Annotated in this window: 65 protein-coding genes and 5 pseudogenes (2 of these 70 only partly in view); 26 read left to right on the top strand and 44 right to left on the bottom strand. The window is 33.5% G+C overall.

The window, feature by feature from the left end; translation table 11 throughout:
• On the top strand, nt 1–657 hold the 3' portion of the coding sequence (locus AC3EMB_RS05340; protein ID WP_000429043.1) for a CheR family methyltransferase. 201 nt of this gene lie to the left of the window's left edge; 657 of the gene's 858 nt are visible here — the last part of the coding sequence; its start codon lies off the left edge, out of view; the stop codon is at nt 655–657.
• Between the two features lie 39 nt (nt 658–696).
• Here AC3EMB_RS05340 and AC3EMB_RS05335 read toward each other — a convergent pair whose 3' ends face one another.
• From AC3EMB_RS05335 to rsbV, 5 genes are all read right to left on the bottom strand, one after another.
• Nucleotides 697–1839, bottom strand: a complete 1143-nt coding sequence (locus AC3EMB_RS05335; protein ID WP_488517551.1) for a SpoIIE family protein phosphatase — start codon at nt 1837–1839, stop codon at nt 697–699.
• 172 nt (nt 1840–2011) lie between these two features.
• A complete protein-coding gene (locus AC3EMB_RS05330) occupies nt 2012–2452 on the bottom strand; it encodes a ferritin-like domain-containing protein (RefSeq protein ID WP_000017755.1) in 441 nt (146 codons plus the stop codon).
• Nucleotides 2453–2521: 69 nt separating this feature from the next.
• On the bottom strand, nt 2522–3298 hold the full coding sequence (sigB, locus tag AC3EMB_RS05325; RefSeq protein ID WP_015055091.1) for an RNA polymerase sigma factor SigB: 777 nt from the start codon (nt 3296–3298) through the stop codon (nt 2522–2524).
• Nucleotides 3261–3743, bottom strand: coding sequence for an anti-sigma B factor RsbW (gene rsbW, locus AC3EMB_RS05320; protein WP_003269702.1), 483 nt, complete (start codon nt 3741–3743; stop codon nt 3261–3263). Before rsbW ends, sigB begins: the two co-directional genes overlap by 38 nt.
• A gap of 6 nt (nt 3744–3749) precedes the next feature.
• On the bottom strand, nt 3750–4088 hold the full coding sequence (gene rsbV / locus AC3EMB_RS05315) for an anti sigma b factor antagonist RsbV (RefSeq protein WP_002106052.1): 339 nt from the start codon (nt 4086–4088) through the stop codon (nt 3750–3752).
• Nucleotides 4089–4284: 196 nt separating this feature from the next.
• Here rsbV and AC3EMB_RS05310 point away from each other — a divergent pair, with 196 nt between their 5' ends.
• On the top strand, nt 4285–4485 hold the full coding sequence (locus AC3EMB_RS05310; RefSeq protein WP_029442044.1) for a hypothetical protein: 201 nt from the start codon (nt 4285–4287) through the stop codon (nt 4483–4485).
• Between the two features lie 180 nt (nt 4486–4665).
• Here AC3EMB_RS05310 and AC3EMB_RS05305 read toward each other — a convergent pair whose 3' ends face one another.
• The 3 genes from AC3EMB_RS05305 to AC3EMB_RS05295 form a co-directional block, all read right to left on the bottom strand.
• Nucleotides 4666–4917 (bottom strand): GlsB/YeaQ/YmgE family stress response membrane protein, encoded by a 252-nt coding sequence (locus tag AC3EMB_RS05305; RefSeq protein WP_000522903.1) that lies wholly within the window; start codon nt 4915–4917, stop codon nt 4666–4668.
• Between the two features lie 75 nt (nt 4918–4992).
• Complete coding sequence (locus AC3EMB_RS05300) at nt 4993–5193, bottom strand: CsbD family protein (protein ID WP_053565102.1); 201 nt, start codon at nt 5191–5193, stop codon at nt 4993–4995.
• Between the two features lie 50 nt (nt 5194–5243).
• Complete coding sequence (locus tag AC3EMB_RS05295; protein ID WP_053565103.1) at nt 5244–5633, bottom strand: YflT domain-containing protein; 390 nt, start codon at nt 5631–5633, stop codon at nt 5244–5246.
• A 213-nt stretch (nt 5634–5846) separates the two neighbouring features.
• Here AC3EMB_RS05295 and AC3EMB_RS05290 point away from each other — a divergent pair, with 213 nt between their 5' ends.
• Nucleotides 5847–6302: a hypothetical protein gene (locus AC3EMB_RS05290; protein ID WP_053565104.1), complete on the top strand. Its 456-nt coding sequence runs from the start codon at nt 5847–5849 to the stop codon at nt 6300–6302.
• An 82-nt stretch (nt 6303–6384) separates the two neighbouring features.
• On the opposite strand, the gene AC3EMB_RS05285 is transcribed toward AC3EMB_RS05290, so the two are convergent.
• On the bottom strand, nt 6385–6798 hold the full coding sequence (locus AC3EMB_RS05285; RefSeq protein ID WP_075719446.1) for a hypothetical protein: 414 nt from the start codon (nt 6796–6798) through the stop codon (nt 6385–6387).
• Nucleotides 6799–7151: 353 nt separating this feature from the next.
• Between AC3EMB_RS05285 and AC3EMB_RS05280 the strand changes: the two genes are divergently transcribed.
• Both AC3EMB_RS05280 and AC3EMB_RS05275 read left to right on the top strand, forming a co-directional pair.
• Nucleotides 7152–7259: a YjcZ family sporulation protein gene (locus AC3EMB_RS05280; RefSeq protein WP_000505670.1), complete on the top strand. Its 108-nt coding sequence runs from the start codon at nt 7152–7154 to the stop codon at nt 7257–7259.
• A gap of 301 nt (nt 7260–7560) precedes the next feature.
• On the top strand, nt 7561–7800 hold the full coding sequence (locus AC3EMB_RS05275; protein WP_000700210.1) for a DUF2798 domain-containing protein: 240 nt from the start codon (nt 7561–7563) through the stop codon (nt 7798–7800).
• A gap of 331 nt (nt 7801–8131) precedes the next feature.
• On the opposite strand, the gene AC3EMB_RS05270 is transcribed toward AC3EMB_RS05275, so the two are convergent.
• From AC3EMB_RS05270 to AC3EMB_RS05245, 6 genes are all read right to left on the bottom strand, one after another.
• Nucleotides 8132–9040, bottom strand: coding sequence for an alpha/beta fold hydrolase (locus tag AC3EMB_RS05270; RefSeq protein WP_488517550.1), 909 nt, complete (start codon nt 9038–9040; stop codon nt 8132–8134).
• Nucleotides 9041–9547: 507 nt separating this feature from the next.
• On the bottom strand, nt 9548–10165 hold the full coding sequence (locus AC3EMB_RS05265) for a DUF6241 domain-containing protein (RefSeq protein ID WP_488517549.1): 618 nt from the start codon (nt 10163–10165) through the stop codon (nt 9548–9550).
• Between the two features lie 151 nt (nt 10166–10316).
• On the bottom strand, nt 10317–12050 hold the full coding sequence (locus AC3EMB_RS05260; protein WP_488517548.1) for an S-layer homology domain-containing protein: 1734 nt from the start codon (nt 12048–12050) through the stop codon (nt 10317–10319).
• A 303-nt stretch (nt 12051–12353) separates the two neighbouring features.
• Nucleotides 12354–12491, bottom strand: coding sequence for a Phr family secreted Rap phosphatase inhibitor (locus tag AC3EMB_RS05255; protein ID WP_071731857.1), 138 nt, complete (start codon nt 12489–12491; stop codon nt 12354–12356).
• Nucleotides 12488–13591 carry a response regulator aspartate phosphatase gene (locus AC3EMB_RS05250; protein WP_488517547.1) on the bottom strand — a complete coding sequence of 368 codons (1104 nt, stop codon included), beginning with the start codon at nt 13589–13591 and terminating at the stop codon, nt 12488–12490. Before AC3EMB_RS05250 ends, AC3EMB_RS05255 begins: the two co-directional genes overlap by 4 nt.
• A 1165-nt stretch (nt 13592–14756) precedes the next feature.
• The gene (locus tag AC3EMB_RS05245; protein WP_000488870.1) at nt 14757–15038 is read right to left on the bottom strand and encodes an LCI fold-containing protein; all 282 of its coding nucleotides are present in this window, start codon (nt 15036–15038) and stop codon (nt 14757–14759) included.
• Between the two features lie 365 nt (nt 15039–15403).
• Here AC3EMB_RS05245 and AC3EMB_RS05240 point away from each other — a divergent pair, with 365 nt between their 5' ends.
• On the top strand, nt 15404–16297 hold the full coding sequence (locus tag AC3EMB_RS05240) for a helix-turn-helix domain-containing protein (protein WP_000395459.1): 894 nt from the start codon (nt 15404–15406) through the stop codon (nt 16295–16297).
• A 430-nt stretch (nt 16298–16727) separates the two neighbouring features.
• On the opposite strand, the gene AC3EMB_RS05235 is transcribed toward AC3EMB_RS05240, so the two are convergent.
• On the bottom strand, nt 16728–16874 hold the full coding sequence (locus AC3EMB_RS05235) for a dihydroxyacetone kinase, ATP-dependent (RefSeq protein WP_088024815.1): 147 nt from the start codon (nt 16872–16874) through the stop codon (nt 16728–16730).
• A gap of 43 nt (nt 16875–16917) precedes the next feature.
• Nucleotides 16918–17307, bottom strand: coding sequence for a hypothetical protein (locus AC3EMB_RS05230; RefSeq protein WP_000940664.1), 390 nt, complete (start codon nt 17305–17307; stop codon nt 16918–16920).
• A gap of 292 nt (nt 17308–17599) precedes the next feature.
• Here AC3EMB_RS05230 and AC3EMB_RS05225 point away from each other — a divergent pair, with 292 nt between their 5' ends.
• Entirely contained in the window at nt 17600–18151 is a 552-nt protein-coding gene (locus AC3EMB_RS05225) for a DUF4352 domain-containing protein (protein ID WP_001228903.1), read from the top strand.
• 192 nt (nt 18152–18343) lie between these two features.
• On the opposite strand, the gene AC3EMB_RS05220 is transcribed toward AC3EMB_RS05225, so the two are convergent.
• Both AC3EMB_RS05220 and dhaK read right to left on the bottom strand, forming a co-directional pair.
• Nucleotides 18344–18694, bottom strand: coding sequence for an SH3 domain-containing protein (locus tag AC3EMB_RS05220; RefSeq protein WP_000946191.1), 351 nt, complete (start codon nt 18692–18694; stop codon nt 18344–18346).
• A 229-nt stretch (nt 18695–18923) separates the two neighbouring features.
• Nucleotides 18924–20675, bottom strand: coding sequence for a dihydroxyacetone kinase subunit DhaK (gene dhaK / locus AC3EMB_RS05215; RefSeq protein ID WP_000720701.1), 1752 nt, complete (start codon nt 20673–20675; stop codon nt 18924–18926).
• Between the two features lie 178 nt (nt 20676–20853).
• Between dhaK and dhaS the strand changes: the two genes are divergently transcribed.
• From dhaS to AC3EMB_RS05185, 6 genes are all read left to right on the top strand, one after another.
• Nucleotides 20854–21420 (top strand): dihydroxyacetone kinase transcriptional activator DhaS, encoded by a 567-nt coding sequence (gene dhaS, locus AC3EMB_RS05210; protein ID WP_000204210.1) that lies wholly within the window; start codon nt 20854–20856, stop codon nt 21418–21420.
• 19 nt (nt 21421–21439) lie between these two features.
• Complete coding sequence (gene dhaQ / locus AC3EMB_RS05205) at nt 21440–22438, top strand: DhaKLM operon coactivator DhaQ (RefSeq protein WP_488517546.1); 999 nt, start codon at nt 21440–21442, stop codon at nt 22436–22438.
• A 582-nt stretch (nt 22439–23020) separates the two neighbouring features.
• Nucleotides 23021–23323 carry a S8 family serine peptidase gene (locus AC3EMB_RS05200; RefSeq protein WP_488517545.1) on the top strand — a complete coding sequence of 101 codons (303 nt, stop codon included), beginning with the start codon at nt 23021–23023 and terminating at the stop codon, nt 23321–23323.
• Nucleotide 23324: 1 nt separating this feature from the next.
• The gene (locus tag AC3EMB_RS05195) at nt 23325–23912 is read left to right on the top strand and encodes a S8 family serine peptidase (RefSeq protein WP_488517544.1); all 588 of its coding nucleotides are present in this window, start codon (nt 23325–23327) and stop codon (nt 23910–23912) included.
• 18 nt (nt 23913–23930) lie between these two features.
• Nucleotides 23931–24740, top strand: coding sequence for an SAR2788 family putative toxin (locus tag AC3EMB_RS05190; RefSeq protein ID WP_488517543.1), 810 nt, complete (start codon nt 23931–23933; stop codon nt 24738–24740).
• Nucleotides 24740–25180, top strand: coding sequence for a hypothetical protein (locus tag AC3EMB_RS05185; protein ID WP_416474691.1), 441 nt, complete (start codon nt 24740–24742; stop codon nt 25178–25180). Before AC3EMB_RS05190 ends, AC3EMB_RS05185 begins: the two co-directional genes overlap by 1 nt.
• A gap of 161 nt (nt 25181–25341) precedes the next feature.
• Here AC3EMB_RS05185 and AC3EMB_RS05180 read toward each other — a convergent pair whose 3' ends face one another.
• Both AC3EMB_RS05180 and AC3EMB_RS05175 read right to left on the bottom strand, forming a co-directional pair.
• Nucleotides 25342–25977 (bottom strand): hypothetical protein, encoded by a 636-nt coding sequence (locus AC3EMB_RS05180; protein WP_488517542.1) that lies wholly within the window; start codon nt 25975–25977, stop codon nt 25342–25344.
• Between the two features lie 127 nt (nt 25978–26104).
• Entirely contained in the window at nt 26105–26740 is a 636-nt protein-coding gene (locus AC3EMB_RS05175) for a VanZ family protein (RefSeq protein WP_488517541.1), read from the bottom strand.
• Nucleotides 26741–26984: 244 nt separating this feature from the next.
• On the opposite strand from AC3EMB_RS05175, the pseudogene AC3EMB_RS05170 reads away from it, so the two are divergent.
• The 4 genes and pseudogenes from AC3EMB_RS05170 to AC3EMB_RS05155 all read left to right on the top strand — a co-directional run.
• Nucleotides 26985–27086: pseudogene (locus tag AC3EMB_RS05170) on the top strand (TetR family transcriptional regulator); the annotation flags it as partial.
• 194 nt (nt 27087–27280) lie between these two features.
• Nucleotides 27281–27592, top strand: a complete 312-nt coding sequence (locus tag AC3EMB_RS05165; RefSeq protein ID WP_000433732.1) for an ArsR/SmtB family transcription factor — start codon at nt 27281–27283, stop codon at nt 27590–27592.
• Nucleotides 27593–27873: 281 nt separating this feature from the next.
• Nucleotides 27874–29049 carry an MFS transporter gene (locus AC3EMB_RS05160; RefSeq protein WP_098975901.1) on the top strand — a complete coding sequence of 392 codons (1176 nt, stop codon included), beginning with the start codon at nt 27874–27876 and terminating at the stop codon, nt 29047–29049.
• A 689-nt stretch (nt 29050–29738) separates the two neighbouring features.
• Nucleotides 29739–29849, top strand: a complete 111-nt coding sequence (locus AC3EMB_RS05155) for a YjcZ family sporulation protein (protein WP_000505669.1) — start codon at nt 29739–29741, stop codon at nt 29847–29849.
• A gap of 59 nt (nt 29850–29908) precedes the next feature.
• Here AC3EMB_RS05155 and AC3EMB_RS05150 read toward each other — a convergent pair whose 3' ends face one another.
• From AC3EMB_RS05150 to AC3EMB_RS05135, 4 genes and pseudogenes are all read right to left on the bottom strand, one after another.
• Entirely contained in the window at nt 29909–30280 is a 372-nt protein-coding gene (locus AC3EMB_RS05150) for an ATP synthase subunit I (RefSeq protein ID WP_423118022.1), read from the bottom strand.
• A gap of 39 nt (nt 30281–30319) precedes the next feature.
• Nucleotides 30320–30904 (bottom strand): CDP-diacylglycerol--serine O-phosphatidyltransferase, encoded by a 585-nt coding sequence (pssA, locus tag AC3EMB_RS05145; RefSeq protein ID WP_043938275.1) that lies wholly within the window; start codon nt 30902–30904, stop codon nt 30320–30322.
• The gene (locus AC3EMB_RS05140) at nt 30897–31355 is read right to left on the bottom strand and encodes a MarR family winged helix-turn-helix transcriptional regulator (protein ID WP_265938309.1); all 459 of its coding nucleotides are present in this window, start codon (nt 31353–31355) and stop codon (nt 30897–30899) included. Before AC3EMB_RS05140 ends, pssA begins: the two co-directional genes overlap by 8 nt.
• 73 nt (nt 31356–31428) lie before the next feature.
• A pseudogene (locus tag AC3EMB_RS05135) lies at nt 31429–31653 on the bottom strand (hypothetical protein); the annotation flags it as partial.
• A 277-nt stretch (nt 31654–31930) separates the two neighbouring features.
• Between AC3EMB_RS05135 and AC3EMB_RS05130 the strand changes: the two are divergent.
• On the top strand, nt 31931–32197 hold the full coding sequence (locus AC3EMB_RS05130; protein WP_000400965.1) for a YmzC family protein: 267 nt from the start codon (nt 31931–31933) through the stop codon (nt 32195–32197).
• Nucleotides 32198–32375: 178 nt separating this feature from the next.
• On the opposite strand, the gene AC3EMB_RS05125 is transcribed toward AC3EMB_RS05130, so the two are convergent.
• Both AC3EMB_RS05125 and AC3EMB_RS05120 read right to left on the bottom strand, forming a co-directional pair.
• Nucleotides 32376–32930, bottom strand: coding sequence for an HPP family protein (locus AC3EMB_RS05125; RefSeq protein ID WP_000368840.1), 555 nt, complete (start codon nt 32928–32930; stop codon nt 32376–32378).
• Nucleotides 32931–33046: 116 nt separating this feature from the next.
• The gene (locus tag AC3EMB_RS05120) at nt 33047–33631 is read right to left on the bottom strand and encodes a CGNR zinc finger domain-containing protein (protein ID WP_095691312.1); all 585 of its coding nucleotides are present in this window, start codon (nt 33629–33631) and stop codon (nt 33047–33049) included.
• Nucleotides 33632–34050: 419 nt separating this feature from the next.
• Between AC3EMB_RS05120 and AC3EMB_RS05115 the strand changes: the two genes are divergently transcribed.
• Nucleotides 34051–34590, top strand: a complete 540-nt coding sequence (locus AC3EMB_RS05115; RefSeq protein ID WP_488517540.1) for a DUF4352 domain-containing protein — start codon at nt 34051–34053, stop codon at nt 34588–34590.
• 103 nt (nt 34591–34693) lie between these two features.
• On the opposite strand, the gene AC3EMB_RS05110 is transcribed toward AC3EMB_RS05115, so the two are convergent.
• Complete coding sequence (locus tag AC3EMB_RS05110; RefSeq protein WP_000013694.1) at nt 34694–34951, bottom strand: hypothetical protein; 258 nt, start codon at nt 34949–34951, stop codon at nt 34694–34696.
• A 197-nt stretch (nt 34952–35148) separates the two neighbouring features.
• Between AC3EMB_RS05110 and AC3EMB_RS05105 the strand changes: the two genes are divergently transcribed.
• Entirely contained in the window at nt 35149–35274 is a 126-nt protein-coding gene (locus AC3EMB_RS05105; RefSeq protein ID WP_000540377.1) for a YjcZ family sporulation protein, read from the top strand.
• Between the two features lie 800 nt (nt 35275–36074).
• The gene (locus tag AC3EMB_RS05100; protein WP_488517539.1) at nt 36075–37457 is read left to right on the top strand and encodes an alpha/beta hydrolase; all 1383 of its coding nucleotides are present in this window, start codon (nt 36075–36077) and stop codon (nt 37455–37457) included.
• Nucleotides 37458–37552: 95 nt separating this feature from the next.
• Here AC3EMB_RS05100 and AC3EMB_RS05095 read toward each other — a convergent pair whose 3' ends face one another.
• From AC3EMB_RS05095 to AC3EMB_RS05065, 7 genes and pseudogenes are all read right to left on the bottom strand, one after another.
• Nucleotides 37553–37939, bottom strand: a complete 387-nt coding sequence (locus AC3EMB_RS05095; RefSeq protein WP_053565118.1) for a hypothetical protein — start codon at nt 37937–37939, stop codon at nt 37553–37555.
• Between the two features lie 28 nt (nt 37940–37967).
• Nucleotides 37968–38087 (bottom strand): annotated as a pseudogene (locus tag AC3EMB_RS05090) (GNAT family N-acetyltransferase); the annotation flags it as partial.
• A gap of 188 nt (nt 38088–38275) precedes the next feature.
• Nucleotides 38276–38938, bottom strand: a complete 663-nt coding sequence (locus AC3EMB_RS05085) for a class D sortase (RefSeq protein WP_488517538.1) — start codon at nt 38936–38938, stop codon at nt 38276–38278.
• A gap of 56 nt (nt 38939–38994) precedes the next feature.
• Complete coding sequence (locus tag AC3EMB_RS05080; protein WP_488517537.1) at nt 38995–39597, bottom strand: excalibur calcium-binding domain-containing protein; 603 nt, start codon at nt 39595–39597, stop codon at nt 38995–38997.
• Nucleotides 39598–40205: 608 nt separating this feature from the next.
• A pseudogene (locus AC3EMB_RS05075) lies at nt 40206–40643 on the bottom strand (GNAT family N-acetyltransferase); the annotation flags it as partial.
• Nucleotides 40644–41004: 361 nt separating this feature from the next.
• A complete protein-coding gene (locus tag AC3EMB_RS05070; protein WP_001025898.1) occupies nt 41005–41328 on the bottom strand; it encodes a hypothetical protein in 324 nt (107 codons plus the stop codon).
• A 49-nt stretch (nt 41329–41377) separates the two neighbouring features.
• Nucleotides 41378–42241, bottom strand: a complete 864-nt coding sequence (locus tag AC3EMB_RS05065; RefSeq protein WP_232733568.1) for a hypothetical protein — start codon at nt 42239–42241, stop codon at nt 41378–41380.
• Between AC3EMB_RS05065 and AC3EMB_RS05060 the strand changes: the two genes are divergently transcribed.
• Complete coding sequence (locus AC3EMB_RS05060; protein ID WP_080348377.1) at nt 42242–42397, top strand: IS3 family transposase; 156 nt, start codon at nt 42242–42244, stop codon at nt 42395–42397. It begins immediately after the preceding gene.
• A gap of 237 nt (nt 42398–42634) precedes the next feature.
• Here the strand turns inward: AC3EMB_RS05060 and AC3EMB_RS05055 are convergent, their stop codons facing one another.
• The 4 genes from AC3EMB_RS05055 to AC3EMB_RS05040 form a co-directional block, all read right to left on the bottom strand.
• Nucleotides 42635–43048, bottom strand: a complete 414-nt coding sequence (locus tag AC3EMB_RS05055) for a CDI toxin immunity protein (RefSeq protein ID WP_000212599.1) — start codon at nt 43046–43048, stop codon at nt 42635–42637.
• A 13-nt stretch (nt 43049–43061) separates the two neighbouring features.
• A complete protein-coding gene (locus AC3EMB_RS05050; RefSeq protein ID WP_098566633.1) occupies nt 43062–45830 on the bottom strand; it encodes an S-layer homology domain-containing protein in 2769 nt (922 codons plus the stop codon).
• Nucleotides 45831–46652: 822 nt separating this feature from the next.
• Nucleotides 46653–47198, bottom strand: coding sequence for a GNAT family N-acetyltransferase (locus tag AC3EMB_RS05045; protein WP_044783246.1), 546 nt, complete (start codon nt 47196–47198; stop codon nt 46653–46655).
• A 132-nt stretch (nt 47199–47330) separates the two neighbouring features.
• Nucleotides 47331–47438 (bottom strand): YjcZ family sporulation protein, encoded by a 108-nt coding sequence (locus AC3EMB_RS05040; protein WP_000540375.1) that lies wholly within the window; start codon nt 47436–47438, stop codon nt 47331–47333.
• Between the two features lie 214 nt (nt 47439–47652).
• Between AC3EMB_RS05040 and AC3EMB_RS05035 the strand changes: the two genes are divergently transcribed.
• Nucleotides 47653–47787, top strand: a complete 135-nt coding sequence (locus tag AC3EMB_RS05035) for a hypothetical protein (RefSeq protein WP_001177693.1) — start codon at nt 47653–47655, stop codon at nt 47785–47787.
• Nucleotides 47788–47879: 92 nt separating this feature from the next.
• On the opposite strand, the gene AC3EMB_RS05030 is transcribed toward AC3EMB_RS05035, so the two are convergent.
• Together AC3EMB_RS05030 and AC3EMB_RS05025 are read right to left on the bottom strand one after the other, a co-directional pair.
• On the bottom strand, nt 47880–48440 hold the full coding sequence (locus AC3EMB_RS05030) for a PRK06770 family protein (RefSeq protein ID WP_078400407.1): 561 nt from the start codon (nt 48438–48440) through the stop codon (nt 47880–47882).
• 351 nt (nt 48441–48791) lie between these two features.
• On the bottom strand, nt 48792–50267 hold the full coding sequence (locus tag AC3EMB_RS05025; protein WP_488517536.1) for an MDR family MFS transporter: 1476 nt from the start codon (nt 50265–50267) through the stop codon (nt 48792–48794).
• 142 nt (nt 50268–50409) lie between these two features.
• On the opposite strand from AC3EMB_RS05025, the gene AC3EMB_RS05020 reads away from it, so the two are divergent.
• Nucleotides 50410–50985: a TetR/AcrR family transcriptional regulator gene (locus AC3EMB_RS05020; RefSeq protein WP_088024836.1), complete on the top strand. Its 576-nt coding sequence runs from the start codon at nt 50410–50412 to the stop codon at nt 50983–50985.
• A gap of 624 nt (nt 50986–51609) precedes the next feature.
• A complete protein-coding gene (locus tag AC3EMB_RS05015; RefSeq protein ID WP_440038827.1) occupies nt 51610–52497 on the top strand; it encodes a DMT family transporter in 888 nt (295 codons plus the stop codon).
• A gap of 199 nt (nt 52498–52696) precedes the next feature.
• Here AC3EMB_RS05015 and AC3EMB_RS05010 read toward each other — a convergent pair whose 3' ends face one another.
• Nucleotides 52697–53464, bottom strand: a complete 768-nt coding sequence (locus AC3EMB_RS05010; protein WP_000348456.1) for a TSUP family transporter — start codon at nt 53462–53464, stop codon at nt 52697–52699.
• A gap of 250 nt (nt 53465–53714) precedes the next feature.
• On the opposite strand from AC3EMB_RS05010, the gene AC3EMB_RS05005 reads away from it, so the two are divergent.
• On the top strand, nt 53715–54500 hold the full coding sequence (locus AC3EMB_RS05005; RefSeq protein WP_000384613.1) for a TrmB family transcriptional regulator: 786 nt from the start codon (nt 53715–53717) through the stop codon (nt 54498–54500).
• Nucleotides 54501–54698: 198 nt separating this feature from the next.
• Here AC3EMB_RS05005 and dnaB read toward each other — a convergent pair.
• Together dnaB and AC3EMB_RS04995 are read right to left on the bottom strand one after the other, a co-directional pair.
• Nucleotides 54699–55956, bottom strand: a pseudogene (gene dnaB / locus AC3EMB_RS05000) (replicative DNA helicase).
• On the bottom strand, nt 55953–56115 hold the 3' portion of the coding sequence (locus tag AC3EMB_RS04995) for a DnaD domain-containing protein (protein ID WP_488517535.1). 701 nt of this gene lie beyond the right edge of the window; only the last 163 of its 864 coding nucleotides appear in the window; the start codon falls outside the window, past its right edge — the gene reads right to left on this strand; it ends in the stop codon at nt 55953–55955. The pseudogene dnaB and the gene AC3EMB_RS04995 overlap by 4 nt, the downstream one beginning before the upstream one ends.

The following is a 56115-nucleotide window of genomic DNA, read 5'->3' as shown; positions in this document are numbered from 1 at the left end:
GTAATTCACGAGGAAGGGGTTTTAGAACAGTTATTAAATGATTTCTCGATTAATGTAACTGAGATGTTCCGTAACCCTGCCTTTTTTAAAGCGCTAAGAGAGCATGTTATTCCTGAATTGAAAAAGCAACCTGAAATTAGAATTTGGCATGCTGGATGCGCAACTGGTGAAGAAGTATTATCGATGTCCATCTTACTTCACGAAGAAGGATTAAGTGAAAAGTCGGTTATTTACGCAACAGATATGAATACAAATGTGTTAGAAAAAGCAAAACAAGCTATCCTCCCGTTAAATAAAATGCAAACTTATACGAAAAACTATTTACAAGCTGGCGGTACACAAGCATTTTCTAACTATTATTCAACAGATAATCGTTTTGCTTATTTTAATCCTTCACTGTTACAAAACATTATTTTTGCACAGCATAATTTAGTAACCGATCAATCTTTTAACGAGTTTCATATTATACTTTGTCGTAACGTTTTAATTTACTTTACAAGTAAACTTCAAAATCAAGTGCAGCAACTATTTTATGAAAGCTTAAGTCACAATGGATTTCTATGTTTAGGAAATAAAGAAACTCTTCGTTTTTCAAATATAATGCCGCATTATACCCAATTTAATCCTAGTGAACAAATTTATCAAAAAATACAATAAAAAGCGTATGAAATCCTCTGTTTGGATTTCATACGCTTTTTATTTCGCATTCGTTTGTATCATAATTAGACACATATCATCTGATTGCGCTTTCTTTTGTTCTTCCTTGTAAAACCCTTCTATCTCGCCTTCTAAATCTCCCCATTTTCTTTCTGTAAAAGTACGTAATTTCTCTTCAGACTCAAATTCATCATTTGCAATTGCTTCAAGAACACCATCTGTAAACAATAATATTTGAGCGTTCTTCTCAAAAGGTATAACTGTCTTTTTAACTTTTATTTCATCAAAAAATCCTACGGCACAACTCCCGCGATTTAGTTCAACCATATTTGTTTCATCAACTAAAACGTATCCAGAAGGATGCCCTGCGTTTACATATTCAACTGTTCTATCTTCTGTATTAACAACTAAGTATATCGCCGTAAAATAATAAGGAATATTATCATTTTCATTATGTAAAAGGGTCATATATTTATTTAATTCTTTAATAACGAGTTCTGGATCAATTAAACATTTAATTGTTTCACGTAATACAGACGAAATAAACATACAAACTAATGAAGCAGATACACCATGTCCCATCACATCTAATAATATAATACCGTAGCGATTTTCATCGATTTTATACCAATAATACATATCTCCAGCTAGTTTAAATGAAGGTAAGTAACTTGCTTCAATTTTTATATGATCTTCTCTTAATGGGCTACTTAATAAGTTTCTTTGTACTTGCGTAGCTAAATCTAGTTCATTCCGAAGATTTTCTTCTTGTTCTTTATGCCAATTTAATTCTGATTTCAAGCGTAACGCTACACGCATACGTGCTAATAGTTCAACTTTATTTATAGGTTTCGTAATATAATCCATTGCCCCCATATCAAGAGCTTCGGCCAATTTATTTGCATCCTCTAAAGCTGTAACAAAAATAATAGGGATATCTTTAAACTTCTCCTCTTTTTGTAATCGCCTACAAACTTCAAGTCCATCAATTTCAGGCATCATAATATCTAATAGTATTAAATCAATTTCATTATGCCTGGAAGAATCTTTTCCAAACTGTATGTATTCGAAGAGCTCTTGTGCAGAATTGAGCGATACAAGATCATGATATCCGGCTTGTTTTAAAATCTTTTCAATTACAAATATGTTAACCGGATTATCATCAACAATTAAAATGGACACAAGTTATTTCCCCTTTTCTTATTTAAAATGTAAATCTATTATCATTTTCTATTTTTCTAGTATTACATACTCAGTTACAAAATGAAAATTTCTTACTCAAACATATTTATACAACAAAAGAACAAACCCCTAGAAATAGGAATTTGTTCTTTCACTCTATAAATTTCTACTTTTAATTTAACACCATTGCTTTATCATTTAAAAGACGATCTAATTCTTCCATATGATTAGTTTCATCTGCAATCATATCTTCTAGTTTTACAACTAACTCTGTCATATTTAATTTCGCTGCCTGTTCTTTTCTCGTTTCATAACGCTTAATTGTTTCATATTCTGATTGTCTAGCGGATTCTAACATTTCTCTAACATCTTCTACTTGTTTCACTGGTAAAGGGATCGTAGTAGGTGTACCACCTAGCGTCTTAATTTTCTCCGCTAAATATAGGGCATGTCCTTGTTCATCACTAATTTCAGATTCAAAGAAAGGTTTTAACACTTGTCTATATATACCAGAAACTGTAGCTGCATTATGGTTATACATAATAATTGCTGAGTATTCTCCTGCTAAATCTTCATTCAATCCTTCGATTAGTTCTTTCACATCGTGTGACATTTTCATATCTCCTCCTATACTTAATAAGTACCCCTTTTCTCATGTTTTAAACATAATTATTTTAAATTTTTATGTATCTAAAAATGCGGCTTGCTTCAATTTACTTATCGCTTGTCTTTTAATACGAGAAACGTGCATTTGTGAAATACCTAACCGTTCCCCTGTATCTTTTTGATTTAAATTTTCTCCAAATATATAATGAATAACACTCTTTTCCGTATCATTTAATACGTTAAAAATATCCTTTAAAACGAGACGCCTTTCTGTCTCTTCATATCCTTGCTCTACTTCACCTACAGATTCAATTCTCGCTACCGAACTTCCATCAGATGAATTTTCAACTACATCATCTAAGGAAGATACTCGATAATTATTTTTCGCATCCATAATCTCTAGAACTTCCTCTTCCGATAGTCCTAAATGATTTGCAATTTCTATTATCTTCGGTGAACGTTGCAGGTGATCTGTTAACTCCTCTATCGCAAGTTTAATTTTCCCGCCCAAATCTTTAATTCGTCTTGGAACGTGAATGCCCCAAGTTTTATCGCGTAAATACTTCTTTATTTCCCCTACTATCGTAGGTATTGCAAAAGGCTCAAAAGCATTCCCTATCGAATAATCATACCTTCTTATTGCACCTAAGAGCCCTAACATCCCTACTTGTATAATATCCTCATGCATCGGCCCGCCTTTTGAATAGCGATATGCAATGGAATATACGAGATTTTTATAATGATCAACTAACCTTTCCTGCGCTTCATTACATTGGTTTTGTTGGAATTCTGCAATTAGCTTAATAACGTCTTCTTTAGTAAGAGTTGTAGGTTGAGATTGGATTTCCATCATTCTCCACCTGCTCTCTTTGTATATATTTTGTCATTAAAACTGTCATGCCCTCATCATGCATAATTTGTATATCATCCATTAATGTATTGATTAAATATAAACCTAAACCATTTTCCGGCAAATGTTCTACTGGTTTACTAATATCATACGGACCAACTTTTCTTTTTAAGTTATTAAAATCAAAGCTAACCCCATTATCCGCAACCATAATTTCTAATCGATCTTCATATAGCCCAAAGACAATTGTAATTTCTCCAACGTCTTCTTTGTATGCATGTTGTACAATGTTTGTACACGCCTCACTAATAGCAATTTTCATATCTTCTATATCGTCATAAGCAAAGCCCATTCGATTCGCAACACCAGCCATTGTTAAACGAATAATAGCCACATATTCTGCCTTTGCAGGAATTTTCATTTCTATCTTTTCAAATCTCTCCATCATCCCTAGTCACCTTCTTTCTACTTTTTCAAAATCGGAATTCAAATTTAATATTTCTGTTAACCCTGTAATATCGAATAATCTTTTTAATCTTTTAGATACACCGATAAACTCTAGTTTTCCATCATTTTTCTTAACTGCTTTTAATAGCGCTATAAAAACACCTAAACCAGTACTATCCATATAATCTACGTTATGAAAATCTACTACGATATGAACCTCTTTTTCGCTTGTAATAGGCATTACCTTATTTTTTAAATCTGATGCCGTATACGCATCAATCTCACCATTAAGTTGTACCGTATAACCTACATCATTTTGCAAAATATTTATTTCCAAATTCATCATTTCCGCCCCCTTATCTCAAACTTTTACTATTTAATTACCCATAAAAATTAGGTTTAAACATATTTTTTTATTTTCATTATAAATAAATTTTCTACACCTTTCTCGGCTTAACACTTAAAAAATACTACCGAATGTTTAAACCTTATAAATTTGTGTATGTATAATGTATAAACATTATTTTTAGGGGGATCTATCTATGGAAGAGCACAACTTTAAAAAGGGAGATTTTGTTCAATTTTCTTATCGACACGATCATGCTACAACGTTAGTTGGTTCCATTATTAACATACTAACAAATACAATTGTAGTTGATATAGGTAATAGCGAGGACTTATCTCATATAGAACCGAGGCAGGTCGTAAGAATAAATAATTGTGAAAAAGTAACGATGGTTTAATACATAATAAAAAGTGTAATTTCAATGAGTGGGGGCCTTCATCCCCCGCTTATTCCTATGCAGATTACATTAAAAAAGCATCCAAATTAGTTTAATTGGATGCTTTTTTATGTATATTTATCAGTTCATTCACTTTATAGTTATATATAATAAACTTAAGATTACTATTCATTATCATACTTACGCTTTCCGTAGCATTCTAGAGAAGAATGTAACGATTAAAATAAAGACGATTGCACCTAATAACGCTGGAAGAACAAAAATGCCTCCCCATTCAGGACCCCAATGACCAAATAATGCACTACCTACCCAAGATCCAATCAAACCAGCAATCACATTACCAACTATACCTAAAGGAAAGTCTTTTCCCGTAATCATTCCAGCTAACGCACCAATAAGTCCACCTACAATACACGTAATAATAAGTCCCACAATTAAACCTCCTATATTCGTTTTATATTGGATTTATCAAGCTTTGGTATGTAACCAAAGCTTGATAAACATGTATTATTCTTTATTATCCAATCCATCACTTATCTTTTGTTTCACTTTTCCGACTTTTTCTTTTATAGTTCCCTTCGTCTTCTCCCACTTCCCTTCATTTTTCAACTCTCTATCTTCTGTAACTTCACCAATTCCTTCTTTTAATTGCCCTTTTTTCTTTTCAACTTTACCAGTAATTTGTTCTTTCAGCCCGCTCTCACTCATATTTCCCATCTCCTTTTCGTAATAGATTTATAGATGTAAAGGGTACAAAATTAAATAGAATACATGCATCTTCTTTCTTGTAACCATTCACCGACTCTTTCTAAATCCTTAACGAATAACAAGATTTTTCCTTCATCCAGCTTTTCTTCATAAAAGTTCGCTTCTTCCTCATTAAGCCCTAACTCTTGCATTTTATTTCTTAACTGATCTCCTGTTTTTTGAAAGACGTTAATAATGCTTGTCCCAAGTCCTTCCTCTTTTATTCCAATCGTGTTCACGTCTGCATTATCTGCGATTCTATCTGTCCTCTCTTTCTCATGTGTTAACACGTAAATATCTTTTTGTTCTATTCCTTTCTTCACTAGATCATTCGCCGCATTCATGACCTCTTTCTCCGTAATAAATTCATATACAAAAGGTTTACTATACTTCGTTTCCATCTTTAACTTCCTCCTTTAAAATGAATTATTTGTTATATTATATGTAGTACACCTATTTTCGAAATGTTAAACATAAAATATGAAAAAAATTATGTGAATTTTAATTTTAATAGAAAATGAACAACATCATTTACCACTTTAAAACATCTTCCCCTTACAATAACTACCTAAATTAACAGAAAATTGTTATAATTAAATTCAAGGAGGGATACTATGAAAAAAATCATATCTATATGCGCTCTAACCGCTCTATCTTTCACTTTAATAGGTTGTACAAGCACCTCGGCTACAGATAAAGCTTCACAAGTTAAGCAAGAACACACACAACATACCTTTCAATTAAACTCCGCAAATATTTCAGACATTGAAATACTAAAAACAACAAATCATACTACTTCCAAATCTCAAACAGATAACGAAGAAATGATAAAATCTATCGTTTCAGCAGTTCAAAATGGAACACCTAAAACAATCACTTTAGATCAAAAAAAGAGAGAATCTGCACATTCTACTATTACCGTTACATATAAAGATGACTCAAAAGAAGAATTTCTTGTATGGGTTGATAATAAGGAACAAATTACAATCGCTAAAAATGAGAAGAAAGATAAGGTAGAAGGTGTGATAGTGAATATTAAAGATGCTAAAATGATGAAGGATTTCTTTTAAAATTCTAGTTAACGTAAAAAAAGAGTAGGATTACATCCTACTCTTTTTTTACTCATGCCCAATAAATAGACTTTTATAAAAGCTATTTAAGGTCTAATTTTGCTAAATCATGTTGTAAAACATTATTTCCTTCTTGTGGGTTAAATACGATTGCACTAAGACCAAAAACATTCGTAACAACATCTCTATCTTTCGGACGAATGATTCTTACTTCATAAGCAAAAAGTGCTGGAGGAAGAGCTGCTGAACGAAAAGTAACATATCGATTAGGTGGCAATGTTTGCGTTGAAGGGTCTATTAATGGTAACAATACCGGAGAACCAGATGACCAATCAAACATTTCAACAGTTACTCTACGAGTATCGTCAGGATCAACATTCATAGCATCCACAGTAAGAAATAACGTAGCGGAATGTCTACGTAATATACCCGTTGATAAAGTTTCATTATGATGTTCACAGTATTTTTTTGGAGGGTGACCATAGCCATAACTCATACCAATTCCCCCCTTTCATTTACAATTAAGGACAAGTATTCCTTATAATATATAATGCTAGTATTCTTTTATTGAAAGGTATAAAAGCGGATTTCCATCTATATTTTTAGATATTTTGTTTTTTATTTATTCGCTTTTAAAGAATGATATAGACTCTCCTATTTTGCCTTTGAATTCCTTCTAAGAATTTCTGCCCTCATCAATCGAGGCCTTACTCCCCGGCAAATAGCGGGATAAATCTATTTTGAAAAGGACCTGCTCCATTCATTCGTAAAAGCATACAGTAAATGGAATCCGTTAAAACACATGAGTGACCCCTTGGTTTTCCCTTCCTATTAAAAGGAGGAACTGTTATGGGCTTTGGTGGTAGTTGTGGTGGCTGTGGCTTCGCCGGAGGATTTGCTTTATTAGTTGTATTGTTCATTTTATTAATCATCGTTGGAGCTGCTTGCTTCTGCTAAAAAACTATCGGAAAAGACACTTTTATATAAGTGTCTTTTCTTCATAAAAAATACGCAATGTGCAGTTTAAGTGTAAGATGTAGTATTACATTCCCCCCTCCAAAATGAACTTCGATACTATAAATTTCGTTTAGGTGCAATCTTAAAATTTTAGTTTAATAGCAATATGGTGAAACCCTATTCCAGATAATATTGATATTGCAGTAAAGTAAAACAAACTGGACAACCTAGATTTCAAACTGTAAGATTAGATGTTGGTGAAATTGGGCAGCAAAGCATATATAGAAAATAGGTGTTAATTTTGAAAATCAATAAAAAATTCGAACCAATAATTTTTAATATCTTTATGATTTTAGGTATATCTAGTATTATCTCTTTCGTCATGGTTTCAATGAATGTTGGATATACAGCTTTATTTCTCAAATCATGGATGAAAACATGGGGAATTGCTTTCGTACTTGCATTTTTAGCTTCTAAATTATTACCCTTTGTTGTTAAAAAGATAATGAAAATCTTCACTTTTGTTGAGAATGATGCTTAAGAATAAAGTGATGTACTACTCCGGTTCATTCCAATTAAAAGAGTTTATTATCACAAAAACTTAACCTAGTAAAATGTTTCAAATCGAAGGAAGACATCTTACAGGTTGTCTTTTCTTTATAAGTAAAAAAAGCCCACCTATTTCCGTAGGCGGGCTTTATCTTTATTACACAATACGAAATTATACTCTCTTTTTCACTGAAATTTTATGTAATTATACATATTCATGAAAGTAGAAGAATTAAACTATGCCAAAATAAAAAATGGGCTCCCCCCCCTAAATAGCTATATAGAGATGAAGTTGTTATGACAACATATTTTCCACTTTCAACTTAGTTATCCTTAGAATGCTTTTCTACAAAATCAAGGATCCTAGCATTAACCTCGTTAGAGAACTCACCATTGATTGCGTGAGATGCATTTTTCCAATTAACTATATCAATATCTTTAACGTATTTTTTTCCAGTTTCAACTGCTTTTACCGAATTGTGCATTGTACTTTTTTCAGCCATAAGTGCAAGCACTGGAATATCAATACTTTTTAAGTCTTCTTTACTAAATAAATCAGGCGCTGGTGTTTTCAGTTTATAGTTACGCATACCCGACTCGATTAACTTAGCGATAGGCTCATCGTCACTTGCTTCTGCTCCTCCAGAAACATAGCTTAACATCTTTTCTCTTAAAAACTTAGGTACAATAGGAACGGAAGCTGGAATAGATGCCAGAATCATTTTTATGGATATTTGCGCAAATACAAAGACTGGATCTAATAAACTAGCCGTAGCAATATGCTCAGGATTATATCTAGCCAAGTTCATTGTTGTCCAGCCTCCAATGGAGACACCCACGATATGCACTTTTTCTAAACCTAATCCTTCAATTACTTCATTTAGCCATTCTGCTTGTTGCTTTTGGTTTTCAATCACCTTCGTTTGCACACTCATCCCAGGTTCACCGAGTAAGTCTATCGTATAAACAGGCCTTTTCTCCCTTAGCCCTTCTAAATTTGGGCCCCACATTGGAGTAGATGCACCGCGTCCAGGGAGTAAGAGTATTGGTTCCTTATGTTTGTTTTCTTCTTTAGTAAAGTAATAAGCACGAATTGTGCCATATTTAGTTTTTATATCTTTCATTTCGTTAGGTTTTGGAAGGAGTGCCATTGATTCATCGTAGGCAATTTGAAAATCTTCCTTTCCTTTTTCAGATATAAAGTGACCAATCTTATTATCGTCTCTCTTCATTTGAATTCCTCCTTCCTACAAATATATGGATGAACTTTATCTATATATTCATCGTAATCATCCATTGAAAATTTATCTTCTTTAAGGCAAGACTCTTATTTAAAAAAAAGAATAGACACCCTAAGGTGCCTTCCTCCGACTTGAACCATCTTAATTTTAATAATATGTATTGGACTCCAGTCCAACTATTATTTTACCACGTTAAGTTGTTTTGTTTATTAAGAAATACAATGTTTTATTTACGCTAATCTTCTGCATTAGTTCATTTTGTAGTCCGTGCAGCGGTTAACAAGAAGATAATAGCATTGATGACACCTAAAAGTCCCTGCTTAATCCACATAGATAATGCAGCATTTGTGCCAATGGCTAGAAAGATAAGCATTACTGTGTATCTATTGAATCTCAGTATAGACAACCTCCCAATGGGACTATATTTAAGGGAATTTCATCATTTTTTTGTTCCGTAAAACATTGTACTTCCTAGTGAAGAGAAATTCAGTTTTACTTCTATAACTCGCCCTGTTTCCACTCTTTATTATGGATGTCCAATCCTTCTTGACCAAAGAAATGGAGAATAAATTCTTTTTCATCACTATCAGGTTTTTTAGCTAGTTTAGATCCCTCCATACTTTGCTTTTTTCCTGAACGTAAATAATGAATTTCTTCAAAGTCTTTAACTACAGATACGAACTCTCCATCATACCATTTGTTCAGAATAGATTCATATTTTGGTCTTTCATCATTATTAATAACATTTAAGTTGTTTTTTAAGTATTGAATGTTTTCTTTCGTCATTTGAAATCGCCCTACATCACGGGTACCGGAAACATGAAGATTATTCCCATTGAATGTGAGTTTTTGTAAAGACATATGTATCATCCTATCATTTATAGTTTGCTCGTTTTGGATTTCACCAATCGACTGTGCCGCTTTAGAGAGTTCATCTTCACTTACTACATAACTATCTTTTTGCTGCTTTTGAATGGTTTGAACTTTCGGTTTTTCCTGAACCTTTTCTTCTTGTTTAGGTTTTGATTCAGTTGTAGTCTTCTCATTTGAGCTACAAGCAGCCATTCCCATAAGCAATGTACCGCATGTTAATGCCATTAGTAACTTTCGGTTCATTTTTTTCCGCCTATCTGTATTAGTTATTTTAAACAGTTTTTTTAATGTAAGATTTCTCATCTTATAGTAGCAAAGAATTTATCTGTATATTGTCATGTTTTGTCGAAGAATAATAAAAAACAACCTAGATCCTATAGGATCTAGGTTGTTTTTAATACGTAAACGTAATCGTCACTAAAGAATACCCTTCTTTCGCATTGTAAGGCTCCGCTTTATAAGAAACTCGATTTGCCCCTTGCGGATAATCGATTTCGCCAATTGCCTTTTTCACATCTTGCAGTGCACCATTCATTGATTGCTTGTACAGCACTTCAATTTTCTCTGGTTTCGCACTATAGCGCTGCTGCATTTTATTTTTTAATTCGGTATAGTTGTTTGCGATATATTCAGTTCCTAAATAGTTTAACTTTGTATCTTTTAATATTTGCTGATATGCAGGCGTTTTCGTACTACCTGCCGCAATTTTGTTTGTCAGTGTACTATAATAATTTGTTGTAGCTTGCGGATAGTCTCCGCGGTTCCACTCATGATTTCTTGCGATTTGTTCATCTGATAAATTGAAATACGAATACGTTACGCGGCCCTGTTCATCTGGAACCGGATCATCGAATGTTGTATCAAGGTGATACCATTTATTTTCGATTTTCACTAAATTCCAAGCATGAGGTTGTCCGTCCCCAGTTCCTGTCACGAAATGATTTTCAATTCCTGCTTCTTTTAATAATTGATACGTTAATAGTGCGTAACCTTGGCAAACCGCAGAACGATTTACTAGTGCTTCATATGCTGTGTAAGCTTTATAAGACGTATCATAAGAAACATGTTTTACTACGTAATCATGAATCGCCTTCACTTTTTCGTGATCATCCATTCCAACTTGAGTAATAGAAGAAACGATTGCTTTCGCTTGTTTCATGACATATTCCGTCTGTTCTTTCGTTTCACGATATGTAATCTTAAGCGTAAATGTATAATTTCCAGGTGATCCAGAAAGTCCATATGAAACATTCGATTTATTATTATTTGTATACTCATTTTTACTTGCAACTTCTTTATATGCGTTAAAAAGTGTATTCATCACTTCGTTTGTATTATTGTTTTTCGTTTTATATGGAAGTGTAATATTTGTCTCGTATGTATTAATACGCTTTTTTACTTCTTCTTTAAAAGCTGTTAATAATGCCGCATCTCCTGTGTCTTTCACATCAGCATTTTTATACTTCAAAGTTTTATATAAAAACTGTGCATACTGTTCACGTGTAACTGTGCCATACGGTTCAAAATTCCCGTTCCCTGTGCCATCTGCGATTCCATTTGACTGCACTGCACTAATTGCGTTTTCTGCCCAAAATGGATTTGGAACATCCTTAAAGGTATGTTTTTGTTTTGCCGCAAGATGGAAAGCATTTGTAAGAATTTGTGCCATTTCCGCACGACTCACAGAAGCTTTCGGTCTAAATTGGCCATTTTCATCACCTTTAAAAACTCCTAAATTCGTTAAAGTTAATACCTCTTCTGGAAACATTGTAGAACTTTGATTAATATCACCGTAAGGATTTTTAAACGTAGACCCATCCTTTAATACGTAACGAGTTCCATCATTACTAAACGAACCGCCTTGTTTATTCGGTACTAACACTCGATAAATTAAAGCCGCAACTTGCTCCCTTGTCGCAACATCTCCAAAACCAAATATCCCATTCCCATAACCGGAAATAATATTTTTACTCGCTAAATCTTTAATCGCAGGATATGACCAATGTGATGTCGGCACATCAGAAAAAACACCCACTTCAGCAGCTTTTACATCGCTACCATTTGTATATAACAACGCACCACCAATAAGTGATAATGATGTAATTGATTTTAATAGTTTTGTATACATAATGTCTTCTCCCAATACGTTCTCTATTTTTGTTGGTTTATGTCGAAAAATCTAAAAATATGACAAAATATATTATACAATTAAAAGTTTTTAAGGGATATATTGAATTTTAAAATATGCAAAAATTCATATTGTTATAAGGATTCATAGTGATATTATGTTATTTTACTTGCGAATATATAAATAAAAAAACGCTCATCTGAGCGTTTCATCTATATACTTATTAGTTACTTTTTCTTCACTTAGAACTCTTCTTCGGTAATCATCCTTCGATCTAACAACTCTTTATACTTCAATATTTCTTCAGCCCCACGGCTCTCCATGCGTATATTGTATAACACTTGTTGTATTGACCTTTGATTGGTCCGTTGAAACATTTACTCCATTTAATAGTATGACCGTAATTATTAATCCAATTGAACTGCTGATGATCCTTTTCATTTTAAAGCCCCTTTCTGAAAACCTTTTTCTTTATATCCTAAATAGAAGTATTCACTAGATTTTATTGAATTTCCTTCTTCATGATATTTAACCGCTAATTTTTCAGCATATTCCTGGACATATTGCCATAAACCTACTTCATTAAAGAAAGAAATTCCTTTAGAAATGGCTAACTCTAATTCTTCAGCAGAAACATTCTCATTCATTTCTTTTAGAATTGTAAAATGATGTTCATATTCTTTTTGTTCCAGTTCATTACAAATTATTAATCCTTTTTCAATTAAGGACGCTGCAAGCTTTGTCTTTCCTAACTTTAAATTCTCTCTAGCCTCCAAAAAAATCGCTCTAAAGTGATTCGGAATTTTTTGTGATACTTCTGATAAGTAACGAAGTGCTAAATCAGATAGGTTTTGCTCTGCATACATAACCCCTAAACTATGTCGAACTCGTAACATTAGCTCCTCTTCATTCTGCTTTTTCAAAATATCCAGAGACGACATGAAATAAACTTCTGCTTGTTCAAATTCATTTAGCTTTACACATGCTAAACCCAGAACATTGTCACATGCTGCCACCTTCCTGCTATACCCGTACAGCCCTTCAAATGTATTCCTTGCTCTAGTTGCATATTGAATTACTAAAATAGGCTGGCAAACGTGATAATAATAGCTTGATAGCTTAAAGTTAAATTCTGCTTTTTCGATTGGATCTTGAATATTTCCCAACAAAGATTCTGCTATTCCATAATGCTTTTCAGCCACTTTAAAATCACCGTTTACTGTAGCATGAGAAGCCTTAAAGAAATGGTAATAATATAATAAAGATTCATCTGATGGAGCTTCATCTAACTTCATTTTTCTTAGATCATTCTTAGATATGTCAGATTGATGGGGATAAAACTCTGCACTTAACATTTTAAATCTAAAATCTACAAGTGAATAAAACTCTGTATTCTTTCGATCTTCTTCCATACTATTAACTTTTGTATCAATACTTTGTTTTAATTCCTTTGCCTTAGAGAAATTCTGTGAACGAATTTCTCTATACCACTCATGTAAAAGTAAATTGATTTCTTCCTTTTTTATTACATGTACACTCATATAGCCCCTTCTCCTTTGTCTATAGATTACTAACATAATAACAAAAATCTTCCAGTAAAACTTTTAATTTTCTGAATATTGTTGTTTCAAAAAAATTTCTCAATACAATCCCACCATTTTATCCCTTTAAACTATAACTTGTTCTGTTCCTTATTCGTTTCTATATAAAAATAACACATCATTATTAATAGTGATGACACATGAAAGTCTATCCTTTCATAAGAAAGCCTCTTTTCTTTTGTACATTATATCCATTAGGACTCATTTATTTTTTACGAAACCCACCCTTTTGCTTCCGCCGGCGACGAGGAGTGGGGTTTTTGTTATCTTTTTCTAAAATTTGTTTCCTAAAAACATACGCAGAAATTTTACGTACAATGGTTTTCACAAATACTTTTAGAAGTTCAAACAAAACTCCATTAGAGATAGTTTTATTAAATTTTTCACCACTAGCCGCAAAAATATCTTATAATCCCTATATAACAAATTAATGTATTAGGAGTAGATAAAATGCCAGTTACACTCGAACTTATTCTTTTCATTCTTATAGCAATTAGTACTGTTGGCTATTTAATAAAAGAATTTCAAAAAACTAGGAAACGAACACTTGGAATTTCACTAGAATTTTTAGTTCTTTTCTGGTCAATATGGAGAATATCAACTATTATAATCTAATTTATAAAACATAAATTCCTTCGAATGAAGTGAAACTCTAATCAGCGGGCGTTTTATGGGATAAATTTACCAGTATTTTTACCACAACATTCATGTTAAAATCCCTTGTGAGTACGACATAACTCGACCTTATGAAGCTCCGTAGCTTTTATCGCGGAGCTTTTTTTATTAAAATTAACGCTTTTGTTCACTTTTTTGATACATTTACGAAACATTCATATGTTACGTTATATAAGTCCTTTTTTAAATCTTATTCATTCTAGCAAAAAGTCCTAGTCCCCCTAGGGCTTTTTTGCATTCAAACAATGAGTTGTATTTTTTCTCAATAATCGAAACTACTTAACGTCGTAAAATAATAATTAGACTGGAATTTAATACCATATTACAATGGATCAAATCGCAAAAAGCACCTTAGGGTGTCTTTTTTATAGAGAATCAGTTTAAAAACTAAAAATAAAAGAACCTCAATAAATGAGGTTCAAAAAATCTACTATTTTAAATTACCTTCGTAAAAAGCAACTCCATTTTGAACATGTTTTAAGTACCACGTAATCGTCCCGCCACAAACATTTTCATTAAAACTATTAGCATATACTCCATTTGAGTAATAAAGAGTTCTTTTGAATTTACCATTAGAATACTCATAAGGAATTGAGCATGTTGCTTGCTTCGGAGAGCTCACAGCTTTTTGCGTATCAGCTGAAGCTGCACCAATTCCCCCTGTTAATGCAATACCTGTTGCTACTGCTCCTACTACTAATTTCCTGAACATAATAAATCCCCCTTTAATAGTTTTTATAGCTTACAACTTAAATGTATCACTTTTGTAATTTATGTAAATATCTTGAATATGTAGAAATATTTATTTAATTATTGGTAATATTAGGATTTTATTTTATCAAATGAATAATAGAGGGATTAGAAAAGCATGTAAAAATACAGATAAGTTTATATTAAATGAATGTGGTTCAAGTCGGCGAAAGGAACTTTTGGTGTCTTTTTTGTACATAAAAAAATCTCACCATCTTATAGAAACGATAAGCCCTTTAAAACAATAATTGCAACTATATTAATTTTACATTACATTAAGGTTAGAGAATATCATACTAATAAAGTGTTAAATAGTAGGTGGGGAAAATGGAATTTAACGATTTGGGTATTACCATTAAAGAACTTAGAATTAAAAAAAATATATCACAATCCGACTTATGTCACGGAATATGTTCACAAAGTCAAATTAGTAAGATCGAAAAAGGTGTGATTTATCCATCTAGCATATTGTTATATCAATTATCAGAAAGACTTGGTATTAATCCAAATAATATATTTGCACTAACTCAAAACAAAAAATTAAAATATATAGAAAATGTAAAATTTGTAATAAAAGATTGCTTAAAACAAAAACAATATAAAGAACTTTATGAAATAGTAAAAAAAGAGAAAAACTTAAATAATTTTCAAACAAAAGAAGAGAAACAGTTTCTAATATGGCATGAAGCAATTGCTATATTTATGGTGGATAAATCATTAAAAACTGCTTTAGATTTTTTAAATAATGCATTAAAACTGACTTTAACTAATTCTGATTTTTTATCAGAAAGAGAAATAGATATTATGCAAACAATGGCTATATTTTATGCGGAAAATAAAGAATATGAAAAAAGTATTAATATATTAAAAAGATGTTTAAGTAATTTTAATAAGTTAGATTTTCCTAGAGATAAAGAAATTAAGTTGAAAATCATGTTAAATTTAGCAAAATCTTTGGACTTCACATATCAACATGAAGAGGCAATAAAATACATTGATAAGGGCATCAAATTAGCAATTAATCTAAATACGTTATACCTATTAGGTGAACTATTCTATTTAAAAGGTCAGCTTTTATTAAAAATTAAACAACATAATGTAGAAGATGTTATTTATAACTGGAAAAAAGCATTATTTATATTTGAACTAACAGAAAAAGAATATTATACAAAAATGCTACCAGATGAACTTATTGAATTACAAAATAAAAAACACTCATAATTTCGTAAAAACTACTTACAAATCCCACAGAAAAAATCCCTATAGCTTTTAAACTTAGAACGATAATATTAAAATAATTTAAGTCGGCAGAAGGAACCTTTTGGTGTCTTTTCTTTATTTTTACAAGGACCTGCTCAATTAATTCTTAAAAACATACTGAGAAGCATTGTTTTATTTATCCCATTTTCATTCATGCTATATATAAAATTCGTTAATAAATCCACCTCAAACATACCTATATGCATAGGAGTATGTTTGAGGTGGAACTCCTTCAAATACTAGTTCCTTTTATAAGCCGTTTTTTTGATGTAGATGACATTATTTTCAATACAATAGAATGAATTATTGGAACATATTTAGCAATATATATCAAAAAACATATTAAAAAAACCCTTCACCTTAAGGTAGAAGGGATCTTCTAATTTCTATTTCAAACTACCCGAAATCTCCGTAAAGGTACCCCAAGCGCATGTGCACCTGCATCTGAATATCCTAAACTTCTTTCACCAACTACCGCTCCTCTGCCGAACGATCTTTCACCAATAGATTGTATGCCGTGAAATGCTACTTGTAACATTTCAATTCAGATATACGACAGTAAAGAATACATTATCACAGTGTCAGCAAGCAAAAGTGTATTCTGCATTTCTGAAAACAGTAGATGGCAGATTATGACCTACTGAATCTGCTAAGAAAGAATATACAAGAACATCCTTAACATCCTCTCTATTTCCACTAATGATGACATCAAGGAAATCTTCTACTTGGAATTCTGGAGTAAACAACACAATCTTAGTTGTTCTGTTTGGTTCTAAAGAAACAAAAGTACGAGAGATTTCAACTAATTCATTTTGAGTTGGGAAAAAGGTGTTTCGACTTCTCTTAACAGTTACCGTTACATTACTAGTATGACAGCGTGAATCATTGTTTAACATAATGTTGAGAGCAGTTGGAATAATCCCATTTTCAGAAACTGGAACTCGAAACACTCCAGTAGATTTATGAGCCATATAATCACATCCTTCCAAAATAAAATATATTTACAATATATTAAATGCAAAAAACGTTCATTTTAATATGGACAAATTACATGATTAATATATCTATAATAACCCTCGGTATTACTAAGCCAATGTTTTAAAAGATTAACAAATATCGCGAGAACCAATCGAATGTATATTAAAAGTAAAAAGAATAAGTTGTCTAAAAGACCCCCTATTTTGAGCCAATAATGAGACATTATGTTAATCTTATATGTATAGCTGCACAAAATTGAGAAACTTAAGGAGACAGATAAATTTTATGAGAAAATTATCTATATTACTTACTTTCATTCTAGTATTAGTCAGTGTTACGGCTGCTTGCACACAAGATAAAACAGATAGTGCCGTTGAAAATGGTCCAATAGAAGAACCAACCGCAAAAAATGAAAATGAAGAATTAATAAATTTTGAAGAAAAAGAAGAGATGAGCCGCTTGGAACAAGGTATTTTATTAGTTGGCGAGAGTGTTAAGGGAGGCTATTACTTGGCCGCTGTTCAAAGTGCATATTTAAATGCTAGCAACGATTCCGTCATTGTTAATGTCTCTGTAAAAAATGTACGAGGTCAAACGATTGGGCTATCAGAATTAAAATATAACTTAAAAGATGAAAAAGACGGAAAGATCTATAAAGGAAAGGTGCTTGATCAAAACCCTTCTGATATACAAGTTAAACCAAATGAAACGGTAGAATTGAAAATAGCTTTTGAAGTACCACATACCGTAGATGAATATATGTTTTATATTGAAAGCTCTTTAGACCCTCTACAAACATACTGGAAAATTGATAAGCTGCAATCACAAACAAACTAAGTCTAAAATAAGCAAAAAGCAATGAAAAATTTGATATAGATACAAATGAATACTATATAAACGTAAGACCATCGATTTAATGAATCGTTGGTCTTTTTCAAAAAATGCCCCATTAAAAACTAAGAGATAAAAAAGAACTAATCTCTAGAAGAGATTAGCTCAATATATCCAAAGCTATTATGGTACATAGTTTTATGAGCAAACGTTATATAATGTTGTATGGGATACATAACCTGTCATCCCTTTATATGTAACTTTTAACCACTGTTTAGAATTACTGTAATGACCTTGAACATATTCACCAGTTACCCATGTTCCAGTAATTTTCGTACCATCATTAAATGTATGTAAGACAGGTGAATCGACAGTATAACCACTGCGCATCTTTGCACCATATACACCTACCGTACCTCCCTTTGCACAAGCTGCTACTACATTTTCATTTTCAGTAGCATTCGTAGCCGCGAAAGCAGAGCCGTTAAATGTAAATAAAGTAAATATAAAAGCTGTTAGTACTGTACAAATAGATAAACGACGTAACAAAATAAATTCCCCCTTTTTTTATAATTTACTTCTTCACAAATGATTATCTTAAATATTCTAACTATTTTCAATATATTAATGTTGAGAAATATTAGTTGTATTTTTGAAATAAGATTTTATCAAAAACAGTAACAAACTCATATTTTACTGAGAAAGAACCGAAAGAAGTCTTCTACATATCAACTATATAAAAATCCCTCCACCTTAAGGCAGAGGGACTTGCTAATTCCTATTTCAAACTACCCGCAATCTCCGTAAAGATAACTCCAAGCGCATGTGCACCTGCATCAGGATATCCTAAACTTCTTTCGCCAACTGTACCAGCGCGGCCCATGCGAGCTACGATTTCTTTCGTGTACTCTGCGCCTTTAACGGCTGCTTCTGCACCTTTTTCAAAGGCAGTTTTTACGTCTACTTCGTTTGAGGCGCTATCTAACCAAGAATCTACACATGGAGCAAGTGCGTCAACTAATGTTTTGTCACCAACTACCGCTCCTCTGCCGAACGATCTTTCACCGATAGATTGTATGCCTTGCAGTGCTGCTTGTAACATTTCAGCGAATTCTTTCACTGTTAGCTCACGTTTTTCGCCTGCTGCTTTACTAGCTGCGCGGAATGCTCCGCCCCAAATTGGACCAGATGCGCCGCCGCAATGTTCCATAATAATCATGGAGCAACCGTCAAGGAATGATCCGATCGTTACGTTTTCTTGTTCTACAATAGAATGCCACTCACGTTTTAATTGCTTAAATCCTTTTGCAACACTCATTCCGAAGTCACCGTCACCTGCATGTGTATCTAACTCACAGAACGGTACTTCATTTTTAATAATAATGTCGCTCATTTTATCAACGAGATAAATCATGTTGTTTAATGTAATGACATTATTTTTAATCACAGCGTGCTCTTCCGCTGTTTCTAGTTCAAAGGAAACTTCCTTCTCTTCTGTTTCTTCAAGTACATTCACGTACTCTACACTTTCAACTGGTCCATCTACTTTAAACGCTGGTGTATTACATTCTTTTGATAGTAATGTTTTTAGCTCGTCATCTAACTTCATTACCGTTAAAGACATACCAGCCATATCAATACTTGTCATATAGTTACCGACGAATACTCTATTAATTTTAATGTTTCTTGCAGCTAGTTCTCTCGTAACGGCGTTGTTAAATAAGTAAAGTTCTTGCAGTGGTGTTCCGCCAAAACCGTTAACTAGAAGTGCGATTTCCTCGCCATCTTTTACTCCTAAATCTTTCATTAAATCATTTGTCATACGGTTAGCTAATTCATCAGCCGACAGCATTTTTTCACGCTTAATTCCTGGTTCGCCGTGAATACCTACGCCGTATTCCATTTCATCTTCCGCAAGTGTGAAAGTGGGTGATCCGCTCGCTGGAACTGTACAAGACGTTAACGCTAAACCGATTGTGCGCACGTTAGCCGCTGCTTTTTCTGCTACAGCTTTCACCGCTCCTAAATCCATACCTGCTTCCGCTGCTGCGCCGGCAATTTTATGAACTAAAATAACTCCCGCAACGCCGCGGCGTCCTACTGTATATAGGCTATCTTCTACCGCAATATCATCGTCCACTTTTACGTAGTCGACTTCAATTCCATCTTCCGTCGCTAAATGCGCACCGTTTTTGAAATTCATAATATCGCCGCTATAATTTTTAATAATTAATAACGTACCTTTTTTACTAGCTGTTTCTTTAATTGCTTGATATACCTGAATTTGTGAAGGTGACGCAAACACATCTCCGCACACTGCCGCATCTAACATTCCTTTTCCGACTAATCCTGCATGTGCCGGCTCATGACCACTACCGCCGCCGCTAATTAACGTTACTTTATTTTCGTTCATTTCTTTCTTCTTAATTACTTTATGTTTTTTCAAAAGCTCAAGCTCTGGGTGAGCCATAACCATTCCGTTGCACATTTCCATTACTAATGTTTCTGGTTTGTTTATAATCTTTTTCATTGTAGTTCTCCCTCAATTCCTTTAATATATTGTGATATATTTGAAATCTTCTTCTTACTAACCATGTTAAAATGAAAGCGTTTTATAGTAAACGGACAAAATGGACAATCTGTCTAAAGACACCGCTCTCATTTATAGATAGGATTTTTATATTAATAACATTCTAGGGATGATTTAGATGACCTCTTCTATAATTTCTAAAAAGATAATCGCGAACTCATTGAAGTATTTAATGGAAACAGAGTCGTTTCATAAAATATCAGTGAGCGATATTATGTTACACTGTCAAATGCGTAGGCAAACTTTTTATTATCATTTTAAAGATAAATTTGAACTATTAAGCTGGATTTATAAAGAAGAAACGAAGGAAAACATTATCGATTTTCTTGACTATGAAACGTGGGAAAACATTTTCGATTTATTATTTGATTACTTTTATGAAAATCAAAAATTTTACCGAAATGCTTTTAAAGTTATTGAGCAAAACTCGTTTAATCACTATTTATTTGAGCATACGAAAAACTTATATATGAAGATTATTGATGAACTATCTGTGAGCTGTGGATTCAGCCTTTCTGATGAGACAAAAAATACGATTGCCTCCTTTTATAGTCACGGCTTCGTTGGAACGATAAAAGATTGGATTGAAAGTAAGTGCGAAGTAGATCCTTCCATTATGTCTTCTCTTATGAAAAATATGATAAACAATCAATTACTACTATTACTTGAGCAATCAGCAAAGTAATTAAAGGGTGGCAAAAGCAATGAAAAAGATTATGAATGATGTACAAAATATCGTTCAAGATATGCTGCATGGCTTTTATTTTGAACATAACGACAAAGTAAATTACGATGAAACAAATAACATCATTTATGTAAAAGATATCGAAAAAATGAAGCAAGGCGTCGCTATTGTAAGCGGCGGTGGTAGCGGACATGAACCTGCTGATATTGGTTATGTAGGAAAAGGAATGCTTACGGCGGCAGTAAACGGAAGCATCTTCACTCCTCCAACAGTGGAACAAATTGTAGCAGTAACTCGCCTCATACCAAAAGATAAAAGTATACTATTCATCATCAAAAACTTTAAAGATGACGTAGAAAACTTTCTAGCAGCAAAGCAAATTGCTCAAGAAGAAGGAAGAAAAATTGACCATATCATCGTAAATGACGACGTTTCAATTGAAGATGATGCTTCGTTTAATAAAAGAAGACGCGGCGTAGCTGGCACTGTTTTCGTTCAAAAAATATTAGGTGCGGCCGCTGAGAGTGGACATTCTTTAGAAGAACTAACAACAATCGGGCAAGCTGTCATCAAAAACTTACACACATTAGGAGTTGCTCTTTCACCTGCAAACGATCCAGTGAAAGGAAAAGCTTCCTTCACACTAAACGAAGATGAAGTGTTTTATGGCGTCGGTATTCACGGAGAAAAAGGTTACCGTAAAGAAGCACTATCCTCTTCTGAAATATTAGCGATTGAACTGATGAACAAACTAAAAAGCATTTATCGCTGGAGAAAAGGTGACAACTTCGCTATTCTCATTAATGGATTAGGTGCGACACCATTAATGGAACAATACATTTTCGCAAATGACATTCGTCGTTTGTGTGAGCTGGAAGGATTGCAAGTGACATTCGTAAAGGTTGGTACGCTGTTGACTTCTTTAGATATGAAGGGTGTTTCGCTCAGTTTGCTTAAGGTAGAGGATTTGGATTGGGTGAAGTGGTTGAAGGAAAATACGGAAACTGCTAGTTGGTAGCCGGTAATAAAAATAGCCGCAATCTATTTACAACCGGATTGTGGCTATCTTAGGTGAAAACAAACGATTTTTTAAGGAGATACAATTGGTAATACTAATATAATCTTAAAAAGCAGCGTAATAGTAGGCTGTAAAAGATCTGCAATAATATTTAATGTTGTAAAAAAGAAGGTATTTTTAAATAATCCATGTTTATTCAATTTTTTATCAAATAAGTTTAGAAACACAATCTTAAAAAGTAAATTAACAGACTTTAAGTTTACTAAAATTATATGTAGCAGAAGTTACATTATAAAAAGGGTCTATAAAACTGAGAAATAATAAAAAATGTATTTAAGCGTGACCGTTAATGTCTCTTTTTTTTCCACAATACTACTTACCTCATCAAACATACCAAATTATATAAAAAATCTACGAATTATATACACAATATTTACAATTCACCTCATTAAATTAAACCAACTATATGTATATTTTAACAAAAAAATACACAAAATTACATAATTGTTTTATATAGGGTTATATATAAAAATTAAAACATTCTAAATTCCGAATATTAACGGAGGTGAAAATATTAAAAAATTGACTAAATACTTTCTTTTTAGTATTTTTTTCATTTCGCTTATTGGCTGCTCAAATCAAAAAGAAAAAGAGACTACTACAACTGCAAATTGGGGGTATAAGGTTATACACTCAAATCCCCTTTTTACAAAATCTACATCTAAGCAAGAAATTAAAATTGCTATCGTAGATAGTGGAATTAAAGAGGAACATATCGCTTTACAAAATAAAATAGTAGATTCCTATAACGCTATCGCTCCTGATCAAAAAGCAACAGATAATTTAGGTCACGGTACAGCTTATTGCAGGCATAATAGGTGCTAATATGCCCGATGAAAACATGATAGGTTTGGCACCAAATGCAAAATTATATAATGTTAAGGTTTTAAATAGTCAAGGAAAAGGTGATATTGAAACAGTCATTAGAGGTATAAAATGGTGTATTGATCAAAAGGTAGACATTATCAACATTAGCTTTGGTTTTGAAGCTAATCATTTCGAGTTAGAAAAAATCATTAACAAAGCATTAGAAAATGAAATTATTGTTATTGCTGCATCAGGTAATACATTGGGATTAAGGGTAGATTATCCAGCAAAATATGACGGCGTTATTTCTGTTGCTGCGTTAAAGCCCGACTTAACAAGATATAGCTATTCTGGAAAGGGTAAAATTGATTATTCCGCACCAGGGAAAAATATTATATCTACCCATAGCGATGGAGGATTCAGTGAATTTAATGGAACTTCTTTCTCTGCAGCATTTGTCACTGGAACTATCGCTCATCTCATGGGAAGTTCAGCAGAAAACATTAATAGTAATAACATAAATTCGTTCCTAAAACCATTTGTGAAAGATTTAGGACCAAATGATTTTGATGAAAAATATGGGCATGGGTTAATACAAATTAATTAAGAAAAGAGGATAATAACCTTGAAAAAATTAATAATTAGATTACTTGTACTAACAATGCTATTCTCAATTTTGCCGAATTTCGAATTAACTCAAGCTTCTATTAATTCGAATAATGAAACAGATGTTATTGAGGTTGAAAAAGAAATAAAAGAAGATTTCGGGATAGAAGTTGCTGAACAATTAAACCTAGATGTAAAAAAAGAAGATAATTTAGTAGTAGTAAAAACTAACTTAGATACAACAGATGTTAAAGTTACAACGGAAATGGAATATAATATAGATACAGAAGCTATTTTATTAGATGGTACAGTTGAAGAGAATGGTGAAAAAGTAAATCAAAAGTTTGAAGTGATATTACATGAAGTAGAAGAAAATAGCAATGAATTTTCTGCAACTTTTATCGATCAAGATACTGGCGAAATTTATGATATGAACACAATAGAAGCTCAAGCTTCAGCTTTACCACTCGTTATAATAGCCGTAGTAGCAAGGTATGGAATAACATACGCTATTAAAAAATATGGTAAATCAGCCGTAAACAGTGCAGTTAAAAGTAAAAGTTTTGGACAAGTTCTCTCCTCTGTATCTAAATTAGATGCAAATAAGAGAAATCATATTATGCAAGCAAAACATGATTGGTATAAAGTTACTAATAACAATTGGAATGATGTATCAAAGGTAATTTCTCATGTAATGCGATATGGAAGTGAATCTGCGTATGGATCCGCAAGGAAGAAAACATTAAACATGAATGAAAAAACAGTAACAGTTACTTTTAAGAGGATAAATGGCGACATAAGAATCAGTGATGCGTGGGTGAATAAATAATGTTAAAAAATCTAGAAAATCTTATCACTTCGGCCGATTTCGAAGAGGCTGAAAAATTATTTAAAAACAATAGCTTTGAGGACTTCTCAGAAGAAATACTATATGTTACTTATGAAAATAGTAGTATTACCAAATATAGTTTTATAAATTATTTATTAATGAAAAAAGAATCAAGTGATTTACATGATCTTGCATTTGATTTACTAGTAAATCCTTTATGTCATATAGAAGGAGCATATCATTCTGCTTTATATCATGCTAAAAAATCCGTGGAGTTAACAAAAGAAGAAAATGTGGATAGTTTATTACAATTACTATTTCTTCATTCCGTACCAGATAAATTAATTTCTGATACAAAGGCAATTGAAATTTGCAATAAAATTTTAGAATTAGATGCTTCTAATGAAATTGCTAAAGAAACTATTAAGGAATTATGTTAAATAAGGGATTGCCATATGGCAATCCCCTATTTTTTTCATACAACACAAAAACTATCGAAATAACTACTTTCCTTACTTTTAAAAACACCGATTGCGTCGGTCTTAGCGAAGGTAACAGGAAACATCAAAGATGTTCACGTACTGGATCGCTTTCATTTCATTCATTTTCTTACATCAATAGTTAGCTCATCTGTAATCTGCTCAAGGTGGAAAAATGTTTTTATATAATCGATATTTGACCATTTTTCTTCTCCACCAATAATAAATAATTCTTGCGCATCATACATAAATGAAAAGCTTGGATAGAAACTGTCAGCCTTTATTTCAATCTCACCAGTACGATTACTGATAATCTTACAGTCTGCTGAATAGCTTAATAACGTATAGAGAGAATCTTGTGCTGATTGGAAGAAATACTTCATAAGTGTGGTTATATCATCAATATTAGTAAGTAACACTTTAAAAAAGTTCGTATCCCTTTTCTGATTAGTAAAAACTAGCTCAAAATGGAGTTTATTCTCTTCTAAAAATCCTTCAATAAAGTCACCGCGCAAATAAGTTTCAAATAACATATACATAGGAATTTTTTTATTTGCGCCTATAAATCCTTTAATGATTTCTTCAAATCCTTTATGCTGATTCCAATTCGTCCCCACACCTATCATAATCGGATGATTTAAATAGATAGGATACGGTGAGAACCCTTCATCATTTAACATATACACTCGTTTCCCACCTGTATGAAGTGCAGGCTGAGACTCTTTTAGTAAGTATTGAGATAATTGAACACTTAACACATTTACACCTACCTATCATGTAATACATAAACTGTATCTATTAAGTTAGAAAAAGGATGAACCATTCATATTTTATCGTGTTTGGGTGTGGAGAACGAGAATCATTTTATAAACAAGATCGCACATCTCATTGGAGGATTACAGGTCTACCAAATAAAGCTGGATGATAAATTAACATCGCCCCTACAAATGAACACACTAAACAAAAAACAGCCTCGTATTTTATAGCTAGAGAAGAGTTGGTATCAAGCTTTTTTCCCTCTCTTCTTAATATCATTTTAAAAGCTCTATATAATAAATACCCAATAATTGCCCCGAGGGTATTCGTAAATAAATCATCAATATCTGTAATTCTATTATTTAGTAATTGATTTAACTCAATAGCCAATGAAAAAAAGAATCCCGCGCATACCGTGTTTTTCATTTTTCTAAAGTGCGGCCAAATCATCGGTAATAAAAAACCTAACGGCATAAACAATACGATGTTCAAAAGATATGTAGTACTACCTGCCGTATCAAATAGAGTCAAGTTGATTTGACTTACACGAATCCACGTTTCATATCTACTTATATCCCATACAGTCGCGATCTGCGTCACCCTATACACTAACGAAAGGTAGAATAGAAAAACATACACCCATAAAAAATGCCGAATAGATATAATTCTTTTCTCTTTAAAATAAACTCCAATTTGAAACACAATACAAAACATAATAGTAAAGAAATAAGTATACAAATAACTAATCAAAACTCCTGTATCCATGTAGAATCCCCTAACTTTACATTTTCATCTATGACTTTGTTTTTTTTAGTCTCCTTCATGATGTAACTCATTTATAGGATAGGAAAAACTTTTAAAATAAAGAGTGGGGTAAACATAAAGTTTTTCTTAAATCTTCAGTTGGATTTTATTATTACTCTTCTTAAGAATCCACCATTGATAGCTAGGCAACAACATGCTTAAACCTAACAATACTATCATTTTTGCACGTAATCCTCGTAGTACTTTAACCGATAAAGCATATATAAAATCATGTGACTCGTTTGTTCAGTTAAAACATGAAATTAAGAAATATATGACGTACTATAATCACTCTTACTATCAATAGAATTTAAAAAAGATGACTTCTGTTTGCATACAGAAATCATCTTTTTTAGGTTGCCTAACTTTTTTTAAAATGTCCTTTACAAAGGGTACAGATCAAGAGCACCTTATTCCTATTCGAGGGTATAAACTATACCTTCTTCCCTTAAAATCACACAAACCCATTTACAAATCTATAAAAGTAGATATAATATCCTTATGGAACCTTCATTAATTTATAAAGCATTGTCAAATGAAACAAGATGTCAAATTTTATCATGGTTAAAAAATCCAGAAAACCATTTCGACGAAAAACCTTATTTAGAACAAGGAATTAATTTTCAGATTGGAGTGTGTGTAGGAGATATTCAGCTTAAAACTGGCTTAGCCCAATCGGTTATTTCTAGTTATTTATTAACTATGAAAAAGGCAGGACTACTAGACTCTGACCGAATTGGAAAATGGACATATTATCGTCGAAATGAAAAAACAATACAAGCGTTTTCTGAATACGTTCAAAATGAATTATAAAGTAAAAGCAAATAATCAACCTACCAATTGATTATTTGCTTTCACACATTCTGCTTTTATATAGCTGCCCAATACATTCTTTTTAAAACTTCGCTACCTATAAAAGAAAGAAACATAGAAAGGAGCATTTTTTTAAATATATCATATCTAGTTATTTAGATATCTGTTTTTGTGTTTAACATTACATAATTCTAATACTATTGACATCCAATCATGCTCATTTCTTTGTTAATAAATCGATTTCACTTTCAAAATAATAATAAGAATGGAGAGTTTTGCAAATGAAAAAAGTAAGTCCTTTACTTATTCTTACACTAGCAATAGGGGTGTTTGGAATTATTACTACCGAGATGGGTATTGTCGGTGTATTACCACAAATCACTCAGAAATTTGACATTTCAACTGCACAGGCAGGATTTTTAGTAAGTATATTCGCACTAGTCGTTGCTATTTCTGGTCCGTTTTTAATTCTGCTCGTCTCTAGTATTAATCGTAAAATAATTTTATTAATAGCAATCTTTATTTTTGTTATTTCAAATATAATCTACGCTTATACAACACAATTTGAAATCATGCTTATTTTTCGTATTTTACCTGCAGCACTTCACCCACTCTTCTTTTCAATCGCTCTTGTAACTGCTGCTAAACTTGTCCCTCCTGAAAAGAGTGGTCAAGCGGTTACAAAAGTTTTCATGGGAATTACGGTTGGCTTTGCACTAGGTGTACCATTAACCTCTTACCTTGCAGATCAATTTTCATTAGAAGTTGCTTTCTTATTCGGAGCGTTTATTAACGCCCTTGCATTCATTGGAATACTAATCTCACTTCCTTCTATGCCCGTTAAAGAAAAAATGTCTTTCGGCAAACAAATTCGTATACTCGGCAAACCAGGATTATGGTTAAATATTTTAACTGTCACATTCCTTTTTGCAGCCATGTTTTCCGTATACAGCTACTTCGCCGAATACCTTGCAAAAGTAACTTCCATGAATGGATCGCTCATCAGTATCATGCTATTCATATTTGGTATAGTTATGATTTTAGGCAATCATTTATTTGGTAGTCTCTTGCAAAGAAGCATAGTAAATACAGTAATATCGTTCCCTATTTTATATTCTATTGTTTACATATTGGTTTATTATTTAGGTTCTTATCTTGTTCCAATGATTTTCATGGTATTCATTTGGGGAATCGTGCATGCTGGTGGATTAATTGTTGGTCAAACATGGTTAATAAGTGAAGCAAGAGAAGCACCCGAATTTGGTAATAGCCTATTCGTTTCATTCTCAAATCTCGGAATTACTCTAGGGACAACTATTGGAGGCTGGTTCATTTCAAACTTAGGTATTCACCAACTTATTTGGAGTGGATTTATATTTACACTACTTTCATTTCTATTAATTATAATAAAACTAAAATTTTTCACTTCTAATAACCTAGCTTCATTATCAAGCTAGTACATTTCAGTTCCAAATTGGATAAAAAACATTATAAAGTGAAACTTTAATCAGCTCTCACCAATCGGGCGTTTATGGGCAGCCCGGCAAATAGCGGGATAAATTCTATATAAAATACTGGTTATTCTTCTTATAAGATTTTATAAACTATAAAGTATGACACTCAGAGCCTTTAGCTATAAATACAAGTTAAAGGCTTTTTATATAAAAACAAATTTAAAAGGTGCTAATCTTATAGAACATCATCAAAATAGAATACTAAAAAAAGGCTCCATTGCTGGAGCACTCAAAAAAAAATATAAATAAACGAATTAAAACAAGGAACAGACAATTAAAATATACAAATAAAACATAAATAAATCTATATATATGTAATATTACATATAAAAACCCTATTTATCGCTGCTATAATAAACTTACTCGATGATTGTTATATTATTCATAGGTTATACCTTCTTAACACCAATTTTACAAAGAAAAAAGACATCTTAATTGATGTCTTTTTTCTTATATGATATCGACGCAATACAATTAAGATGATTCCAATCGGAAGAAGGCGCCTTAGGGTGTCTTTTTTATTTTCCAAAGGACCTGCTCAATTATTGCGTAAAAAACATAAAGTAATTTGAATCCGTTAAAATACATGAGTGTACCCTTGTTTTCCCCTCTTATTAAAAGGAGGAACTATTATGGGTTTTGGTGGTAGTTGCGGCGAAGGCTGCGGTTTTGCTGGAGGATTTGCTTTATTAGTTGTACTGTTTATTTTATTAATCATCGTTGGAGCTTCTTGCTTCTGCTAAAAAACTATCAGAAAAGACACTCTTATATGGGTGTCTTTTCTTTATAATAAAGTGAAACTTTATTCCTCCGCATCCCTCATACTGTAATACCCCAAATTAATAATAACCAAGAAATACCCACCCATAATTCCAGCAGCGAATGTCCACATGAATTCATCGTGTTCAATTTCATACATAATAATCGCACCGAGTATTGCTGCTGCGAATCGATTTATCATTCCGAGCATCGGTGCTTTTTCTTTTTTTACAATGCTATCTCCGAGCTTTTCAATACGCCTTCCTAAAATCCAGGCGCAGTACATACTCACCAAAAGGCCAATGCTTATCCCGACAAACTGGGCTGAAAAAGGTGTCAGAAACCATCCCAATAACATTACGCCTAGCAAACAATACATTTGTATGTTGAACGATCTTAATGCCATACGAATCATGTTATTCTCCTTTATCTTTCTCGTTGTAATTCCGTATCATCAATCCAATCTTCCAGGCTTCAAGCTTTCAGCTATATCTTTTTTAAAATGAGGGAATTTGATTTTGCTCACCATTAAATAAGCGAGTACGCATGTACCAAACGCCACGGAAACTGGATTCTTTAAAAAACATAAAATGAGGAGACACATTGCCGCGAATGGAATCGGCATTCCGATAAATGTCGGGAGTTTGCTTTGCTGCGTGTTAAATCTCGCAAGCCGAAGCATTCCGCAAATACTGTAAGCAAGCGCACATATCATCCCGATAGACTGCAAATCTTTTAACGCGACACTATATGCAAGAATAGACGGTGCCACACCAAAAGTAACTAAATCCGCAAATGAGTCCAACTCTCCACCAATTTCTGAAACAGAATCAAGTTTCCGAGCAACCATGCCATCAAAAAAATCAAACAACATACCCGTAATAATAAAAACTGCTCCCAAATAAATATCGTGAACGAAAACAGCGTAAATAGCTAAAAGCCCACATATAAAATTTGCTATCGTAATCATATTTGGTATGAAACTCATAATACACTTCTCCTCCTTTCTACTAATTGCTTCATCTACGTTCTTACTCATTACAATTAAGATCCTTCTGTTTTTCTTCCAATATCACTTTATTTATTTTCGTTAACGTATCTGTCATTTGCTCTAGGGCGTTTATATCGATTTTAGAAAAATATTTCTCAATTAATACATCATCTAACTCAGACAACCGCTCTATATACTTACTACCGTTTGGACCAAGTGTAAGGAAATACTCCCGTTTATTATTAGGGTTTACTTGTTTTGAAATCATCTTCTGTTTCTCCAATTTAGATAAAACTTGGCTAACGGCACTTTTTGATACATTAAAAGTAGTCGCAATGTGATTTGCTGTCGTATTTTCATTTAAATTAATGTGAAATAGCATGCTCTCTTGCTGTCCTGTAAGACCGAACTCATCTTTCAACTCCTGAAATAGTAAAATGTAGAATTCATTATAAGCTCGGTTCATTTCATTAATTACTTCTTTATACGTTCTAGTCATAGCGTTATTCCTCCATGCTTTTATTTCGTTTTGTCAAATAGTTAAGTTTACTTAACTTAACTATAGTATATCGTTATGTTCGTGTAAAGGGAAATATAACTCTACACTTTATCAGTTGTGCTTTTAATGTATGTAAAACTTTCTCTCTCTTCATAATCTTCTATATCAGCTTCTTTCCAAAGCTCAAGATTAGCCCCTCTCCTTTCTCCAGTTATATTGCTGCAAGACCAATGTATAAGAACATAGCATCTAAATCTTCATCTATATCAAGCTCATCTAAACACTCTTCTAAAACAAGTTAAGTCACAGCTTCCTTCATCCAAATACCCAATTAATCGTTCTGAATAATCAAAAATAAAAACAATTAAATTCCATATAGACCCATTACTGGTTAAAATGTTATAATAAAATCACCCTACATAGTTACTCATAGCCAGACTGAGGAACTAGCGTCTTATTAAGTAATGCGCATAACTAAAATAAAAAAGACACTTTACGGTGTCTTTTTTATTTATATTCCTAGGAATTATCTCTTTTATAAACACACTCTATCAAACAGTAAAGGAGACAAACAGATGGAACATCCTGTTGCAAGAGAATTACGTTTTATACGGGTATGTCTTATCATTTTGATTATTGTCATTGCATTCTGGGACCGGGAGAAAACTGTGGAAATTACTGATCACGGTAGCGATCCTATTTTAAACACCAGCAATATGACCCAAGTTGGTGAGAATACATTTGCATACAAAGATGAATCGAATCAAATTAAAATATTTAAGTTTAATCCAGATACAAATGAAATAAAATTAATAAAAGAGTTTTATGCTAACGAATATTAATTACATGAATTAAATAATTCAAATCTGTAGAAGGCACTTTAAAGTGTCTTTTCTTTATGAACTACAAAGTATGAGGACCCAAGTCATTAGCTGCAATTACGACTAAGGCTTTTACTATATAAAAAATAAAACATATTAAGAATAGAATACTCACTTAAATTATTTTTCACTTCACAAACTACATCCAAAAAGTTGGATAGCTTCTTTTACTACTCATATTATTAATGAATAAAGCAATAACTACAATAACAACGGAGCCAATTAAAACTGGTGTTACTAAATAACTCCAACTATTTGCCCCTAAAATAACGATAATCGGATCGGCGCCTGCCGGAGGATGCGTCGTTCTCGTTAACATCATAACGGCTATTGCCATCCCCACCGCTAAAGCAATTGTCCAATATTCATTCCCAAACAAATGATATATTGATAGACCAATGAAAGTTGAAATCAAATGTCCTCCAATAATATTACGCGGCTGAGATAATGGCGCATTCCAAACTCCAAACGCTAATACACAACTCGCACCAAATGGAGCCATTAATAATTCTGTAGAGGTTATGCTCGTTAAATATGTTAAGGTAAGAATTGTTAAAAATCCCCCTAATAGTCCTGTTAAAGAGTCCTTTATATTTACTTGTAATGGGCTTCTTCCTTTCCCTTTCATTTTTGTAAAATATCGTACACTTATTGGTTGAGGATCTTTCTGCTTAGTTGCTGTTATATTATCCATCGTTCTCCTCCTTTATTTACCAACAATTATAACCCGACATAACTAACCTGTAAATATTAATTTAAGGGGTTAGTTTTAAAATACAAAAAAAGAATCAACTGTTATAAGTTGATTCTCTAAACTTCCTCAAATTTTCGATCCTGAAATTTTGCTACCTTTTTCCGGTTCCCACATATTTTCATAGAACACCATTTTCGTTTTCCACTCTTATCTATAAATAATAAAACACAGTCAGGATTTGAACACCTTTTAAGGGAAATAAGCTTATTTTCTGCTATTAACGTTAAAGCGTCAAATGCAATTAACGATGCGAGTACATCCTCGATTTCTCCAACTGGGATAGATACTAGCTGCTGTTCAATGATTTTATATGCAAATGGTGCCTTCTCAATTTGTTTTTCTAAATACGTAATAAAATCATTAGAAATTTCTTGCTGATCAGCAATTGCCTCAAACTGTTTTCTCAATACTTCTCTTACCTCTAATATGCTAGATGTAACTTGATCCATTCGCTTCTGAATTCCTATAAGTGTTTTTTCATTCCAAAAAGGAAGATTAACCTTTATTACATGTAGCCATTCTAATACATCTTCATCTGTTATTAATAAATCATAACGTTGTCCACGCCTAACTAACTCTGTATTTACTAAATCTAATGAGAGATTTCCCGATATAAGCGGGAATTGTTTTGTTTCCTGCATGTACTCATCACCTTCTCTTTAAATAATCATATTCCAAATTAATACAGAAGTACAACTTTTTTATAAACTACAAAGTATGAAGATTAAGGCCTTTAGCCATAATTACGACTAAAGGCTTTTTGTATGTAAGTAAATGAAAAAGGAGCTTATTTTATGGAACATAATAAAAATGGAATTCTTGCTTTAATTGTTTTATTTTTAGGATTAGTGTTTTTTGTTAGTGGAATGGTTTATCATTTATGGGGCTCATTTTAATTTCAACTTTTAGACAGATAAATAATTCGAATCAGAGAAATGTACAACACTTTCCCTTTTCCTTCCAAAATTAATATAATAAGATATAAAATGTAATACATATAAAGGCAAATATATATAGCACTCATTAAAAGTGCTTCTATTTTGGAAGGAAGAAACAAACGATGAACAAAAAGTTATTAGCATCATTATTATGTAGCACATTCTTGTTTGGAATATCAGCTTGCAGTTCACATGATGCGCCTGCGAAAAATGAGCAGGCGACTTCTAAAAAAACAGAGAATGACAAACTTAGCAGCAAGGATCCGCAAAAAGAACTTCCTACCAATGTAGATTCCTCTGATGTATACATGTCAATGGGATCTGCCGAGTCATTAGATGTTCTAGGGACTGGAGAAGTTAAAGCACAAGGTGTCTTTAAAGTATTAGACATCGCCGTTTATAATCGTAAAGAAGAACCCATTACACTAGATATTAACAACTTTAAATTAATTGATGGATTTGGAAGAGAATATCACATTTCCAATGAATATCAGTCAGTACTTAAAGCTGCAAATATCTCCACATTCAAATTTAATATTGTTAATCCTAATGAAAGTTCGGAAGGAAACATTGTATTTGATGTACCGAAAAACACGCAAGGATTAACTTTAAAAATTAATAATGATAAGTTAGATAAAGAACTCCAATTAAAAGTGGAATAGGCCAATAAATGCGTCTCCCTTAACATTCTCTACCGACATAAAAAAGTACAGTCTTTTCTACAGCAGACTGTACTTTTTTATTTATCATTTCACATAACATTCCCTAATTTTTTTGACTAGATGCTCTCCAATCACGAAAAGATGTTGGGCGTCCAGAAAAAGCTCTTTGCTTTGTAACAGATGGTTTTTCTTCAGGAGTCATTGTTTTTTCTTTAAGAGTCGCTGGTTTTTCTTTAAGCGTCACTGATTTTTCTTCAAGAATAGTCACAGCTGTTTGCATTTTCTCTAACTGTTCTTTCAACAATTGTTGTTCAATCTTTAAATCCGTAAGTAAACGTAAAATCATCTCAGAATTAGCCATAAGATCCTCCTTCCCCCAATACACAGAATAAAATACAATATGTAGCAGACGAAATACCGGTGACAAAAATAAGGTCGTCAACTCTTTTTAACTTCCAAAATCCTTTTATTTTTTTAAGGACCTGCTCCATTCACCCTTAAAAACATAAATTAAATTAAATCCATTAATAAATGGTCTTTATGGAAGGAGGAGTTAATATGGGCTATGGAGGTAGTTGTGGTGGAGGCTGTGGTTTCGGCGGCGGATTTGCCTTACTTGTTGTGCTCTTCATCTTATTAATCATCGTTGGCGCTAGCTGTTGGGGCGGCGGATTCGGCTGCTAAGGAGAGGCACTCTTGAGAGTGTCTTTTTTTTGATATGTGGCTCGTATACATATTGTTCAAATCTATATAATTTTTAAAAATATAGTTTTAAAGCATATTTCTCAATGAATAAAACAATTTAACATGGTAAAATAATATTTGGATGGGAGTCCAATATATTATTAAAATTAAGATGGTTCAAGTCGAAGGAAGGCACCTTAGGGTGTCTTTTCTTTATGACTTCTATCATCAACAAAGGGTGATACAAACTATTACATATGTTTGTACCACCCTTTATTGATGCGTTTAGACTTCACAGGTGTTGAAGTTTTAGACTTCTCCCTTAGTGTACCCATATTATTAGAACATCCTGTAATCTGTAGACAAAATGTAGCTAATAAAAACAATATTAATAATTTCTTCAATAAATCCTCCTACATACATAAAACACCATATATTACAAAACAAACATAACATCAACTCTTCATAAAAACAATATAATCCTTGGTCCTTAAGCTATCTCTTAACATAGGAGTACCGCCACATATCCATTTTTAAAATATCCCCTACTTAAGGAATTTGTAAGTATCAAGTAAGAAAAACGAGAGCTTTGTTTCCTATAATCAAAATATAAAGTGAAGGAAGAAAGATTATTTCTGAAGTTTATATGCACGTGGAAGAAGGAGAAATCTACGTTTTTTTAGAGTAATAATATGAGTGTGTCCGAGTTTTGGAGATTGCTTGCAAATATTTTGAAGTTTTCGCACCAGAATTCTAATTACCATACCTGTTTTGTACCATCACATATTGGAGGTTAAAACATGAATAAAAAAAAGAAAATACAAAGATCAGTACTTACCTTTACCCTACTCTTTTCTTTAGGCGTTTCATCTTTCCCGCTTACAACAACTATTCACGCAGATACACGCGAGGAACAATCTGCTGAAAAGAAACTAGTCTCTTTAACGGAGCGTACATCATTATTTTTTGAATATCTCCAGCAAGGTAAGTATGCAGAGGCACTCCAGTTGACGTCTACTGCTTTTCAATCTAAGTTTACAGCAACCACATTACAAAACTGGTGGACACAAAGTGGCTGGAGCGGGATAAAAAGCATGGGAACCCCTGTGATAAAAGAACGAAACTTGGTCCATCAGACGGTAGAAATTCCAGCAGCTACCGAAGGAACTACCATACCACTACTCCTTAAATTCACACCTGGCGGGAAAGTAGATGAAATTGGAGAAAGGCCACCCGAGGAATCTTTTACCATCCCCCATCCTAGCTATGATCAACCTAACTCCTATCAAGAACGTGAAATCGTCATTGGAAATTCTACCTATCCGTTACCAGCGACATTAACAGTTCCGAAACATAAGCGTAGTGAAAAGCTGCCCGTAGTTGTTCTTGTTCATGGTGCTGGCATCCATGATCGCGACAGCACATACATGGGAACAAAAATCTTACGAGACATTGCGGTGGGCCTTTCATCCAACGGAATTGCAGTGTTGCGCTATGAAAAACGTACCTTAGAACATGCATTAAAGATGAGTGCAGAACCCGTTACGTTAGACCGTGATACTACAGATGATGCTATATATGCAGCAAAATCCGTAGCGCAGCAGGAAGGCATTGATCCAAATAATATTTTCATTCTTGGACATAGTCAAGGAGCCGGTACAATGCCACGTATACTGAGCAAAGCGCCTTCCTCACTTGTCCGAGGAAGTATCTTACTCGCACCACCTGCACGCCCTTTGACTGACATTGCCATTGATCAGTATGAATACCTTGGGGCGTCAAAGGAAGAAATCGATGAACTAAAAAGACAGGCTGCTTTTATTCAGGATCCTACTTTCAATCCTGACCATCCTCCAGCTGGCTACAATTTTGGGTCACCTCATTTTATGTATGATGTTTCTAGGTGGCGTCCAGTTGAAGAGGCAAAATCACGAAAAGAGCCTTTACTCATTTTGCAAGGCGCACGCGATTATCAAGTAACAGTAAAAAATGAATATACAAAATGGCAAGAAGGGCTTGCAAACCGCGGGAATGTTCAGTTCAAAAAATACCCGAAATTGAATCATTTCTTCACGGAGGGTGACGGAGAATTAAGTCTTCCTAGTGAATACGAAATCCCTGCTAACGTTCCCGAATACGTCATCCAGGACATTATTACATGGGTTAACGAGACAAAAAAATAAGAAAACATCAAAAGCCTTCATGCAATTATCATTGCGTGAAGGCTTTTTGAAACTAGTGATTCAGAGATAGCTATTATAATGCATCAAAACGAAAATTATATTTTTCTACGTACTAAATAAAATGCTAAGGAACCCATAATAACAGGTGCAACGAAGTCAAAGAAATATGAAAAAGTAAAAGTAAAAAGAAAAAGAAATGGTATAAGTGTATAGATAACTGCTAGTCCTATAAATAAAGGAATTCCAAATTGAAACTCTCGACATCGTTTAATTTTCCTATATAAAACTTCCCCAATTAGGCAAGCTATAAGAGCTGGTATACTACCATAAGTGACGATAGTTTTTATGAACCCCTGTAAAACGTCTGGGTGAATAAAGCTAGGGTTAAAAATATATGAAATTAAGAACCATCCAAAAATAAAAGCAAATAGACTTGCAGCATAACTAACTACAAATTTTATCAAAGTAAGCAACGTAATCATCCTCACAATTCCCTAATATTATCTTCATTTTATCATTTTCTCTTAAAAAGATTCCAAAAGGGTATACTTGCCCTTCAGCTTTCTTTTTTAACGCTTGTTCAAGACCTATTTTTTGATGTTATTTTGTATAAAAAACTTTTGGGAGCAACCTGTTCTGTTAGGTTGATAGCGATGGGGTGCCGCCAGCATTTCGAAAAAAATCACGCTAAACAAAAAACTATAACAAACTTTCCATATTGGCAACTAAATTACATAAAAAAAGACACTCTAAGGTGCCTTTCTCCGACTCGATAACCACTTTAATTTTACTAATGTGTATTGGACTTTCCATCCTCATCAATGAATGGAAAGTAGAGATGCTTCAATTATGTACCGATCTGGAGCGTCTCCTATATAGTCAAAAGGATAACAAGTTGTTAATGTTAATGTCGGCTCACTTTTTTCTACAATAACTGTTCGATCTTCTGAATCTGTTATCCAATGCTTGTTAATTTCATATGTATATGTTTTATTTTCATATTCCACGATAAGTTGGTCATTTTCCTTTAATTGACCAAGCTGGGTAAAAACAGTATCTCTATGTCCACTTAAAACTGTATGACCATTTCCAGATGGTGTAGTAGTTAAGTCACTAACAAACATACCTACACCCTTTTTTAGTACTTTATCATCAGCTCCCCAATATATAGAGTATTTCTTTTGTATTTTAGGGATAATTAAATATGCTACTTTCTCTCCTAACTGATGGTTTACCTTTGAAGCAGGAATTTGTACAGGTTCTTCTTGTAATGAAGTGTCAGTCTTTATCTCTGTCTCTGTTTGATTGATGTTTTGCGTTTCATTTTCTTTAGAAGGTGTGGAGATCTCATATTGTTTAGCCTCGCTAGTTGTTAACGACTCTGCTGATTGTCTAGCACTATACCATTCCAGAAAATAATAGGAAAAGATAGTAAGTCCAATAACAGTTAAACATAAGCCTATCCATTGTTTTTTATTCACTTTTATCACTCCATTTGAAAACGACAGGATTTCTCCTGCCGTTTTAAGGAACTATTTTATGCGTTTGTCTTTTTACGACGGAACATTAATACAGATCCAGCTAATGCTAATCCTAAGCTTGCTAGCATCATTGTAACACCGTTTGATGCTGTATTAGGTAATTTTTCACCTTGTTTTTTTGTTTCTTTTTTCACAACTGTATTAGTATTTTTCTTTGTTTCTTTTGCAGTTGTTTGAGGCTTAGTTTGTTCTTGTTTATTATTTGTTGTTTGGTTGTTTTGTTTTGAATTCTCTTGCTTAGTGTTTTCTTGTTTAACAGGTTCTTGTTTAGTGTTTTCCTGTTTAGTATTTTCTTGTTTAGGTTGTTCTTGTTTAGGTTGTTCTTGAGGTTTAGTAGTTTCTTTATTTTCTGTTGTAGTATTTGTGCTCTTTGGATATTTATAATCTTCACATGGAATGCCGTCTTTATCATTATCTAAACGGTGCGGATCATTTCCAACACCATATCCATTTTGATCCCAGAATGCTTGAGCATCTTGTTGACTTTTAAAATGGCCACAGTTTTTTGTATCATTAGGACTCTTAGCTGCAAATGCAGAAGAACTGTACCCCACTGTTAATAGTGTTACCGCTGTTGCTGAAGCTAATAATTTTTTCATAAATTTCTTTATCCCCCTAAATGGTATGTATTTACATTGAAATATTTTACATTTAAAAAATTATAAATACAATAATAATTTGTAGATAAATGTAAGATTTCTAGATAATAATACCAAACTATTAATTCATATATTGTCATATTATGTCGAAAGAAAATAAAAAAAGAGCCAAGGCCCTCTTTAATAACTACTAATAACCATAATCACTATTCTCACAGTAATATGAATTTGGTTTATCACAAAAAATATATGTTGTTTGTTGGATAAATAATGGCCTTGATGAGGCGTTAACTGAAGTGGCATTTAACATCCTCAAATAAGAAAGTCCTTGTATCTCCCTGGTGTTAATCTAATTGTTTGTGGAGTTGTGGATTTAAATGTTCTACTAGTCAATGTGACGAACACAGCAAATACAAAGCTAAAACTAAAACAAATAAGAGTCTTAGTGTGGTTAGTTGTAAAATTTTCAAATAGAGTAATTGTAGAGTTAGGTGGAATTTCAAGACTTGTAAGGTTAGTTTCTGATTCAAAAATTGTAAAGGTCCCTATAAAACTGTTGGTAGAGTTTGAAGAGTTACATGATTATCTTTATTGGAATCAAAATAAACTTACACATCCAAGCTGTTGATGATAGCTAATATTTGATGATCTGTCCATTTGCCATTAATCCTTATATTTTCTTTCGCTATACCTTCTTTTTTAAATCCCACTTTTTCTAATACACGAATAGATGCTAAATTATCAAGCATCGCTCCTGCTTCAATTCTATGTAGCTTTAATTCCCTAAAAGCAAAATCTACAACAAGTTGAAGAGCCTCTGTTGTATAGCCCTTTGCATTATGCTCCTTATCTAAAGTAAATCCCGTATAACAGCTTTGGAGGTCTCCCCTAACAATTTGAGTTAATGAAATGTCTCCAATCAGTTTATCATTTTCTCTTAAAAAGATTCCAAAAGGGTATACTTGCCCTTCAGCTTTCTTTTTTAACGCTTGTTCAAGACCTATTTTTTGATGTTATTTTGTATAAAAAACTTTTGGGAGCAACCTGTTCAAAAAATTGATAAAGAATAAGCGATTGAAGGATGAAAACAGAAGACTACAAGGAAAACTGTATGAACAAATATAATGAAACAAGGCTCTTACTTTGTAGCGGTATCCACGAAGTAAGAGCCTTGTTTTTTCTACTCATTTTTTATATCAGTCTTGATTTCCCAATGGAAAGGCACAGAAAATCTACTACAGAAGTTGTGATACCTCTAGGATTAACAAATTCTTTAAATTTCTGTGTACTACGTACAAGCCCTCTACTTTTGGCATGTGCCTCTAATTCAGCTCGAACTTGTATTGTATCCGGAGCCATTCTTTCTAAAGCATGCGCAGAATATTTACGATCATTAATTTCGAGTTTTTAAAACTCATTTATTGTAACTGTAAAATGTGGTTTGAATTTTACTTCGATTGTTTTGTTTTCTACGCCACCTTGGACATATAATGAGTCATTACGGGTATAGATTCGTTTCGCCGAATGCATCTTGGTTTCAAAGATACGTTTATTTTTATAATACAAATTTAATTCAACAGTTTCCTCGTAATAACACATAATCATTACTAATTCAAAGCCTAATTTATCTATTTTATTATATCTATATGCACCTGCACCTGGAATAAAATAATCTTCTGGTTCACTCTCGAATATTTCTAATAATTCATATTCATCATATTGTATATTCAATTTAACAACTCCTTACGTGAATGGGCTCAATCCACTTTATTTATAATATTCACGATTTATTAGGTACAACGGATACAACATCGCCATTATCATTCAATACGACTCTAACATCTTTCCCATCGTATTGCCATAGACCAGGTTTATTTCCAGGTTGTTTAGTAGCATGCTTAATTGTTTCTTCTACTACACTTGGTGTTACACCACGTGGATCAACTTTTTTTAATTCCTCCATGTATTCTTTTGATCCGAATGTGTAACCATTCCTTTCAGCTCTTTCACGTGCACGCTTTGTAAGTTCTGCTCGAACCTGAATTGTATCAGGCGCCATTCTTTCAAGCGCATGTTCAGTATACTTACGCCCATCAATGACGCCGCCACCTCTTGGCATACTCCATCCAATCTCTTCAGTTACCTTTGATACTTTTCCTAAATCCTTCGCTTTTTGCTCTAACTCTCCATATTTACCAAATACTCGACCAATAACTTTAGGAGTGCCACCTACAACTGTAGAAACAGTTCCCCATACATAATCATTCGGCTCATATTTTCTGTCTGTGAAAAATTCTCTTCCATTATAAATTTGTAAACCTTGTTTAATTTGTCCAACAACTGGAATAAAATCAAGCGCCATAGATCCTAATTCATTCGTTCGCTTTTGTTCTTCCAAATATTCTTTCATTTTTTCAGGTGGTACACCAAAATCCTTAAGACGGGTTGTTAACCCATCCATATTACCAACATTTTTAACAACATTAGACGTATCTATTTTGTAGCCTGAAATTTTATTAGCAGAATCCATCATATTATTAGCAGCATCTAATCCAGACATAATATCTGTATGTAGTGTTGGAAATGCTTGTTGAGCTTCTGCAACATGCGTTGAAACACTATTAATTAGTCCATTTTTGGTCATATGATAGATAAATTAGATTACAAAGATTGTCAAACCTTTGAATCCCTTGAGCTCAACATAAAGGATTATATAGAGGAGTATAATTATAATCGTTATCAGTGGACATTAAAAAAGATGGCCCCGATCGAATATCGGAACCATCTTTTAAGTGCTTGATTTTTTAGAGCTTTTTTATTAAACTGCCCATTTTATAGGGTACAGTTCACAAAATACCGTAGCTATTTTAAAAGCAACATAAGAATATCGACAGTTCTAAAAACACTGATAGTTAGCTGCCTCATTAACCCGTACTTATAAATAGGAGAAATGATCATTATTATAGATAGGGTTGAAAACCTTATTAAAGTTCACATAAAAAAAGTAGGGGAAGCCCCTACTTTTTTCATTCACTCCTTATTCTAAAATCTCTTTCTTATTACCAATACGTACTTCACCTTCATGATAAAACTCTATTGCATATCCTAGATTTGGAGAATAGAGCCAAGTATCAAAACTTACTGCTGTAACATCATCAATTACCTGTAGTATTTGATGTAAATTCGTTTTTATGATTGGTAAGGATGCTTCATCCCAAATAATATAAATGATATAAGAGTCTAAACCGTATTGTTTATTTAGATATGCTTCTATATCATCCAAATAAACGATATTTTGGAAATCACTGAATTTATCCCAATCAATTCTGGCCCAACTTGTAATTGGAAATGAGTTTTCAAAGCTATCTAAGATTTTTTCTCTCTCTTCACCTTCAAAAACTACTATATTTTCTCCTAATGCCTCGATACATTCGTCTAACAAAGTTGCCATTATATTTATCACCTTACTTGTTTAAATGTTTTAATAGTGATTTAAATAACTCTTCATCACCTTCTATTGGAATTGCATATTTAGTAGATTTACTTCCTTTACCGTTTCTAAAATCGTCTACATTCATATGTAGACCTTTTTCAGGATCATAATCTAATCGCCATCTTGCTTTTTTATCAGCAGTTTGTCTTCCAATTACTTTACCATATCCTGCACTTTTTTTCATTGTTCCAACCATTGGAATAGAGTCGCTACCTAAATTCCCTAAAAGATCCATTGCTTGATTTCTAGCTTGTTCATAGGTTTTGACTTTATCAAGAACAATTTCACCCGATTGAGCACCTTTTGAAACCTTGCCTAGTTTCTGTGCATTTTTCTCAAGATCGCCAAGTTTACCAAATGTACGGCCAATTATTTTTGTTGTACCGCCAGTAACTGCAGCAAGCGTTCCTGTTACAAATTCACTTGGACCATATTTTTCATGAGTAAACATATCCTCGCCCGTAAAGAGCTGGATACCTTGTTTTAGTTCTCCAAATCCAGGAGTAATATCAAGCAGGAATGAAGTTTGTTGAGCAGAACGTTTTTCTTCTTCCAAATACTCCTTCATTTTTTCAGGTGGCACACCAAAATCACGTAACGTGTTTCTTAGTCCATCCATATTCCCTATGTTTTTGGATGCCGCAGGCACATCAATTTTATAACTCGCAATTTTATTAGCAGAATCCATCATATTATTAGCAGCATCTAATCCAGACATAATATCTGTATGTAGTGTTGGAAATGCTTGTTGAGCTTCTGCAACATGCGTTGAGACACTATTAATTAGTCCATCAGCCATTACTGCTTGTTTATGAAGTGATGCCCCAGCTTTTTGTACAGAATCTCCAAACTTATGGAAACTTTGATTTACTACGCGTAAATCACTGGCCATTTGTTTATATTCAGGCAATCTGCTTTTAAAACCTTCATGCATAGCTGTAACTTGTTGTCCGTAGTCCCGAACCCCATCAGCAAATTTACTGATTTCATCTTTTGGTAATGTACCAACCCATTTTTCTGCTGGCTCAACAAATGTGTCATTGATTGTTAGCCAATAAAGACTTGTTTGGTCAATAAGCGATACCGTTAGATCCGTTACTGCAGTCAAAGTATCAGCATACCATTCGACCAATTGTTTTTTATACGCCGTCATATCGTTAGCATAGTTTTGAAGCTTAATTTTATCTTGTTGTGCTAGGTTTTTACCATTCTGAATTTGTTGAATAATATTACCTGAATCCTGATTCGCTTTATCTAAAACCATTATGCTATCTTTTAGTAGCATTAATTTGTGGATCTTGCCAAAATCCTCATTCATCATCTCTAAAGTAGCGATGGTAGAATTGTATTTTTCTTTTATAGCTGGATCAGCTTCTTTTTCGTAGATTTTATTCACTAAATTCGTCATATCAGAATTTTTTATGGTAGTTAGAAATCCTGATAAGCTTGCTGCAAGTTCACTTGAATCTACTAGAGCCATATCATAATTTTTAGTTTCTTTTGCTTTTTTAAAGCGTTCGGAATATATTTTCACCAAATTTGCAGTAGTTTTTAAATCTGCAATGTCCTGACGAATTGTATCTATTTTATTAGATAGAGATTGATCAAACACGACTGCAAATAATTTTTGCACAACGTATGTTTGACCATTGTAGTTCACCTTAAACCATAGAGGACCGTCTTCCCCTACTACTTCAAGAATTTCATCCTTTCTAACTTTTATTGGGTCAAATCCCCTTACAACTGTTCTGGATTTGTAGATATTTTGGTCGAGGGATTGGATTGTTATCCACCCTTTTACCATTTTACCTGTTCTATCAAATTGGAATTGTTTTCCTTTGTAGGTTACATCGCCTTTTTGAATCACACCGTTATCGTCTGCATAATACCAATGGGTAGTTTGAGAGAACCATCCTTTTTGTGCAGCTCCACTTACCGTATCAAAATAGTAGTCCTTTCCGTCTACGGTATTCCATCCTGAAGCTAGATTACCATTTTTATCGAAGAGATAGGTATCATCCCCTGAACGTAATAATCCAGTATGTTTCACGCCTGGTTTGTCATAATAGTATTTCTTTTCTCCATCTACAACCCAGCCAACCGATTCATTGTTTTTTATACTTGATGTTGCCATGATTGTCCTATATAAGAACACAGAAAATTGCTCTCTTGTGACAAGTCCATTTGGATTAAAATTGCCATCACCAGTACCATTTGTGATTTTATTCCCAGCTAATATTTTGACATATTCGTTAGCCCAATGACCTTTCATATCCGTAAAGTCAAAATTCCCTTTCGGTTTTAAATCGAAGGTTCTGACAAGTACTGCAGCCATTTCAGCACGCGTCATATTATTTTTCGGATTGAATTGTTTCTCTACATTTACGCTAAATATGCCCCGTGCAGTAAGTGCCAAAATTTCCTTTTTAAAATTGCTATCACCAATATCAACAAATGGATTATTGGTACTATCTTGCGGTTTTAAATATCGATACAAGAATGCAGCAAGATGTTCGCGAATAATAGGATCCGTAGCACCGAAATATCCATTTCCGTATCCTGTTATAATCTTATTTTCAGCCATATACATCATTTCTTTATATGCCCAGTGGGTTTTAGGAACGTCAATAAAAGATGATGAATTCACTTGACCATTTTGTTCTGCATACGCTGTTCCTACTGTACTGAATAATAAAATACATATCACAGAACTTAAAAATAATTTCTTAATTGTATTCATAATAGATCTCCTATTCAATTTTTAAAAATATAATTGCAAAATCAGCACTTATTTTATCCTTCATTTACGGCGTTTTATATAATTATCAAATTTCTATTCATACTAATATTTCGCATAAGGACAACCTAAGTCATTCTGTCTAAACAATAATTAGTTCATAAGATGTTTCATGTTTTAAATGTAGTAGCCCGTTTATGGAACCTTCTTAATAAACAGTAAAACCAAGTTTTTTAATTTGAAAATCCCTTAGTCTAAAATTCGCATTATGTTGAAGAGATCCATAATAATACTAATCTCCTTTCTCTTTGACGCGGCCTATTTGATTTAAAACTTCGACTTCCTCTGTAAACATTGATGCATAGGTAGAAAGTAATTAAAATAATGATAATATAAGTCCTATGGTTTTCTTCATACTCGCATCTCCTTATCAATTCGTAAAAAACTTTTTAATTATATATTAGGTTTAATTACTATTAAAATAAAAAAATATAAATATGCATAATTACATATTTACCTTCTCAATAGAGTGTACTCTATTGAGAAGCTTACAAGTTATTGATTTTAAAGGATTTAGAGTTTCTCAAATACACTTATCAAAATCGAAGCGTGGTATTTAATTTCAGAGTGGCCCTTGAAACCCATAATCGTTTCCGTACCCCTATAATGCTATTCATTTTTTTATACATTCCTATCCTGGCGTGGGTTGCAGAGTTTCCGTTTTTTACTGAATTAGCCGAAAAACTCACGCTAAGCAAAAAATATAATAAGCTGTCGATATAGACAGCCCTTTACATAATTATCGTTATTGGAATCAAAATAAGCTTACACATCCAAGCTGTTGATGATAGCTAATATTTGATGATCTGTCCATTTGCCATTAATCCTTATATTTTCTTTCGCTATACCTTCTTTTTTAAATCCCACTTTTTCTAATACACGAATAGATGCTAAATTATCAAGCATCGCTCCTGCTTCAATTCTATGTAACTTTAATTCCCTAAAAGCAAAATCTACAACAAGTTGAAGAGCCTCTGTTGTATAGCCCTTTGCATTATGCTCCTTATCTAAAGTAAATCCCGTATAACAGCTTTGGAGGTCTCCCCTAACAATTTGAGTTAATGAAATGTCTCCAATCAGTTTATCATTTTCTCTTAAAAAGATTCCGAAAGGGTATACTTGCCCTTCAGCTGTCTTTTTTAGAGCTTGTTCAAGACGTATTTTTTGATGTTCTTCTGTATAAAAAACTTCTGGGAGCAACGGGCAAACTCGTTGAAAAAATTCGCGATTTCTAATATGTAAGTTAGCTAACTCGTTAGCATCAGCAGTTTTATAAAGCCGAATATAAATGTGCTTCCCTACTAGTTTCATAACATCCCTCCAACATTTTTATATGTCTAATGAGGAAAAAATATACCGTATACTACATACAGTTGGATATTATCAGGAATCATTTTGCACGAAAGAAAAGACACTCCATATGAGTGTCTTTTCCAATAGTTTTTAGCAGAAGCAAGAAGCTCCAACGATGATTAATAAAATGAATAACACAACTAATAAAGCAAAGCCTCCCGAGAAGCCACAACCGCCACAACTACCACCATAACCCATAATAGTTCCTCCTTTAGATAAGAGGGGAAAACTAAGGTTCACTCATGTATTTTAATGGATTCGTTTCATCTTATGTTTTTTCGTATTGATTGAGCAGGTCCTTTCGAAAACTATTCACATATTAACTATATTTTTAAAAATGAATAATTCAACTATAACAATAAATAGATAAATTAATATAATGTATTAATTCTAAAAGAAGGGAGGAATAGCCATGCAATTAGTTTGTTTTAAAATAGTAAGTGGTCAGTATTTCTTGTTTGTAGAAGGTATTCAAATTCCTGTACCAATTCCAGCAGTTGCTGCAGCTTTATTAATTGGTTTAGGAGTAATTCCACTTTGTTCTTAATGTAAGGAATTCGGATCATTCCTATCTTTCCATTGGAAAAGCCTCAAGTATATGAATACTTGAGGCTTTCTTTATATCAAAGAAAAAACACCTTACAGCGCTTGAAGATCTCCTGATTTAAATAATGCGGCCGTTACATCATCACCGAAAGTATTGAAACAGAATACTTGCTCGTCTACCTTATCCATTACTGTAGCTTCACCTATCTTGCCACCTTGAAGTTTAATAAAATAGTTATGTTCTTCTAAAATTTCACTAAAATCTCTATTTGCCCATCTTTCAGTAATTGCTAATAGCTCTTCTTTATTCTTGAAATTGTTTCCGTTTAGAATGTTTCTTACTTTCTCTGCATTCTTTTTGGACATAGGGGTTGCTCCCTTTCCTTCACACGCTTTTACTTTTTGATGAGTCATGCTATGCATAGCTGAAATCACTTCTTCTTCAGTAGAAGTTACTGTAATGTGAAGTTGTGCATTTGAGCCTTTCACTTCTGCTTCATTCGATAGTATGTCTTCTTTATTAACCTCTGCAAAAACATGGTCCTCACTCTCAAGCGGGACTTCAGCAAACTGTAACATTCCATAAGTCATACCAGTTGCAAGTACTACTACACCTATAATAGATGCTAGCCAATACGTTAGCTTCTTGTCCATCTTCATTTCCCCTGTCTTCGTTTAAATATATTAACTAAAGAATACCATATTAAATTCCTTTTTATTGAAGAGTCTCTAATTGTTACTATAAAAAACGTGTAAATCGTTTAATAAAAATATAATAACTTCATAATCATGACTATGCCTATTCTCATAACAGGATCTATATACGATGTCACTAAATCATCTGGTGAACTATTAGTTATTAGTACGGCTTTGCATCGTTATTCTCAAAAAGGATAATTATTGTACATACCAATTCTTATGTATGAAGACACCCAAAACAAGTGTTACGAAAAAAATATAAAAAAGACATCTTTTCTAGGGAAAGATGTCTTTTTTATATAAACCTTAATGTTCGTTCTGTAAAACCCTCGCTGCCTTTACTCCTTCTTTCTCTTCTTTTAAGAATAACGATACGATAAATGCAACAATAATAAAGATTAACCCAAGTGCAAATGCACCTTGGAACCCTGACGTTAAACCGTTTAACTTCTCTACTGGATCCAGTGGATTTGCGGAGCTCTCCATATAGCTAGTTGTTCCTGAAGACATTTTCGAAATAAAGATAGCTGTACCAATTGCACCAGCTACTTGTTGCAACGTACTAAATAGTGCTGTTCCGTGCGGATATAAATCTGGTGTTAATTGATTTAAACCGTATGTTTGTGCTGTCATGACAAACATGAGTCCAACCATTAATACGCTATGCATGACAATAATTTGTACCATTGATGTATCAGGAGTAATGCCTTTAAATAAGAACATTGCAATTCCTACTAAGACAATGCCGGGAACGATAATAACTTTCGGACTAAATTTATCAAATAGTTTACCTGCGATTGGTCCCATTATGGCGCTAATAACACTTCCCGGAAGCATGATAATTCCTGATTTAAAAGCTGTAACGAGTAAAACGGTTTGCAGGAACATCGGTAATAAACTCATCGTTGAAAATAACGACATCATCACAATGACAATTAATCCAACTGATAATGTAAACATCGGAACTTTAAATGCTCGTAATTCTAAAATTGGATTCTCAATTTTCAATTGTCGAACGGCAAAAATACATAATGAGATAAGCCCAACAATTAAAGTGCCATACACTTTTGCATCGGACCATCCTAAATCACCCGATGCACTAAAGCTATACACAAGCCCGCCAAATCCTAATGTCGATAAAAGGATAGATGGGTAATCTACTTTTGGCCTTGTTAACTCTGAAACATTTTGAATGTACTTCATCCCAATCATAATGGAAATGATCACGATAGGAATAACAATATAGAATAACCAGCGCCAATTTAATGAATCCACAATTACTCCAGATAATGTAGGGCCAATTGCCGGAGCTGCCATCATCACGAGTGCGATTAATCCCATTGTCGCACCACGTTTTTCAGGTGGACAAATGATTAAAATCGTATTCATTAATAACGGTGTAATTAACCCCGTCGCTACAGCTTGGACGATACGGCCAATTAATAAAACGGAAAATGTCGGTGCGAATCCCGCAATTAATGTACCGACTAAAAACGTTACCATAGCGATCAAAAACATCTGTCTCGTTGTAAGCCACTGCTGAAGTAACGCTGTAATTGGGACTAAAACCCCAACTACTAACATGTATGCTGTAGAAAGCCATTGAATCGTTGAAGCCGTTACGTCAAATTCTTTCATTAATACCGTTAACGCATTTCCAAGTAATGTTTCATTTAATAATGCAACCATTGCCCCTAAAAGTAATGCAATTAAAATGGGGATATGTTTCAAATTAGAAGTATCAACTTTGCCACTTGCTGGGCTCTTAGTTGTCATATTCATTTACAGATTCTCCTCCTGTTTCTTACTTAAAAAACTTTAAATACACCGGAACACATGTAATATAATATACATATGTAGATTAAAAAGGGAGAATCAATTTTCAGCCACTGTATATTTAATCTACAAAAAAGGAGAATTGTAGATGAACGATAATGAAAAACAACTTGATTTACGTATTAGACGTACACATAAATTACTGTGGGATTCCTTATTTGAATTAATGACGCAATCAAAACAGAAATATAGTACGATCACGATTAACCAAATATGTGACCGCGCAATGGTACACCGAACAACCTTTTATAAACACTTCGAAGATAAAGATGCTTTATTAGCATTTGGATTTAAACGATATAGCAAGATGATTGCTGAAATACCGGTTTCAGATCGATTAAGTAAACCATTTCAAGTAATGGAACAATTTCTACACCATGAAGAAATCGGTAAAATATTAGAAACGCAAATGTCTGATGAACAATTTATTAACCGAATACAGCATTTAAGTCACGAAACGAGAAAACAAGAAATAGAAGCGTTAAATCAACTGCACAAAAATCATACGATGCCCAATGATTTAATCATTGAATTTTATTCAGGGGCAATCACCTCATTAAGCGCATGGTGGTTTAAAAGTGAAAGAAAAGTTTCTGCTGCTGAAATGGATAGGTATCTCCATCAACTTATTAATCGGGATATTTTTCAGTTTGAAAAGGAATAAGACTACACCTTTTCAATCATGCAATAAAGTGAAACTTTAATCAGCCCTCACCAATCGGACTTTAACGGACAGCCCGACCCCCACCTAACTTCTTTGCTTCCACTGAATTTTGAGGTGGGGGTCTTACTGCCCGTTAAAGCGGGATCAAATTGACCACAAAATAGGAATATGATATATTTTCCGTAGAATACTATATAAGTATGACATCAAATAAAATGGCATATAATAAAAAGAAGAGATGCGCTAACATCTCTTCCTTAACTGCTACCGTATAGGGTGGTGGTTATTATACGTTATTATTTTTTACGAAACCCACCCTTTTGCTTGTGACGGCGCGGAGTGGTTTTTTTGTTGTCCTTATCTAGAAGTTGCTTCCGCAAAAAATACGCTGAAACTTCGCGCACATCGTACGTCTTGATTCTGTACTGTCTGTTCCGCTACCAGATACGTAAATGAACGTCATGTTTGGATTTAACTCCGCTAATGTTTTCGCGGCGGATAACATTAAATCAATGAAATAAAACGTCGATAAATTTAAGTTACAAATATTCAGAATTAATATTAAAATAAAAATGGGGATAGGGGTATGGGCTTATAAAATTTATACATAACGAGGGAATAGAAATGAAACTACAATTAAAAGCGGATTTAATGTTACTACTAGTTACATTCTTTTGGGGTGCATCCATCCTACTTACAAAGCTTGGACTTGATGGCATAGAAGAATATAATTTAATCGCATTACGATTTATTATCGCTTTTCTTTTATCAGGTTTAATATTTTACAAACATTTATTTAAGATCGATTTTAAAACTGTAAAATATGCATTTATACTCGCTTCTGTCTTATTTATCGTTTACATTTTCGCGACTTTCGGTACAAAGTATACGAGTGTTTCTAATGCTGGTTTCCTACTATGTCTCACAGTCATTTTCATTCCAATATTATCAGCTATATTTTTAAAACACATTCCGGAAAAGAAAGTTATAGTAGGAATCATTTTAACGATAATAGGAATCGGCTTATTAACATTAACTAGCGAATTCAAAATCGGTAACGGCGATATATTTTGCATACTGTCAGCCTTATTTTATGCCATTCACGTCATCATTACTGGAAGCGTAACGAAACATGTGAATTCCATTGCACTTGGAGTAGTGCAACTCGGTTTCGTCGGCCTATTTAGTCTTATTTTCTCATTCATTATAGAAACACCAAAACTTCCTAGCACGATCAACTCATGGCTAATCATATTAGCTTTAAGCATATTTTGCACCGCAGTCGCATTCATCGTGCAAGTAATTGCCCAGCAATACACGACACCTACCCATACAGGTCTTATTTTTTCATTAGAACCTGTCTTTTCCGCAGGCTTTGCTTTCGTCTTCACAGGTGAAACGCTGACAGGAAAAGGATACTTAGGGGCTACGCTTATATTATTGAGTGTGTTAATTGCTGAGTTGGATTTTAAGAGTTTGTTGAGGCCTAATTATAAGAAGAATATAGAGTAAACATTTCAATATAATCAATAAACATACCCCAGAAAAATATGAGTTTATATTATTTTCATTCTCTTCACTTAGATTTTCTTTTTAGATGCTATCTTCAAATAAGGTAGCATCTAAAAAATGTTAAAAGGAATCTCTCCTTAGTATCTTCTTATACTTGATGTAGTTTGCATACTTGACCTTTTCTACGTTCTTTAATTACTTACTGAATATAGTCATACAGATTTTTCGCTAACAATAAACAAGTTACTGTAATGAAAAGGGCACGAACATACCCGCTTCCTTTTTTTATAGCAAATTTGGAGCCAACAATCCCTCCAGCAATTTGAGCAATCCCCATTATAAAACCATATGCATAGTTTACTTGCCCTACATACATAAACATCAACAATGCACCAACATTACTTCCTAAATTAAGAAGCTTCGCATTACCTGCTGCTTTTAAAAAATCATACCCAATAAATAAAAGAGAAAACATTAAAAACGAACCTGTTCCAGGACCTAGAAATCCATCATAAAAACCAATAGCAAAAATAAAAAAGGTAAAAATAATGACGTGTCGACCAGACAATTTCTTATGAGTGGAAATACTACCCCAATCCTTTTTGAATATCGTATAAATAGCGACCGCACCAAGCATAATCAACATCAATGGCTTCAGTACTTCTGGATTCATTAAATGAACGGTCCATGCCCCTATTATGGAACCTATGAAAGTGAGCGGAACTAATTTAAACGCCGATTTCAAATCAAGATTACCAGAACGATAAAACACAATATTACTAGTTGCACTTCCCATTGTCGACGCTAGTTTATTCGTAGCTACTGCACTTGCTGGATTCAGTCCTGTAAATAATAAAGCTGGTAAAGCAATGAGTCCACCACCACCTACAACTGAATCAATAAATGCAGCTACAAATCCAAAAACAATCAAAATCATTAATACAGATGGGTCTAAATAAAAATCCATACTATTAACCTCCCCTTTAGTCACTATTCGAATAGTAACTAATAATTTGCTAAATGTAAACAGTTATTGTAACGTTAAAATATAAAGTGAAACTTTAATCAGTGGGGCCACTGATTATTAGTTGAACCAATCGGGCTTTTACGGGCAGCCCGACCCCCCCACCTAACTTCTTTGCTTCCGCTGAATTTTGAGGTGGGAGTCTTACTGCCCGTTAAAGCGGGATAAAAGCAAACATCGGAGGACGAAAAAAGTGGACTACATAGTGCAACAGCTTAAAAAAATTGGTTTCAATGAATATGAAGCTAAATCTTATGTATCTCTTGTTAAACAAGGGCCTGTCACAGCCTACCAAGTGAGTAAAGATTCGGGTGTCCCAAGAGCGCGAATTTATGAGATTTTAGGTAACCTTGTAGAAAAAGGAATTGTCATGAAGGAAGAAATAAATGACACCACTCGCTATTCACCTCTACCTGTTGAAATCTTTTTACAGAAGGCGCAATCAGAATGGCAGTCTACTTATGAAGGAATCAGTGATTCATTAAAAACACTAGAAACTTCCGAGGAAAAAACGGATAATCGAGTGATTACTTTAAAAGACAATCAAACAATCATTAGCTATTGTCAGGCATTAATAAAAAAAGCAGAACGACGTATTGTCATTTCAATGTGGGATGAGATGTATGAAGCGTTAAAAGAAGATCTATCTGAAGTAGCTGATAAAGTTACAATACAAGGTATTACCCTACATGTTGAAAATCCCATTAAAAATCTAGAAGCCCATCGCATAACACCTTATACAGAAACCTTGTCTACAGAACATTGGTTTATTGTATCGATAGATTCTAAAGAGATGATTTATGGACCATCACTTGAAGAGCGTAATATTGCTTTTTATACAGATGACCCCGTTCATATATACCTATTAGAGGATTATGTATGGCATGATGTTTTAGTAAATCGACTTGTCCGACGTAGCCAAGATGACTTGCAGCAATGGATTACTGCAGAGAGAAGATCTTTCTTTATGGGGAAATGAGGAACATATTCAAGAGCAAACCAAAAGATTTGCGTATTAAACCTAACAACTTCTCCGTACAAAAATAGCCGACTATTATATAGTAAATATTCGGCTATTTTTGTATAAATTTATACAGACGCTGCCATTACCCCAGCGATTAATGAGATAAACGCTTCTCCCACTCCTTTACCTTTTTATATGCCTTCTTCTATTTTATCATCCAATCTCCACAAACCGCCCAAACTCCTTCAAAAACCTCAACTTAAAACTCCCCACAGGTCCATTCCGATGCTTTGCCACATGAATCTCCGTCATCTCTTTCTGCATCGTTTCCTTATCGTAATAATCCTCTCGATACATAAGCATAATGACATCCGCATCTTGCTCAATTTGTCCGGTCTCTCTTAAATCTGATAAAAGCGGACGCTTATCTTGCCGCGACTCTACAGAACGAGATAACTGTGATAACGCTACTACACAAACATTTAATTCACGTGCTAATAACTTAAGCTTACGAGAAATCTCACTAATCTCTTGAAATCTATTACCCTTATGCTTCGGATCGCCCGTAATGAGCTGCAAATAATCTACAATGACTAAAAGCTTTTTATCACCGTGTTTCCGCTTTAACTTACGGGTTTGCATCCAAATATCTTGCACCGTAACACCTGCATTGTCGTAAATCTCAAATGGCAACTCACCAATCTCCGCAAACGCCTTACTCACCTTCTCCCAATCTTCCATCGCAAAACGATGCTTCGGATTTTTCAGTCTGCCTCCTGACACTTCACCTACGCAAGACGCCATCCGTTTTAACAATTGCTTACTACTCATCTCTAACGAAAACAATCCAACCGCCGCTCCAGACTTCGCCGCATGCAGTCCAACATTAAGCGCAAACGCAGTCTTCCCCATAGAAGGACGCGCACCAAGAACGACAAAATCACCTTCCTGCAATCCGCACGTCATTTTATTTAGCGATGTATAACCAGTCTCAATACCAGTAATCTCTTTCACATCTTGATGAAGCTCCTCATACAAATCAACTAGCGCATCCTTCAAATCAAACTCACATACACAGTCCTTTTCCTCTAACTCACAAAGTGCTGTAATCGTCTCACCTATAATTTTCTCATTCTTCTCCGCAAACACCCGCCTGATACATTTTCCAGGCACCTCGAACAAGCCCCTCATAATAAGAGAAGTTGCTAGTAGTAGGCACACCATCCATTAACCCTATAAAATACTCCATTCCCCCGATCCCCTCTAAAAACTTCGGATCCACCCGAGAAATGAACGTCACAAGATCAATCGGTTGCCCCTCTCCTTCCATCTTTCGCATTAACTGAAATATAGACTTATGCACCGACAGAGAAAAATACTGCTCCGTCAAACGGCACTCCTTAATAAGCTCTCCATCAAGTAATAGAGAACCTAACACCGTCTTTTCCGCCTCCACATTTTGAATACTCATGGACGCCACCCGCGCTCCGCTAAAAAGCGCTGCAACTCTCCCTCAGACGGTGCATTCTTCTCCCACTCCTCACACCTCGCCAAAAACTCCTCCGTCTCCCCCGTACTAACAGACGACTCCTTCTTCCTAAAGCTCACCGTATCCGCCTCAACCTCAGAT

The organism is Bacillus sp. LQ16, from assembly GCF_057784645.1.
The sequence above is the reverse complement of the archived record's forward strand: the minus strand, read 5'-3'. Positions and strand labels throughout refer to the sequence as shown.

Excerpts from the sequence above, each read along its gene's own strand:
- AC3EMB_RS05330 (WP_000017755.1), bottom strand. The coding sequence starts at position 2,452 with ATGTCACACGATGTGAAAGAACTAATCGAAGGATTGAATGAAGATTTA.
- sigB (WP_015055091.1), bottom strand. The coding sequence starts at position 3,298 with ATGATGGAAATCCAATCTCAACCTACAACTCTTACTAAAGAAGACGTT.
- rsbW (WP_003269702.1), bottom strand. The coding sequence starts at position 3,743 with ATGATGGAGAGATTTGAAAAGATAGAAATGAAAATTCCTGCAAAGGCA.
- rsbV (WP_002106052.1), bottom strand. The coding sequence starts at position 4,088 with ATGATGAATTTGGAAATAAATATTTTGCAAAATGATGTAGGTTATACG.
- AC3EMB_RS05310 (WP_029442044.1), top strand. The coding sequence starts at position 4,285 with ATGGAAGAGCACAACTTTAAAAAGGGAGATTTTGTTCAATTTTCTTAT.
- AC3EMB_RS05300 (WP_053565102.1), bottom strand. The coding sequence starts at position 5,193 with ATGAGTGAGAGCGGGCTGAAAGAACAAATTACTGGTAAAGTTGAAAAG.
- AC3EMB_RS05295 (WP_053565103.1), bottom strand. The coding sequence starts at position 5,633 with ATGGAAACGAAGTATAGTAAACCTTTTGTATATGAATTTATTACGGAG.
- AC3EMB_RS05290 (WP_053565104.1), top strand. The coding sequence starts at position 5,847 with ATGAAAAAAATCATATCTATATGCGCTCTAACCGCTCTATCTTTCACT.
- AC3EMB_RS05285 (WP_075719446.1), bottom strand. The coding sequence starts at position 6,798 with ATGAGTTATGGCTATGGTCACCCTCCAAAAAAATACTGTGAACATCAT.
- AC3EMB_RS05280 (WP_000505670.1), top strand. The coding sequence starts at position 7,152 with ATGGGCTTTGGTGGTAGTTGTGGTGGCTGTGGCTTCGCCGGAGGATTT.
- AC3EMB_RS05270 (WP_488517550.1), bottom strand. The coding sequence starts at position 9,040 with ATGAAGAGAGACGATAATAAGATTGGTCACTTTATATCTGAAAAAGGA.
- AC3EMB_RS05265 (WP_488517549.1), bottom strand. The coding sequence starts at position 10,165 with ATGAACCGAAAGTTACTAATGGCATTAACATGCGGTACATTGCTTATG.
- AC3EMB_RS05260 (WP_488517548.1), bottom strand. The coding sequence starts at position 12,050 with ATGTATACAAAACTATTAAAATCAATTACATCATTATCACTTATTGGT.
- AC3EMB_RS05255 (WP_071731857.1), bottom strand. The coding sequence starts at position 12,491 with ATGAAAAGGATCATCAGCAGTTCAATTGGATTAATAATTACGGTCATA.
- AC3EMB_RS05250 (WP_488517547.1), bottom strand. The coding sequence starts at position 13,591 with ATGAGTGTACATGTAATAAAAAAGGAAGAAATCAATTTACTTTTACAT.
- AC3EMB_RS05245 (WP_000488870.1), bottom strand. The coding sequence starts at position 15,038 with ATGTTCAGGAAATTAGTAGTAGGAGCAGTAGCAACAGGTATTGCATTA.
- AC3EMB_RS05240 (WP_000395459.1), top strand. The coding sequence starts at position 15,404 with ATGGAATTTAACGATTTGGGTATTACCATTAAAGAACTTAGAATTAAA.
- AC3EMB_RS05235 (WP_088024815.1), bottom strand. The coding sequence starts at position 16,874 with ATGTTACAAGTAGCATTTCACGGCATACAATCTATTGGTGAAAGATCG.
- AC3EMB_RS05230 (WP_000940664.1), bottom strand. The coding sequence starts at position 17,307 with ATGGCTCATAAATCTACTGGAGTGTTTCGAGTTCCAGTTTCTGAAAAT.
- AC3EMB_RS05225 (WP_001228903.1), top strand. The coding sequence starts at position 17,600 with ATGAGAAAATTATCTATATTACTTACTTTCATTCTAGTATTAGTCAGT.
- dhaK (WP_000720701.1), bottom strand. The coding sequence starts at position 20,675 with ATGAAAAAGATTATAAACAAACCAGAAACATTAGTAATGGAAATGTGC.
- dhaS (WP_000204210.1), top strand. The coding sequence starts at position 20,854 with ATGACCTCTTCTATAATTTCTAAAAAGATAATCGCGAACTCATTGAAG.
- dhaQ (WP_488517546.1), top strand. The coding sequence starts at position 21,440 with ATGAAAAAGATTATGAATGATGTACAAAATATCGTTCAAGATATGCTG.
- AC3EMB_RS05195 (WP_488517544.1), top strand. The coding sequence starts at position 23,325 with ATGCCCGATGAAAACATGATAGGTTTGGCACCAAATGCAAAATTATAT.
- AC3EMB_RS05185 (WP_416474691.1), top strand. The coding sequence starts at position 24,740 with ATGTTAAAAAATCTAGAAAATCTTATCACTTCGGCCGATTTCGAAGAG.
- AC3EMB_RS05175 (WP_488517541.1), bottom strand. The coding sequence starts at position 26,740 with ATGGATACAGGAGTTTTGATTAGTTATTTGTATACTTATTTCTTTACT.
- AC3EMB_RS05165 (WP_000433732.1), top strand. The coding sequence starts at position 27,281 with ATGGAACCTTCATTAATTTATAAAGCATTGTCAAATGAAACAAGATGT.
- AC3EMB_RS05160 (WP_098975901.1), top strand. The coding sequence starts at position 27,874 with ATGAAAAAAGTAAGTCCTTTACTTATTCTTACACTAGCAATAGGGGTG.
- AC3EMB_RS05155 (WP_000505669.1), top strand. The coding sequence starts at position 29,739 with ATGGGTTTTGGTGGTAGTTGCGGCGAAGGCTGCGGTTTTGCTGGAGGA.
- AC3EMB_RS05150 (WP_423118022.1), bottom strand. The coding sequence starts at position 30,280 with ATGATTCGTATGGCATTAAGATCGTTCAACATACAAATGTATTGTTTG.
- pssA (WP_043938275.1), bottom strand. The coding sequence starts at position 30,904 with ATGAGTAAGAACGTAGATGAAGCAATTAGTAGAAAGGAGGAGAAGTGT.
- AC3EMB_RS05140 (WP_265938309.1), bottom strand. The coding sequence starts at position 31,355 with ATGACTAGAACGTATAAAGAAGTAATTAATGAAATGAACCGAGCTTAT.
- AC3EMB_RS05130 (WP_000400965.1), top strand. The coding sequence starts at position 31,931 with ATGGAACATCCTGTTGCAAGAGAATTACGTTTTATACGGGTATGTCTT.
- AC3EMB_RS05125 (WP_000368840.1), bottom strand. The coding sequence starts at position 32,930 with ATGGATAATATAACAGCAACTAAGCAGAAAGATCCTCAACCAATAAGT.
- AC3EMB_RS05120 (WP_095691312.1), bottom strand. The coding sequence starts at position 33,631 with ATGCAGGAAACAAAACAATTCCCGCTTATATCGGGAAATCTCTCATTA.
- AC3EMB_RS05115 (WP_488517540.1), top strand. The coding sequence starts at position 34,051 with ATGAACAAAAAGTTATTAGCATCATTATTATGTAGCACATTCTTGTTT.
- AC3EMB_RS05110 (WP_000013694.1), bottom strand. The coding sequence starts at position 34,951 with ATGGCTAATTCTGAGATGATTTTACGTTTACTTACGGATTTAAAGATT.
- AC3EMB_RS05105 (WP_000540377.1), top strand. The coding sequence starts at position 35,149 with ATGGGCTATGGAGGTAGTTGTGGTGGAGGCTGTGGTTTCGGCGGCGGA.
- AC3EMB_RS05100 (WP_488517539.1), top strand. The coding sequence starts at position 36,075 with ATGAATAAAAAAAAGAAAATACAAAGATCAGTACTTACCTTTACCCTA.
- AC3EMB_RS05095 (WP_053565118.1), bottom strand. The coding sequence starts at position 37,939 with ATGATTACGTTGCTTACTTTGATAAAATTTGTAGTTAGTTATGCTGCA.
- AC3EMB_RS05080 (WP_488517537.1), bottom strand. The coding sequence starts at position 39,597 with ATGAAAAAATTATTAGCTTCAGCAACAGCGGTAACACTATTAACAGTG.
- AC3EMB_RS05065 (WP_232733568.1), bottom strand. The coding sequence starts at position 42,241 with ATGACCAAAAATGGACTAATTAATAGTGTTTCAACGCATGTTGCAGAA.
- AC3EMB_RS05060 (WP_080348377.1), top strand. The coding sequence starts at position 42,242 with ATGATAGATAAATTAGATTACAAAGATTGTCAAACCTTTGAATCCCTT.
- AC3EMB_RS05055 (WP_000212599.1), bottom strand. The coding sequence starts at position 43,048 with ATGGCAACTTTGTTAGACGAATGTATCGAGGCATTAGGAGAAAATATA.
- AC3EMB_RS05050 (WP_098566633.1), bottom strand. The coding sequence starts at position 45,830 with ATGAATACAATTAAGAAATTATTTTTAAGTTCTGTGATATGTATTTTA.
- AC3EMB_RS05045 (WP_044783246.1), bottom strand. The coding sequence starts at position 47,198 with ATGAAACTAGTAGGGAAGCACATTTATATTCGGCTTTATAAAACTGCT.
- AC3EMB_RS05040 (WP_000540375.1), bottom strand. The coding sequence starts at position 47,438 with ATGGGTTATGGTGGTAGTTGTGGCGGTTGTGGCTTCTCGGGAGGCTTT.
- AC3EMB_RS05035 (WP_001177693.1), top strand. The coding sequence starts at position 47,653 with ATGCAATTAGTTTGTTTTAAAATAGTAAGTGGTCAGTATTTCTTGTTT.
- AC3EMB_RS05030 (WP_078400407.1), bottom strand. The coding sequence starts at position 48,440 with ATGGACAAGAAGCTAACGTATTGGCTAGCATCTATTATAGGTGTAGTA.
- AC3EMB_RS05025 (WP_488517536.1), bottom strand. The coding sequence starts at position 50,267 with ATGAATATGACAACTAAGAGCCCAGCAAGTGGCAAAGTTGATACTTCT.
- AC3EMB_RS05020 (WP_088024836.1), top strand. The coding sequence starts at position 50,410 with ATGAACGATAATGAAAAACAACTTGATTTACGTATTAGACGTACACAT.
- AC3EMB_RS05015 (WP_440038827.1), top strand. The coding sequence starts at position 51,610 with ATGAAACTACAATTAAAAGCGGATTTAATGTTACTACTAGTTACATTC.
- AC3EMB_RS05010 (WP_000348456.1), bottom strand. The coding sequence starts at position 53,464 with ATGGATTTTTATTTAGACCCATCTGTATTAATGATTTTGATTGTTTTT.